The sequence below is a fragment of the Paraburkholderia oxyphila NBRC 105797 genome (genome assembly GCF_000685075.1).
Taxonomy (GTDB): Bacteria; Pseudomonadota; Gammaproteobacteria; order Burkholderiales; family Burkholderiaceae; genus Paraburkholderia; species Paraburkholderia oxyphila.
In genome coordinates, this window is the sequence record NZ_BAYD01000021.1 from 55,882 (window position 1) to 111,164 (window position 55,283).

A 55,283-nucleotide genomic window follows, 5' to 3' on the forward strand; every position below is an offset into this window, starting at 1 on the left:
TGCTCAGGATCAGCGTTATCTTGATGATCCGGAATACCATGTCATTGCCCCAATCCTGCACTTTTCCGCGAATGCCCGCCCAAGAATAGAGAATGAAGTAGATCCCGAGGCACGTTGTTACTACAGGCAGCATCGCAGTAATCGTCCGCTGGACTGCGGCGTTCAGGAACGCATCAATCGCAGCTTGGAAGTGCGTGAAGATGTTTGCGAAAATTGTCATCGTCATGGCGCTCTCTCCTTGCTATTGCCGGCGAGCCGGACTTTCGTTGACTAAAGTTTTGCCGGCACGCTGGGCCTTCAGAAAGCTGCCGTAGTCACGGCATACGCGTTCGATTGCCACATCGTCGTATGCATCAAGCGTACGTCGCTCAAAGACGAGTAGCTGCCGCTTGATATGTAAGCGCGCCAACATCTTCGCGTCAGGCCGAGGCTTTGCTTCCTCCGCCGCTATTTCGCTCACGATGAATCCGATCATCGAGTTGAGCACCTCCAATGCCGTTTCGAGGCGAGCCAAGCTATCGGTCATCACAGAACCTCCGTGACGGCGGGAAAGCCCTCGACCACCAGATGATCCAGTCGCTCGTAGAAAACGCCCAGCATTGCCGCGAGGTCCTCGTACATCGGATTCGGCCTCATCAGATCGATGCATTTGCCCATCCCATGGACGGCCTCCTGAAGCGACGTGTACCACGTGAGTAAATCGGGGGACGCGTTACTATTGATGCCAGCCATGATTCACCTCCTTGCAGGTGGGTCGTGGTTAGGGATGAAGGAGCGTCTCACCGCTCGTTCGTCCCGCTACGAAGAACGCATCGTTGTGCTTCGAACGACGCGCGAAACAACAGAACCTTGGGCGCAGCAAGACAAGCAAGGGCGACGAGCTCAACGCTCATGGTCATCTTTCCTTTGCGCACTATCGCGCGTTGGAATCACGCTCGGCCTCGACTTCTGCACACGAGTTCCTGCCGCACTTGCGACCTTCGGCCTCTCGTCACTGCGACGATCATGCCCTTCCCTCGTCTTCCTCATCCGGCTAGCGGTGTCCTGCCGCTCTGTCATCGGCGCCGGCACGCTGCTCACGAAACGTCTAATGTCGTTGCTCAAAAGCGCGTCACCCGGCTTACCAGAGGCTCGAAGCGCGTCAGCGAGTTCCCGCCACGTATTGGTCACTTCTTCATGCCTGCGCGCAGCTGCCGCCTCCCATACGCCATCTGCGCTCTTTCCAGTCAGTACGGCATTGGCGGCAGCTCGAAGCTTGGCGAGCTCCACATTCGACCGACAGGGATTGTCCTGGCGGTTCTTGGACATGTGGTACATGTTCTGTCGTTTTCCTTTCCGGACAACGCCGCGGATCGATCTCGGCGTAGCTACGGCCTCAATTCCGTGTTCACGTAGTTTCTGAGCGAACAGTTGCCGAAACTCCCAAAGCTGAGGCGGACCGTGAAGCAGTCGTTGCCCATCCACCGAGCCTGCTTTCACGCATACATGAGCGTGCGGATGCGGTGGTGCTTGTGGATCTGGATCAGTATCGGGCGTGTGGAGTGCGAAAACGTACTCGTGCCCAGCGAACGCTTCTCGCGAAAACTCCCTGACCGCCGACGTGAACCGCTCGACGTTCGTATCGGCAGGCATCGACAGCACCAAATTGACTGTGAGCTTTCCATTCGAGCGTCGCTTGCCGCGCCATTCAGACCAGTGCTGCTGCAACTCGCGCACATCATCGAGACACGTGAGTTGTTGGCCGCTATCCGTCTCGGCTGTGAGCCGGCCATTTCGAGTGATATACGTCAAATGAGCCCATACGCGACCGGTCGTTTTCGCGACACTGCTAACCTTCACAACCGCCTCCGGCGCTCGATGCACAACACGCGCTATCGCCGCTCGCGCCGTATCCGTGCTGGCAACAGCGCGCCGGCTACTGCGCATATGCAGGTCAGGAAGCGAAGGCCGCACCTGCGCGGTCGATTGCCGTCCGGCGCGAACCGATGTTAGTCGTCGGAGTTCTTCCGAATCCGATGAATCCAGTACCCCTAAAGTATCGAAGAGTTTTTCGACCTTGCGGTTGCTCATGGCTTCGCACTCCTTCGGCTGATGCTCGCCTCCGTCAGTTCCGCGACGAGAGCGCAATGCCGCTTGATTTCTGCACTGAGCGTTTCGACACGCTCGACCGTCACGCTTCGACTCGCATTCGGGTCCATGTTCAGAGTACGGGCGATCTGATTTAGGTTCCTCCCAATCGCCGCAAGTTGCCTGCTCGACTCGGCCAAGGCGTCAACCTCGGTACGGTTGAACTGTGGCTGCCGGAGCAATGTCGCCCGTATGAGCTTAACGATCCATTCCGTCCTTCGAAGGCCCTCCCCCGTAGCCGCTGCCGTGAGTAGCTGATGCTCTTCGGAGGTCAGCAAGACGTTCACCTGCGTCCCTGCGCTCCGCGACTTCCGCGTAGGCGGCAAAGCGGGTTTCTCTTCGGTATGCAACACCTTGTCCAGCATCAACCGTAGGAGTTGCGCTTCGCTCCGACAACCGTGGCGCTGTGCCGCCGCAGCAAACTTCAGCTTGGTTTCTCGTGACACACGCGCCCGGATCGTCTCGTACTCGTTCATGCCACGGCTCCGCCGCGTGCCCACTTTCTAGAAGAAAGTGTTTCCTGCCTTAGATCACAGAACACGTCGCGACTTTCGTTGACGAAAATTTTCGTCGATCTGTATTGCGCAATACACACTCGCATTGGGCATTGGGGCGCATCGTCGCGCTCCCGCGCGACCATGTCGTAGTTGCTTGCGAAGGCGAGGGGTTCCCCCTCGATGGCGGCTCCCGCCGCTAGTCCGCATATTCGGCTGTAGCTCATTGCATACCTCGAATGCCTTCGCCACATCCCACTAAAAAGCCCAAAACCGCGTCATAAACATAGGTGAGCGCCAGTGCTCCGGTCCCAACTGTCGCCATCAGCAACTGATTCCGGACCGGTACGGGATACGGGATAACAAGCGTCGCGGCGAGAACGAAAAGCGATGCACCGGACAGCAGCAATAGCGGCCACCTCACGACAGGGCGAACCCAACTTAGCCCGAGAGAAGCGCACATGACCAGAATTGCAACGGCTGTCAAAATTGTTCTACGCATGCCTGCCTCCTCGCTTCTGTTGGGCGATCCGCTTGATCACATCTAGCGCAGGTCGAGCAACCTGTGGATCACTGCGGGAAACCTCCATCCGTCGCAGCGACTCAAGGCATTGCTGCTCCTGTAGCTCGCGACGCTCTTTGACGCGCACCGCCCCAAGCGGCATAAAGCATCCTTCGTCGAACTTCTTCAGGACAGCACAAAACCATCTGAGGGGCGTCGTCCGAATGACCCTGTTCTCAATTACATCCGCCAACTCGTCCAGTAGTTCCTGCGCTCGATGGCCTTCCACATCTGTCCGCCGGCCCAAGAGGTCCTCGATGGCCGCTCTTTCAGCCGGCGATAACTGTCGAGGAAAAATCAAATCGCTCGTGCTGCGTATGCGCTCGGTGTTTTCTAGCTCACCTCGCATTTCATCCCCACAACAACCAACATCTTTCGCCGTAGTGGTTGTAGTAGTGGTGTTAACTGACTTTGGTATCTCTTTGCTTGGTAAACCTTTATGGCTGTTTCCGCCGGCGCCGGTCGTGCCGTGCACGGGGTCGCCGGAGTTGGCGCGACCGGAGCCGGAAAATCCGGCTATGGCGTTCGTCGCAGGCGGAGTTAGTGGCTCCGGGTTGAACTCAATGTTCCACACCCACTTTCCTCCTGCCCCCTGCCGCTTTTCGCGGATCAGATAGCCGGCAGCTTCGAGCTCGCTAGCTATTCGCTGCCAACGGTCCTTGCGAACCTGCAACCGAATTTGAAGCGCTTGCACACTAACCTGCCATCCCGCGGGCTTCACAGCGAGCCACGCGGCAACAGCGCGACTGTCGAGCGCCAAATGCTCGTCTTCTAGCAATGCTTCAGGAACTGATCCCCATCGTGTTCGATGCGTTACGCGAACAACTCCCCCCGCGTGATGGGGAAATGCCGATCGATCTCGAACCGTTGCGGATGCCGTCACAGGGAGAACCCTTGTTCAAGGCACCGCTGCTGAAGGAGTGCGACGTTGATCAGGCTGTACTTGCCGACACTTACTGTCGGCAAGTAACCCTTGTTGCAGAACCCGACGATAACGCCGACCGGTAGGCCGATTGCGGCGGCGAAGGCCTCGCGAGACATCATCGGAACCGGCGGAAGCACCCGCAGACTCGGCGCGCTCTTTGCCGCTTCGTTCATTGGCGTCATAATCACTCCTTGGATAATCACCAGTGATAGTGGTAAATTACCACTGTTAGTGATTTATAGTCACGGAACGATTTCTTGTCAACGGCCACGCTCATGCACCCTATAGCCACGCGGATGAAAGCGATCATCGAAGCTGAGACGGACAACCGGCGACGCTACAAGGAGCTGGAGGAAATCTCGAATGTTCATCCAGACACATGGAAATCGTTTTGGTACGGGAAGCAGCGTCCCACCGCCGAAATGATTGAGGCCGTAAGTCAGCGATGGCCGCAATACGCCTTTTGGCTCGTAACCGGCATCACCGATCCCGAGCGAAACCACATCGCGCCGACAACGGCCGCGAGCGGGTATCCGGTTATGCGAGGGGTCGAACAGGTATGGGCAACCCGCGAGTTTCGGTATCTGATCGCCGCGAGCAACGACGAGCCGACCGACGACGTTGAAAGAACTTTGCGCCGACGACAAATCCAAGACGCGGCTCTTCAAGCCATGGAGAAAGTGATATCGCCAGCGGCGAACGTCTCGTACGAGAAGGCAATGCGTGTGCTTGGCGAGTCCGGCCAGCATGATTTCTATCCACTGGCTCTTGATCCTGAATATCTAGCCATCCGGAAGGCTCGACGAGACGCAGAGGATCAGCTACGGAAGGACGGTTTCAGTTGGTTCGATAACGTGCTCGTATCCGCGAAGATCGACAAGCGGTTGCTCCAAAATCCGAAGGCGTTGCTTAGCAAGGTCTTCGGCACATTGTTCGCTCGACAAGATGACCATCAAGAAGACTAAGGGCGGCTGGCACGTTGATATCCAGCCGGGGGGGCGTGGAGGAAAGCGCTACCGAAAAACGCTCAAGACACAAGCCGAAGCGAAGGCATACGAAGCATGGCTCACGGCGAAGGTTGCTCAAGCACCCGAGTGGGTACCTGCCCCCAAGGACTCTCGGCGGCTGTCGGAACTTATCGAGCTGTGGAATCTCCATCACGGGATGCAGTTGCGACATACTCGCACGTACCCAACGCTCCAGCGCATGTGCGTTGCCCTAGGTAATCCGCTAGCTACAGCATTCAACGCTGACGACTTTGCGTCTTATCGCGCGTCCAGGATTGCCGAGGGCGTAACACCAAACACGGTCAATCGCGAGCATGCCTATCTGAGAGCGGTCTTCAACGAGCTTGCTCGGCTCGGTCATTGGCAGGCGGCGAACCCGCTCGCACGCCTCCGTCAGTTTCGAATTGCTGAACGGGAGCTATCCTTTCTCACGTCGGATCAAATCGAAGCGTTGCTGATCGCCCTCGGTCGGCGAAAAAGAAAAGACGCGCTGTTGATTACCAAATTGTGCTTAGCGACGGGGGCTCGTTGGAGCGAAGCTGAGTGTCTACGAGTACAGCAACTGAGAGGGAACGCAGTCCACTATACGCAGACGAAGACTGACAAGAACCGCTCCGTGCCTATCGACGCGACACTGGCTGAAGAGATACTCGTGTTTCGGGCGTCGAAGACGAAGGACCTAGGCGATCGCATCTTTGAAAGCTCTGCAGGAGCTTTCCGCATGGGAGTGCTCGACGCGCACATTGACCTACCAAACGGGCAGCTTACCCACGTGCTCCGCCACACCTTCGCTAGTCATTTCATGATGAATGGTGGAAATATTTTGACCTTGCAGCGTATTCTTGGTCATTCCAGTCTTCAAATGACGATGCGTTATTCTCATCTTGCGCCCGAGCATTTACTAGAAGCCAAACAACTTAATCCTTTAGCCCAACTGAATCGCAACAACAAGAAGTCCGAACAGCGATTGGACCTCATCTGACATAAAAATCAGATTGCGTTACTTTACTTCCGGTGACTGGCTTAATTTCTTTTTCGCCGAATCCAATTGACGTTGCACTTCTTTAAATTCCCGTCTTATCAGAAAAAGCAATTGCTGCGCCTCCCGCGCATCATCATATTCAAAATTTTCATCTAAATGATAATCAGCGCGAGTACGAAGCTCACGCATATCACGCGCCTTCTGGCAAATAGTTTTCAACCGACTATTGGAAATTGCCGGCTCCTTACAATGCCCCTCAAGACGTAGATACGCGCGCTCATGCATACCTTTATCTTTCCCCTCTTGCGTCGGGAGGGGATTGCAATGCTCCTCACCTGCTCGATCGCAAAGATGAAAAGCCACGTAATAAAGGCGCCCGGTGCCATTCCTCAGCTGGAGCTCGGAAGCATCCGCCTTGACGAGTTCTACCCCGTAGGCCGCCAAATCATCCAATGAGACCATGTCAATCTACGTGAGCGATCGAATGGAAATCGTCACCCTATCCGGAAATTTGTGACTTTCAAGGATATACTCGGTAGTGTCCCAGTCGAGGTCCATAGCTTCCTCAAAAGGAAGATTTACCAAAATCCGGATTGCGGCGTAGGCGATACCCTCTTCCCTATCGGTAGATACTCTCGCTACAAGATCCGCAATAGAGATTGAGCGTGAATCCAAGTATGCCACTATATTTTTGTATAATGGATACGCGCTTCTCGTGTCGCCTCCAATTGCCGCAATTGCAGCCACAACTCGATCCCAGTGGGGCAACCCAAAACCTTCTACGTTACCAACGCTAGTCGATATATTTGCGCCACCGATTATCGGAAGCGCATCGACCGCAAACAGTCCATCATAGTCGTCAATCAACAAATTATGCGCGTGAACACTCGCTGCAGATAATCCTTCACGATTCGGCATCGCGTGAGTCAAATTGATCCCAGCAAGCATTGCCACACTCAGGATGCCGGCTAATGCGTGCCCACCTTTCGCTGTGAAGTTTGCTGATTGATTATTCATATATGGGATCGAGCTTGGCAACGAGTTCTTCGGTCAGCAACCCAAAAAAGACTTTCTTGTTAGATGCGTGAATTTCATCCGCAAGCTGTGGCAGCCGCTCCTTAAATTTAGCAGCAGGTTCTTCCTCGAATTCGTCAATGGTCGCCGTGTTTATGATAATTCCTTTAACCGCTCCACGATTGGCAACCTGCGCATCCACGGAATTATTAATCATCACGTCGTGTACTAAGCGCCCGTCTTGCAAGCGAGTAGTGATCGTTGTCCGCTCAGTAGTAATGTCTTTACCCGCGATTCGCATGCCTACGTCGAGCGCGCTGATGTCGCTTGCAATTATTGATTGCTCCACGACATCAATGTACCGAATGGAGCACAGAACAACGGAAGAGACTAGGCCAGAACCCAGCACGGCATCCAAAACTGAAAGAATAGCGCTTCGGAATCCGCTCCACCCTGAGTATGGCAACTTGGCCCCTACGATCAGAGCACGATCTCCGACATTGATAAAATATTTCCCGAATTCCAGTCTTACAAGTGGCTGGAAGGACAGGCCCGGCTGAGAATCACGAAACTCCTTTGGAACCGATCCCAAAGGGAGACTCTGAACTGTTCGCTCGATACCTGGTATCGCAAACATGAGGAACCCGGGCACGCTTGCCGCCAAGGACGCTTCAGAGGGCGCGAAATGCACCTCAAAAAGTGCATCCACGAGCGGTTCTTTCCCGAGTCTCTTGGGTATTCTGGAAAGCATCAAGCGTCCCGATCTATCTAACTTGCGAGCACTGTTGCTGTGCTAGAGGCAAAATTTCCCGCGCGCGTCCTGCTTTCAACAAGCTGCGGACCAAGGTTCCTGAATTCTAATAACGGCTCAGCCTGAGCGAACTTTACACGAAGCAAGTCTATGGGTTAACGGGAAAAACCCAAATTCGCAACGGCCTGCAACCGTCCGCTCGAAAAGCGTGCCGCACAGTTGTGCCGCCTACCGGGCGCTCCGTTGACACTCGGTTGACAGTCAGATGCGCAAAAGGGCTTACGATGATCGTAAGCCCTTGATTTATATGGTGCCGGCTGCAGGACTCGAACCCGCCACCTGATGATTACAAATCAACTGCTCTACCAGATGAGCTAAGCCGGCGTAGCCCGCTATTCTACTTCATTTCACGATCTTGAGGTGGCCCTTTCCGCCCTTCGCTGCACCGTCGTCGCCTTTGTCCTTCTCGGGCGCCGAGACTGCCGGCTCCGGCGCCGATGCCTCATGCGTCACATCCGCGGCAACGGGCACCGAATCTTCGTCATGCTCCTGCGCGGAAGGCAGCACGTCATCGGCATCGCCCGGCGGCGCGTCGACCGGGAACGCCATGCCCTGGCCGTTCTCGCGCGCGTAGATCGCGAGCACGTTCGGCACGGGCACCTCGATCTTGTGCGACTTGCCGGAAAAACGGGCATGGAACTCGATCATCTCATTGCCCATCTGCAGCTGGCTCGTCGCCTCGAAGCTGATGTTCAGCACGATCTCGCCGTCGCGCACGAACTGGCGCGGCACGCGCGTACGGTTGTCGACCCGCACCGCGATATGCGGTGTGAAGCCGTTGTCGGTGCACCACTCGTACAGCGCGCGCAGCAGGTACGGCTTGGTGGAAATCTCTTGCATCAACAATCCTCTGACGAGGCGGCGCAGCCAGCGTGACCGCCAGCGCCCGCCACCTCCTGTTACAACACCGGCTTAGCGGCGCATCACCTTTTCCGAAGGCGTCAGCGCTTCGATATAGGCCGGACGGCTGAAGATACGCTCGGCGTACTTCATGAGCGGCGCGGCGTTCTTCGACAGCTCGATCCCGTAGTGATCCAGACGCCACAGGAGCGGCGCGATCGCGACGTCGAGCATCGAGAACTCTTCGCCCAGCATGTACTTGTTCTTCAGGAAGATCGGCGCGAGCTGCGTGAGGCGGTCGCGAATCGCGAGACGCGCCTTCTCGTGGTTCTTCTCGGCCGCCTTGCCCTTCTCGTTTTCGAGCGTGCTCACGTGCACGAACAGCTCTTTCTCGAAGTTGAGCAGGAACAGGCGCGCGCGGGCGCGCTGGACCGGGTCGGCCGGCATCAGCTGCGGGTGCGGGAAGCGCTCGTCGATGTACTCGTTGATGATGTTCGATTCGTACAGGATCAGGTCGCGCTCGACCAGAATCGGCACCTGACCGTACGGATTCATCACGGCGATGTCTTCCGGTTTGTTGAACAGGTCGACGTCGCGGATTTCGAAGTCCATGCCCTTTTCGAACAACACCAGCCGGCAGCGCTGGGAGAACGGGCAGGTAGTGCCGGAGTACAGAACCATCATGATTTACATTTCCTCAATAAACCCAAAAGGCCGGCGGGCAAAAACACCGTCTGACTGTCGCAAGACTGTCAGGCGGTGTCTCGTCGCACCGGCCCCACGTCGGTCAGGACGTGATTATTTGATATCTTTCCAGTACGCGGCGTTCAGTCGCCACGCGAAAAAGCTCAGAACGCCGAGGAACAGGAGCACCCAGACCCCAAGCTGCTTGCGGGTTTTCTGCTCCGGCTCGGCCATCCAGCCAAGGTATGCAACGAGGTCGGCCACAGCAGAATCATAATCCACCGGTGAAAGCTTCCCCGGTGTGACCTGTTGGTACCCCACAAAACGGTGGATCTTTTCCCCCGTTTCCTCGTCCGTCATGTCTTCGAACTTCGCCGTGCGCACGCCCTGCAGTTGCCAGAGCACGTTGGGCATGCTCACGTTCTCGAACACCAAATTGTTCCAGCCGGTCGGACGCGTGTCGTCACGGTAGAAGCTGCGCAGATACGTGTACAGCCAGTCGCGCCCTTTCGCGCGCGCCTCCACGGAGAGGTCCGGCGGCGCCACGCCGAACCATGCCTTGGCGTCGTCCTGTCGCATCGCGATGGACATCGTGTTGCCGACCTTGTCCGTCGTGAACAGCAGATTATCTTCGATCTGCTTCTGCGGGATGCCGATCGCTTCCAGCCGGCTGTAGCGCATCAGGTTCGCACTATGGCAATTCAGACAATAGTTTACAAACAATTGCGCGCCATGTTGCAGCGAAGCAAGATTTTCCCCGTTATCGGGTGCGCGGTCGAGCGGAATGTTTTCCTGCGCAATCGCCGATCCCGCCCCCAATCCCATCGCGCACGCCAGCGCCAATCCGGCGACACCCGTACCTGTTGCCCGTGCGAGCGTCGAAAAGAGAGATTTCATCATCATGTCTTCCTCGCTCGCTGATTAATGGGGCTTGAACTGCACGCGCTCGGGCGGCTGCTTGAAGGTGCCAAGCCGCGTCCAGAAAGGCATGCCGAGGAAGAATGCGAAATAGACGAGTGCGCAGATCTGGGCGATCAGCGTCGCCGCCGGCGACGGCGGCCGGGTGCCGAGGAACCCGAGCGTCAGGAACGCGAACACGAAGATCGCGAGAAACACTTTGTGGAACATCGGCCGGTAGCGAATCGACTTCACCGGCGCGCGGTCGAGCCACGGCAGGAAGAAGAGCGAGATCACCGCCGTGCCCATCACCACGACGCCCCAGAACTTCGACTCCGTGAAGGCCATCGCGAGGACCACGAGAATCGCCAGCACCGGCAGGCCCGCGCGCCACTTGCCGCGCGCACGCACGAGTGCGAGCAGGCCGAGCAGCGCGACCACGATCATCAGCACGATCTTGAACGGGTCGGTGGTGGCGCGCAGCATCGCGTAGAACGCCGTGAAGTACCAGACCGGCGCGATCTCAGGCGGCGTCTGCAGCGGGTTGGCCGGGATGAAGTTGTTGGCTTCGAGGAAGTAGCCGCCCATCTCCGGCGCGAAGAAGATGATCGCCGCGAAGATCATCAGGAAGATGCACACGCCCATGAAGTCGTGCACGGAGTAGTACGGATGGAACGGGATGCCGTCGAGCGGAATGCCGTTCGCGTCCTTTTTCTCCTTGATCTCGATGCCATCGGGGTTGTTCGAGCCCACTTCATGCAGCGCCACGACGTGGGCGATCACGAGCCCGATCAGCACGAGCGGGATCGCGATCACGTGGAAGGCGAAGAAGCGGTTGAGCGTGACGTCCGAGACCACGTAGTCGCCGCGGATCCACAGCGACAGGTCCGGGCCGATGAAGGGAATCGCCGAGAACAGGTTCACGATCACCTGCGCGCCCCAGAACGACATCTGGCCCCACGGCAGCAGATAGCCGAAGAACGCTTCGGCCATCAGGCAGAGGAAGATCGCGCAGCCGAAGATCCAGACGAGCTCGCGCGGCTTGCGGTACGAACCGTACAGCAGCCCGCGGAACATGTGCAGATACACGACCACGAAGAACATCGACGCGCCCGTGGAGTGCATGTAGCGGATCAGCCAGCCCCACGGCACCTCGCGCATGATGTACTCGACCGACGCGAACGCGAGCGTCGAGTCGGGCTTGTAGTTCATGGTGAGGAAGATGCCGGTGACGATCTGGTTCACCAGCACCAGCAGCGCGAGCGAGCCGAAGAAGTACCAGAAGTTGAAGTTCTTCGGCGCGTAGTACTCGGAGACGTGCGCTTTCCATGTCGACGTCATCGGAAAGCGCTTGTCGATCCAGCCGGTCAGCCCCGAAGACGCGCTCGTCGTGTCCAGTTCCTTTTCGTGTCCCGTGGCCATCACGCTTCTCCTTGTTCGTCCTTGCCGATCACGATCTGCGTCGGGGACGTGAACATGTAGCGGGGGATGTCGAGGTTCTGCGGCGCGGGCTTGTTCTTGAACACGCGGCCGGAGAGATCGTAGGTGGAGCCGTGGCACGGGCACAGGAAGCCGCCGGGCCAGTCGTCGGGCAAGTTGGGCTGCGGGCCCTCCTGGAAGCGCGGCGTGGGCGTGCAGCCCAGATGCGTGCACACGGCCACGGCCACGAGGATGTTCTGGTGCTCGGCGCGCGAGCGGTATTCGTTCTTGCAGTAATCCGGCATCGGCATGGAGAACGGATGCTCGGAGTTCGGGTCCGCCAGCTCGGGGTCGGCCTTCTTGCAGTCGGCCAGCATGCGCTCGGTGCGGTTCAGGATCCACACGGGCTTGCCGCGCCAGGCCACGGTCAGCATCGAGCCGGGTTCGAGTCCGCTGATGTCGACTTCGACCGGCGCGCCGGCAGCGCGGGCTTTTTCGGATGGTGCAAACGAAGCTACGAAGGGTACGACAGTGGCAACACCTCCTATGCCACCTGCTACGGACGTCGCAATCAGCCAGGTACGGCGGCTGCCATCGACGCGGTCGTTCTCATTGTCTCGCATCACATCGCCCCACTTCTGAGTTGGATTTTTCCGTCACGCCAGCTGTCCCGCGGTGCTGCCGAACGCTAGTTTGCGCGAATGGAGTTGGCATTTACAAGGGGCGTTCACCAAAAAGCGGGCGAAGTCCTTGATAACTCGGGGTTTTCCCCCAGAAAACGGGGCCATTTTCTTTTCATCTTGTAAACGCCCGCTGAATAAGACATGCCGATGCGCTCCGCCATGAGTCGATCGGGCGAAGCGCAAAGACAATCGGCCGCTCGATTGCGCCGCTCAAACCACCCCGCTCAAACGGGATTGTGGATATCGATGAAAAGATGCTCGATGTCGAACGCCTCCGCCAGGTGCGCGCCCACCGCCTGCACGCCAAACCGCTCGGTGGCGTGATGGCCCGCGGCAAGGAACGCCACGCCGCTCTCGGCCGAGGTATGGGTGATCGGCTCGGAGATTTCGCCGGTCAGGAAGACATCGGCGCCCGCTTCGATCGCCGCATCGAAGAGACTTTGCGCCGCGCCCGTGCACCATGCCACGTGGCGCAGCTCCCAATCGGGGTCGCCGAGCACGAGCGGTGTGCGGCCCAGCGTCTGCTCGACCTGCGCCGTGAAGTGCGCGAGCGTGATGGGCATGGGCAGCGTGGTCATCCAGCCGAGGTCCTGGTCGCCGAAGCGTTTTTCGCCGATCCAGCCGAGTTTGGCGCCCAACTGCGCGTTATTGCCCAGCTCGGGATGGCAGTCGAGCGGCAGATGGTAGGCAAACAGATTGAGGTCGTTGGCAAGCAGCGCTTTCAGGCGGTGGTACTTGCGCCCCGTGATCTGCGGCGGCTCGTTGCGCCAGAAATAGCCATGGTGCACGAGCACGGCGTCGGCGCCCCACTCCAGCGCCGCTTCGAGGAAGGCAAGCGAGGCCGTGACGCCGGTCGCGATCCTCTCCACGCGCCGCCGCCCCTCGACCTGCAGGCCATTCGGGCAGTAGTCCTTGAACCGCGCGGATTCCAGAAGATTGTTCAGATACAATTCCAGTTCGATCCGATCCATATAATCCTCTAATCTTCAGATGCTTAGACGCTTTTGGCTGTTCTTCGCCCAGGCGGTGACGGTCCTGCTGGCGTTGATGTTCATCATCGCGACGCTCAAGCCGCAGTGGCTCCAGCATCAGGGGCAACTCGGCAAGCAGCTCGCGGAACCGATCGTTGCCCTGCGGGAGGTGGCGCCGGGCATTGGCGGCGGCCCCGCGCAAGGTTCCTATGCGGACGCGGCCCAGAAGGCGATGCCCGCGGTCGTCAACGTATTCTCGAGCAAGGACGGGTCGCTGCCGCCCGACCCGCGCCAGAACGACCCGCTATTCCGCTACTTTTTCGGCAATCCCAATAACAACCGCAAGCAGCAGGAACAGCCTGCGGCGAACCTCGGTTCGGGCGTCATTGTCAGTCCGGACGGTTACATTCTAACGAACCAGCACGTGATCGACGGCGCCGATCAGATTGAAATCGCGCTCTCCGACGGCCGCACCACCAACGCGAAGGTGATCGGCATCGACCCGGAGACCGATCTCGCCGTGCTCAAGATCAACCTGCCGAACCTGCCCACCATCACGCTCGGACGCATGGATCAGGCGCGCGTGGGCGACGTCGTGCTCGCCATCGGCAACCCGTTCGGCGTGGGCCAGACCGTGACGATGGGGATCATCAGCGCGCTCGGGCGCAATCACCTCGGCATCAACACTTTCGAGAACTTCATCCAGACCGACGCGCCAATCAACCCGGGCAACTCGGGCGGCGCGCTCGTCGACGTCAACGGCAATCTGCTCGGCATCAACACGGCCATCTATTCACGCTCGGGCGGCTCGCTCGGCATCGGCTTCGCCATTCCCGTCTCCACGGCGCGCAGCGTGCTGGAGAGCATCATCACGACGGGCTCGGTCACGCGCGGCTGGATCGGCGTGGAGCCGCAGGACGTGACGCCCGAGATCGCCGAGTCGTTCGGGCTGAACCAGAAGTCGGGCGCGATCGTCGCGGGCGTGCTGCAGGGCGGCCCCGCCGACAAGGCCGGCATCAAGCCGGGCGACGTCCTGACCGCGGTGAACGGCGAAGCGATCACCGACACCACGCGCCTGCTGAACGTCATTGCGCAGATCAAGCCGGGCACCAGCGCCAAGGTCCACCTCGTGCGCAAGAACAAGGACATGGACCTCGACGTGATGATCGGCAAGCGCCCGCCGCCGCCGAAGCAGCCCGCGAACCAGGACGAAGAAGGCGACGACGACGGAGGCTGACCGGAACGCCCGCGACGTGGGCTCACCGCTCACGTTGCCGCCAGCGCGCATTCGCTGACTGGCGCCCTCGCCTGCGCCGCGCAGCGAAGCGAGAGAAGCAAAAAAGGCCGCGAACGTCACCGTTCGCGGCCTTTCTTTTTGGACTTTACCGGCTTCGGGCCCGCACGCCTGAGCGCGCCCCGTCAGCTCGTTGCCTCACTCTCGTCGACAGCCTTCTTCTCGCCGGTCCCGACGAAGAGTCTCGCCGCGATAATCCCCGCCTCGTACAGCACGATCAGCGGGAGCGCGAGAATGAGCTGCGAAAACACATCCGGCGGCGTGACGACCGCGGCAACGATGAACGCGCCGACGATCACATAGGGACGAATCTCCTTGAGCTTCTTGACCGTCAGCACGCCCATGCGCACGAGCAGCACGACGACAATCGGCACTTCGAAGGTCACACCGAACGCGAGGAACATCGTGAGCACGAAGCTCAGGTAATTGTCGATATCGGTGGTCATCTCCGCACCGAGCGGCGCGTTGTAATGCGCCATCACGCGGAAGATGGTGGGAAACACCACGAAATACGCGAACGCCATGCCGCACAGGAACAGCGTATAGCTGCTCGCCACCAGCGGCCCGACCAGCTTCTTCTCGTGCTGATAGAGGCCTGGCGCCACGAACGCCCAGATCTGATAGAGCACGACCGGCAAGGCGATCACGAAGGCGACGAGCATCGTCACCTTCATCGGCACGAAGAACGAGCCGGTCACGTCGGTGACGATCATCTTGCCGTCGCGCGGCAGGTTCTGCATCAACGGGCGGGCGAGCAGCCTGAAGATGTCGGGCGCCCAGTACACGAGCCCGACGAACACGACGATCACGGCAATGCCCGCGCGAATGATGCGGTCGCGCAGCTCGACGAGGTGCGAGATGAAGGTCTCTTCAGTGCCCTCGTCCTGTCTTTGTTGGGGGTCGCTCACACCGGCCCTCGGGGGTTGGAGATGGACAAGTTCAGACTCGACTGCGGTATCGGAGCATCAGAAGAAGCGCGTGGGACGGCGCAAGCTGGCCGGCGTATGCTGCGCGACGCGCGCGGCACCCGATTGCACGCGCGTGCGTCGCAGCGTCGCCCGTTTGTACCACGTGGGCGTTGCCGTTTGCTTCACGCGCCAGTTCTTGCGTTTGCCGCCGGTTGCGTTAGACGCGTTACCCGAGCGCCATGACGTGGCGCCCGAACCATCGGCCGTGCCGGACGTCCCGAACGCGCTGCCTTGCGCCGGGTCCGAAGCGGCGCCGCCCGCGATGCTGGGGGCCCCACCCGTGCCGACGTTCCAGGCCTCGTTCAGCTCGGTCTCCTGCTTGTGCAGGTTATCGTGAACGGTTTTCTCGACGTTTTGCGCGGCCTGTTCGAATTCGCCCTTCATGCGGCGCAACTCGTCCAGTTCGATCTCGCGCGTGACTTCCGCCTTGACGTCGTTGATATAGCGCTGCGCGCGGCCAAACAGGGCGCCGGCCGTACGCGCGACGCGCGGCAGCCGTTCCGGTCCGAGAACGACCAGCGCGACGACGCCGATCAGCGCCATCTTGGTTAGACCCAGATCGAGCATGAATGAAGCTTTCCGTCAGCCTTGGGGCGGGAAATAACGGCTGCCGCGCTTAGCGGTAGTCGTTCGAACGCGGGGTCTTGTCCTTGGCGTCGACATCGACCGTGCCGCCGTTGTTCGGCAGCTCGCGCTTTTGCGTATCGGCGCCGGACTCCTCGCCCTCGCGCATGCCTTCCTTGAAACCCTTCACCGCGCCGCCCAGATCGCTGCCGATATTGCGCAGCTTCTTCGTGCCAAAGACGAGCGCCACGATCAACAACACGATCAGCCAGTGCCAAATGCTCAACGAACCCATGATCAAAACTCTCCTTAACCCCGTTGCCACGCCTCATGCGCAGCGAAAAAACCGTGTCGCGCGAACGCGCTTCCTGACGCCCGTGCCGATCGACTGGTCCGGCGTGGCGCCATGCCTGGCGCGCCTGGCGGGTTGCCGGGCTGCGTGCCCGGTATGGTAACTGCAAGCTATTTCGGCTGCGTGGCAACGTGCCCTTTTTCTCGGCCGCCCCTGGGATTGTGCCGTCTTGCCGCGCAAGCGCCCGGTCTATCCCATGCGCTGCCACGGACGCGGTCCGGACAGCAGATGCGCGTGCAGGTGATAGACCTCCTGGCCGCCGCCGGGCCCCGTGTTCACCACGGTGCGATAGCCGGTCTCACCGCCCGTGTAGGACACGCCCAGATCCCTCGCCAGCCGCGCGACCAATACAAACATTCTACCAAGCAGCGGGGCTTCGTTTTCACCGCAGTCCGCGAGGGTGGATATATGTTGGCGCGGAATGACCAGCACGTGAGTTTGTGCTGCGGGCCGAATGTCCCGGAACGCGACGAACTCGTCGTCTTCATAGACGCGCGTGCTGGGGATCAGGCCGTCGGCGATCTTGCAAAAGAGACAGGTGCTGCGGTCGTGACTCATGGTGCTCCTGGGCCGCCGTATGGGGAGAAAGCGTGTCGGGTTCCGCGCACGGTCCCAATCTGCCGCAGCGTCAGAGCCACGCGCGTGGATCGGACAGCGGCTTGTTGTCGTACAGGTACAGCCAGCCTTTGATGATACGGTACAACGTCCAGATTCCGACAGCCCACAAAATCGGAATACCGATCACGACGACGAAGAGCGCGCCGCCGATCAGCGTTCCGGCGAGCCCGAGCCAGAACGTGCGGATCTGCCACGTGAAGTGCTGCTCGTAAGGCGTGCCGGCCGCTTCGTCGCGCTTGATGTAATTGATGATGATCGCCACGAGCACGGTCACGCCACCCGTGAGCAAGAAGATCGCGTAGAGCCCGTAGAGGATATGCGTGAGGGTGCGAAGGCTGCGCAGACGATCCGCGTCGAGCGGATCGTGCTCCGGGGCGCGGTAGGCAGGAGGCGGGCAATCGCCGGGCGTGGACATGGGTGGCATCTCCAGTCAGGTCGGTGGCGACACACGCCTCGCGTGCGTCACCTGGGCCAGTATCGCTGCGATGACTCGACCCAATAATTCGACCCGAATCCGCGGCCCGAATTCAGTCCCGCAGCGTCATTCGCCGTTTTCTTCGCGCTCGCGGCTCTTGCGCAGCGCCTTCTCCTCGAGGCCCGAGAGCCCCTCACGGCGCTCCAGCTCCGCCAGCACATCGGCCGGGCTCAGGTCGAAGTGCGAGAGCGTGACGAGGCAGTGGAACCACAGATCGGCCATCTCGCCGACCAGCGCCTTCGGCGCGCCGCCCTGACGCACGTCCTTCGCGGCCAGCACGACTTCGGTCGCCTCTTCGCCCACCTTCTTGAGCACGGCGTCGTCGCCCTTATGGAACAGGCGTGCGACGTAGGAAGCGTCCGGGTCGCCGCCCTTGCGGCTGTCGATCACCGCCGCGAGGCGCAGCAGGGTGTCGTTGGTGTTCAGTTGCGTCATTTGTAGATGTGTTCGGGGTCTTTCAGCACGGGATCGACGGCGACCCAGCGGCCTTCGTCGACGGTGCCTTCGAATTGCTGGAAAAAGCACGAGTGACGGCCCGTGTGGCACGCGATGTTCGACACCTGCTCGACCTTGAGCAGCACGACGTCCTCGTCGCAGTCGAGGCGAATGTCGTGCACGTGCTGCACGTGGCCCGACTCCTCGCCCTTGAACCACAGGCGCTGGCGCGAGCGCGAAAAGTACACCGCGCGGCGCAGCTCGACCGTCTTGGCCAGCGCTTCGCGGTTCATCCACGCGAACATCAGCACGTCGCCGGTCGTGGCTTCCTGCGCGATCACGGGCACGAGGCCGTTGGCGTCCCAGTTGACCTTGTCGAGCCAGCCGGCCTTCGCGATGTCGTGGGTTTGTGCGTTGTTCATGGCGTCACATCCTCACCGAAATGCCCTGATCGGCCATGAAGCGCTTGGCCTCGCCAACCGTGTGCTCGCCGTAGTGGAAGATACTCGCCGCCAGCACGGCGTCGGCATGGCCCTTGACGATGCCATCCGCGAGATCTTGCAGACCGCCCACGCCGCCCGAGGCGATCACGGGAATCGGCACGGCGTCGGACACCGCGCTCGTGAGGGCGAGGTCGAAGCCGCTCTTGGTGCCGTCGCGATCCATGCTCGTGAGCAGGATTTCGCCTGCGCCGAACTCGGCCATCTTGCGCGCCCACTCGACGGCGTCGATGCCGGTGGCCTTGCGGCCGCCGTGCGTGAAGACTTCCCAGCGCGGCGCTTCGCCCGGCGCCGAGGTGCGCTTCGCGTCGATGGCGACGACGATGCACTGCGAGCCGTATTTATCGGCGGCATCGCGCACGAGCTGCGGATTGGCCACCGCCGACGAATTCATGCCGACCTTGTCGGCGCCGGCGTTGAGCAGGCGCCGCACGTCGGTGACGGCGCGCACGCCGCCGCCCACCGTCAGCGGGATGAAGACCTGCGAGGCCACCGCTTCGATGATCGGCAGGATCAGGTCGCGCCCGTCCGAGGTGGCCGTGATGTCGAGAAAGGTGAGCTCGTCGGCGCCCTGATCGTCATAGCGGCGCGCGATTTCGACGGGATCGCCCGCGTCGCGCAGCTCGACGAAGTTGACGCCCTTGACGACCCGTCCGGCAGTCACGTCGAGACAGGGAATGATGCGTTTGGGTAGAGCCATGATCTTGCCGATATTCCGGGGCGTGCCGGGACCGCAGCAGCTACGCCCATTGTCGCGCGATAGCGGTTATCGCGAAATTAGCCGGCGAACGAACGGCCGGGAGCGGCGACTCGCCGCCGACGGCGCGCGGCCCGCCCTTGCCGGTCGCCCCGACGGTCGCACCGGGGAGCCCGAAGGACCAAAAGGACCAAAAAGGACCCCGAAAGCCCCGCAGGACTCGGCCGCCGCTCGGGAGGCCGTCCACGCGACGCTTTAAGCGTCGTCCGATTCGCGCAGGCTGTCTGCGCGCGTTTGCGCCTCGGCAAAATCCAGATCGCCCGAGTAGATCGCGCGGCCGCAGATCACGCCTTCGACGCCTTCGTCCTCGACTTCGCAGAGCGCATCGATATCGGCGAGATTCGAGAGGCCGCCGCTCGCGATGACCGGAATCTTCACCGCGCGCGCAAGACGCACCGTCGCTTCGATATTGATGCCTTGCAGCATGCCGTCGCGGCCGATGTCGGTGTAGATGATCGACTCGACGCCGTAGTCCTCGAACTTGCGCGCGAGGTCCACGACTTCGTGGCCCGTGAGCTTGCTCCAGCCGTCGGTGGCGACTTTGCCGTCCTTGGCGTCGAGCCCGACGATGATATGGCCCCCGAACGCCGTGCAAGCTTCCTGGAGGAAGCCCGGGTTCTTGACCGCGGCCGTACCGATGATCACGTACGAGAGGCCGTCGTCGAGGTAGCGCTCGATGGTGTCGAGGTCGCGGATGCCGCCGCCCAACTGCACGGGGATCTGGTCGCCCACTTCCGCGATGATCTCGCGAATCGCGTCTTCGTTCTTCGGCTTGCCTGCGAACGCGCCGTTCAGGTCGACGAGGTGCAGACGCCGCGCGCCGCGCTCGACCCAATGTCGGGCCATGGCCGCCGGTTCCTCGGAGAAAATCGTCGCCTGGTCCATATCGCCTTGTTTGAGGCGTACGCAGTGACCGTCTTTGAGATCGATGGCCGGAATCAGCAGCATAGCAATCGGGTGATGTCTGGGAATGGGGTTGAAATCAGCCGGCAACGACCGGGAAAAGCCCCGATCCGACGCCGTTTCGCTAGTTTAGTACAACTCTTTCGGCGGCCTTGCTGATGTAAATCGGCTTCGGGCGCACACAACGCTTGCAGGACTGACCTGGGTGATCCGAGCCGGCAACGCCGCGCGTGAATTACGGGTTCCAGTGGACGAAGTTGCGATAGACGCGCAAGCCCGCTGCGGCGCTCTTTTCCGGGTGAAATTGGGTGGCGAAGATGTTATCCCGCGCCACCGCCGAGGTAAAGGCCGCGCCGTACGGCGTTTCGCCCACCGTGTGAGCTGCGTCGGCCGGCACTACATAGTAGCTGTGCACGAAATAAAAGAAGCTTTCGTCGGGCACGCCGTCCCACAGCGGGTGAGCGCGGGTCTGACGCACGCGGTTCCAGCCCATCTGCGGCACCTTGAAGCGCGAGCCGTCGTCCTGCAACTGGCCTTCCAGCGCGAAGCGCACGACCTTGCCCGGCAGCAGGCCGAGGCCCTTCGTGTCGCCCTCGGCGCTCCAGTCGAACAGCATCTGCTCGCCCACGCACACGCCCATCAGCGGCTTGGTGCGCGAGGCTTCGAGCACGGCGTCCTGCAGGCCCGATTCCGCGAGGCTGCGCATGCAGTCGGGCATCGCGCCCTGACCCGGCAGCACGACGCGGTCGGCTGCGCGGATCGCTTCCGGCTGCTCGACGATCTGCACGTCGGCTTCCGGCGCGGCCTGCTTCAGCGCCTGGGCCACCGAACGCAGGTTGCCCATCCCATAATCCACAATCGCAATTGAAGTTTTCATCTCGGATACCGCTTACAGGCTGCCCTTCGTCGACGGAATCTTGCCCGCCTGGCGCTCATCCAGCTCGGCGGCCTGACGCAGCGCGCGGCCGAAGGCCTTGAACACGGTTTCCATCTGGTGATGCGCGTTCAGGCCGCGCAGATTGTCGATATGCAGCGTCACGCCGGCGTGATTGACGAAGCCGCGGAAGAATTCGATCGACAGATCGACGTCGAACGTGCCGATGCGCGCGCGCGTGAACGGCACGTGGAACTCGAGCCCCGGACGACCTGAGAAGTCGATCACCACGCGCGAGAGCGCCTCGTCGAGCGGCACGTAGGCATGGCCATAGCGGCGGATGCCCTTTTTGTCGCCGATCGCCTGCGCGACCGCCTGGCCCAGCGTGATGCCGACGTCTTCAACCGTATGGTGGTCGTCGATATGGGTGTCGCCATGCGCCTCGACTTCGAGATCGATCAGACCGTGTCGCGCGATCTGGTCGAGCATGTGGTCGAGAAACGGCACGCCGGTCGCGAGCTTTTGCTCGCCGGTGCCGTCCAGATTGAGTTTCACGCGGATTTGCGTTTCGCTGGTGTTGCGAACGACTTGCGCGACGCGCATGGCAATTTCCTTCAAACAGCCTGTAACAGGAGGGTTCAGAGAACGAAGCTCGAAGCGCTGTGCGCTTCGCAACGATGGGAACGATTCACTTGAGCACGAGCTTCAGGGCGGCGAGCAGCTGCGCGTTTTCGTCGGGGGTCCCAACGGTCAGGCGCACGCAATTCGCCAGCAATGGGTGCATTTTACTCACGTTTTTGACCAGCACCCGCGCTGTCAGCAGCGTATCGAACACGGCGGAGGCATCGGGCACGCGCACGAGCAGGAAATTGCCGGCGCTTTCGAACACTTCGGCGCCCGGCAATGTCGCCACCGCGGCGGCCAGTTGGGCCCGGTCCGCGCGCAACTGGGCGGCCTGCGCGTCGAGCACGCCGATATGGTCGAGCAGGAAATCGGCGGCCGCCTGGGTGAGCACATTCACGTTATACGGCGGGCGCACCTTGTCGAACTCGTTGAGCCATGCAGTGCGGCCCGCGAGGTAGCCGAGGCGGATGCCCGCAAGCCCGAGCTTGGACATCGTGCGCATGACGACCACGTTGTCGAACGCGCCCGCGCGCGGCATCCAGCTCGTCTGCGCGAACGGCTGATAGGCCTCGTCGATCACGACGAGGCCGCCGGCAGCGTCCGCGGCTTCGATGATGCGTTCGATGTCGGCGTCGGCGAAGAGGGTCCCCGTGGGGTTGTTCGGGTACGCGAGCCAGATCACGGCCGGCTTGTGCTCGGCGACGGCAGCAAGCATGGCGCCGGTATCGAGCGTCAGATCGGCCTTGAGCGGCACGCCGACGAATTCCACCTGGGCGAATTTCGCCGACATCGCATACATCACGAAGCCCGGCACCGGCGCGAGCACCTTCGCGCCCGGCTTCGCGCACGCCATCGTGATCATGCTGATGATCTCGTCCGAGCCGTTGCCGAGCAGCACGTCGCACTCGGGCGGCACGCGCATCGCGGTCTTGAGCTTCGCCATGAGGGCCTCGGGACGCGGCGCCGGATAGCGGTTCAGCGCCACGCCCGCGAGATGCTCGCCCAGTTGCACCGCCAGATCGGCGGGCAGCGAGTACGGGTTCTCCATGGCGTCGAGCTTCACGAAGCCGGCGGCGTCGGGGACCGGATAGCTCGTCATGGCGAGCACATCGGGGCGGATGATGTCGTGTGGTGTCGTCATTGTCGATTGGCTCGCGCGCGGGGCGTGGAGCCGGCACGGACGGCCAGCCGGACTACAGTGCCGCAGCGCTGCAGGGCCGTCCAGATTGGCGCCCGTTTTCGGGCGCGCGGGTTATTTCGGTGTTCCAGGCATCGGGCGCTGGCCTGCGTGCGCCTGGCGCGCCGATGCTTGCAAACGTCTCCTCAGGGGGCGCGGCGCACAGGAAACTCATGCGCGCCGCCCTGTCTCCACCCTGTCTCAGCTTTGCTTCATGCGGTACTCGGCGCTGCGCGCGTGGGCCTGGAGGCCTTCGCCGTACGCGAGTTCCGCCGCGATCTCGCCGAGCGTCTGGGCGCCTTCGGCGCTCACTTCGATCAGGCTCGATCGCTTGATGAAATCATAGACGCCGAGCGGCGACGAGAAACGTGCGGTACGAGACGTAGGCAGCACGTGATTCGGCCCCGCACAGTAGTCGCCGAGGCTTTCACTCGTGTAGCGGCCGAGGAAGATGGCGCCCGCGTGGCGGATTTCGGCGCCCCACTTCTGCGGCTCGAGCGCCGAGATTTCGAGGTGCTCGGGTGCGATGTCGTTGGCGATCGCGCAGGCTTCGGCCATGTCGCGCACCTTCACGAGCGCGCCGCGGTTCGTCAGCGACGTGGCGATGACTTCGGCGCGCGGCATCGAGGGCAGCAGTTCGTCGATCGCGTCTTGCACGCGCTTGATGAACGCGTCGTCCGGGCACAGCAGGATCGATTGCGCGAGCTCGTCGTGCTCGGCCTGCGAGAACAGGTCCATCGCGACCCAGCGCGGATCGGTCGTGCCGTCGCACAGCACGAGGATCTCGGAGGGGCCGGCGATCATGTCGATGCCGACCGTGCCGAACACGCGGCGCTTGGCCGAGGCCACATAGGCGTTGCCCGGGCCACAGATCTTGTCGACAGCCGGGATCGTGCGGGTGCCGTAGGCGAGTGCGCCCACGGCCTGCGCGCCGCCGATAGTGAACACGCGGTCGACGCCGCCGAGCAGCGCCGCCGCCAGCACGAGCGGGTTCTTCACGCCGTCGGGCGTGGGCACGACCATGATGATCTCGCGCACGCCCGCAACCCGCGCGGGAATCGCGTTCATCAGCACCGACGACGGATACGCGGCCTTGCCGCCCGGCACGTAAAGGCCCACGCGGTCGAGCGGCGTGACCTTCTGGCCGAGCACGGTGCCGTCCGCTTCGGTGTACTGCCAGCTATGCGAGCCGCACTCGATGCGCTGCTTCTCGTGGTAGCCGCGCACGCGCGCGGCCGCCGCTTCGAGCGCCGCGCGCTGCTTGGGCTCGAGACTTTCCAGTGCGGCCTCGAGCTCGCTGATCGGCAGCTCCAGCGCATCGACGCTCGTGGCGTTCAGGCGGTCGAAGCGGTTCGTATAGTCGAGCACGGCGGCGTCGCCGCGCGCCTTCACATCGGCGAGGATTTGCGCGACCGAGCGCTCGATGGCCTCGTCTTCGCTCGCCTCGAAGGCGAGCACCGCGTGCAGCGCCGCCTTGAAGCCTGCGGCGCTGGAGTCGAGTTTGCGCATCGTGATAGCCATGCTGATATCCATCCGTAACGGTTGTGGGCGCGGCGCATCGGGTGCTCCGCGCGGGCGTCGCCCGGCTCGCTCGTGCGAGCTTCTTCAGTTCGCCAAACTCAAGTGGCCAACTCAGGTAGCCAAATCAAGTGGCCGGATCAAGCCGCCGGATCCGGCGGCTTGATCACGCTGCCTGCGCGCCGCGCGACGCGCGTTCGAACGCGTCGAGGAACGGCCGCAGCGCAGCGCGCTTGAGCTTGAGCGCCGCCTGGTTCACGACGAGGCGCGAGGAGATGTCCATGATCTCCTCGACCTCGACCAGATTGTTCGCGCGCAGCGTGCCGCCCGTGCTGACGAGGTCGACGATCGCGTCGGCGAGGCCGACGAGCGGCGCGAGCTCCATCGAGCCATAGAGCTTGATGAGGTCGACGTGCACGCCCTTGGCCGCGAAGTGCTGGCGCGCGGCTTCCGTGTACTTGGTCGCCACGCGCAGGCGCGCGCCCTGGCGCACGGCATTGGCGTAGTCGAAGCCCGCCTTCACGGCCACCGAGAGACGGCAGCGCGCGATATCGAGATCGATCGGCTGATAGAGCCCGCCGCCGCCATGCTCGAGCAGCACGTCCTTGCCCGCCACGCCGAAGTCGGCCGCGCCGTATTCCACATAGGTGGGCACGTCGGTCGCGCGCACGATGATGACGCGCAGGTTCGGGTCGGTCGTCGGCAGGATGAGCTTGCGCGAGGTTTCCGGGTCTTCGGTCACCTCGACGCCCGCGGCGGCGAGCAGCGGCATCGTCTCTTCGAAGATGCGGCCCTTCGAGAGCGCCAGCGTGAGCGGCGCACCGGCCGCCGCGGCCGGCGTGGGCCTGGATTCGACCGTGCTCATGCCGCGTTCCCCTTGATGCGCTTCACGTTGGCGCCGATCTTGTTCAGCTTCTCTTCCATGCGGTCGTAGCCGCGGTCGAGGTGATAGATGCGGTCGATCAGCGTCTCGCCGTCGGCGCAGAGGCCCGCGATCACGAGGCTCGCCGAAGCGCGCAGATCGGTTGCCATCACCTTCGCGCCCGAGAGCTTTTCGACGCCGGCAACGAGTGCCGTCTTGCCGTCGATCGTGATGTGCGCGCCGAGGCGGTTCAGCTCCTGCACGTGCATGAAGCGGTTCTCGAAGATGTTTTCGACCACTTGCGAGGTGCCGTCCGCGATCGCGTTGAGCGCCATGAACTGCGCCTGCATGTCGGTCGGGAACGCCGGATATTCCGAGGTGCGCAGATTCACGGCGCGCGCGCGCTCGTGCATGCGCACGCGCATCCAGTCGTCGCCCTCCTCGATCGTCACGCCCGCTTCGCGCAGTTTGTCCGTGACGGCGTCGAGGATATGCGGACGCACCTGGCGCAGCGTGACGTCGCCGCCCGCGGCCGCGACCGCGCACAGGAACGTGCCCGCCTCGATGCGGTCGGGAATGACGGTGTGCTTCGCGCCGTGCAGCTTGTCCACGCCCTGGATGACCAGACGATCGGTGCCGATGCCCTCGATCTGCGCGCCCATCGCGACGAGCAGATGCGCGAGGTCGCCCACTTCGGGCTCGCGCGCGGCGTTCTCGATCACCGTTTCGCCTTCGGCCAGCACGGCGGCCATCAGCAGGTTTTCCGTGCCGGTGACCGTGATCATGTCGGTGACGATGCGCGCGCCCTTCAGGCGCTTCGCGCGCGCCTCGATGAAGCCGTGCTCGATGGTGATCTCGGCGCCCATCGCCTGCAGGCCCTTGATGTGCTGATCCACGGGGCGCGCGCCGATCGCGCAGCCGCCCGGCAGCGACACCTTCGCCTCGCCAAAGCGGGCGACGAGAGGCCCGAGCACGAGAATCGACGCGCGCATGGTCTTCACGAGCTCATACGGCGCGACGAGGTTGTCGACCTTCGAGGCGTCGAGCTGCACGCGGTGGCCGTCCTGCTCGGTGCGCACGCCCATCTGGTTGAGCAGCTTGAGCGTGGTGCGCACGTCCTGAAGGTCGGGCACGTTGTCCAGATGGACGGGTTCCGCGCTCAAGAGGACCGCGCAGAGAATGGGCAGCGCCGCGTTCTTCGCACCCGAAACGGTCACTTCCCCTGCGAGCGTCTGCCCGCCGACGATGACGAGTTTATCCATGCCTGAGGTTTCCTGATCGGCGCGACCGGCTTGCGGCGTCGCGTCATGTTGTGCGGCGCCGCTCGCGGCGGCGCCATTGTCCTGGGTAATTCGCACTGAGATTCCAGATTATGCGTTCTGCCATTCGGCGGGCGTGAGCGTCTTCATGCTGAGCGCGTGGATTTCCTCGCGCATGCGCTCGCCGAGCGCCGCATAGACGAGCTGATGGCGCTGGATCAGGCGCTTGCCTTCGAACGCCGACGACACGATCGTCGCGAAGAAGTGCTGACCGTCGCCCTCGACTTCGAGATGCTCGCACGCGAGTCCTGCCGAGATGTACTGCTTGACCTGTTCCGGAGTCGGCAACATGGTGTGGGGCTCCTGCGTGAATGGCATTTAGTGGCGCAGCTTGTAGCCGCTCGCGAGCAGACGCATCGCCAGCGCGGCCAGCACCACGAAAAAGACGAAAACGATCGCGAGACTTGCGAGCGGGTTAATGTCGGACAAGCCGAAAAAACCGTACCGGAAGCCGTCGATCATGTAGAAGAACGGGTTCAGCCGTGACACCTCGCGCCAGACCGGCGGCAGCGTATGCGTCGAATAGAACACGCCCGAAAGGAACGTGAGCGGCATGATGAGAAAGTTCTGAAACGCCGCGAGCTGGTCGAATTTTTCGGCCCAGATCCCGGCGATCAGGCCGAGCGTGCCGAGGATCGCCGAGCCGAGCACCGCGAAGGCGATGATGTAGAACGGTGCGGCGAAGCTCATCGGAATGAACCAGATCGTCACGACGAACACGCCCGCGCCCACGGCGAGGCCGCGCACGATCGAGGCGAGCACGTAAGCTCCAAACATCTCCCAGGCGGCCAGCGGCGGCAATAGAACGAATACGAGATTGCCCGTGATCTTCGACTGGATGAGCGACGAGGACGAGTTCGCGAACGCGTTCTGCAGCACGCTCATCATCACGAGGCCGGGAATCAGGAAGCTCGTGTACTCGACGCCCGGGTAGACCTCCACATGGCCGCGCAGCGCGTGGCCGAAGATCGTCAGATACAGCAGCGCGGTGATGACCGGGGCGAGCACGGTCTGGAAGGCGACCTTCCAGAAACGCAGCACTTCCTTGTAGAACAGGGTACGGAAGCCGCTCATGCCAGCCCCTCGATCACTTCAGGACCGTTCATCACCTGCACGAAGACATCCTCCAGATCGGCCTTGCGCACTTCCATTTCTTCGAGCTTGCAGCCGTTCGCGCGGCACAGCGCGAGGATGCGCTCGACGTCGTCGTAGCTCGCGAGGCGCAGCAGGTGCTGGTGACCGTTGCCGTTCGATCTATCGATTTCGAGCGCGCGCAGCTCCGTCGGCAGCACGCCCTCCGAGAAGCGCAAGTACAGCTGCGTGCCCGCGAAGCGCTGCAGCAGCGTGCTGGTGCGCTCGAGCGCCACGACCTCGCCGCGCCGCAGCATGGCAATGCGGTCGCACAGCTCTTCCGCCTCTTCGAGGTAGTGCGTGGTGAGCACGATGGTGTGACCTTCGCGATTCAGGCGCGCGATGAACTTCCAGAGCGTCTGGCGCAACTCGACGTCCACGCCGGCGGTGGGCTCGTCGAGCACGATCACGGGCGGCCGGTGCACGAGCGCCTGCGCCACCAGCACGCGGCGCTTCATGCCGCCCGAGAGCGCGCGCATGTTCACGTCGGCTTTTTCGGTGAGATCGAGGTTGGCCATGATCTCGTCGATCCACGCGTCGTTGTTGCGCAGGCCGAAATAGCCGGACTGGATGCGCAGCGTCTCTCGCACCGTGAAGAACGGATCGAACACCAGTTCCTGCGGGACGACGCCGAGATTGCGGCGCGCGTTGCGGTAGTCGCCGACGACATCGTGGCCGCGCACGGCGATCGAGCCTTCGTCGGCACGCGCGAGGCCTGCGAGGCAGCTGATGAGCGTCGTCTTGCCCGCGCCGTTCGGGCCGAGCAGCCCGAAGAACTCGCCCTCTTCGACGGTGAAGCTGACGCCCTTGAGCGCCTGGAGCTCTTTGTAGCGCTTCTTGACGTTGCGGATTTCTATGGCTGGCATGACTCAGGCGCCGCCCGTCGTGAACGGCGCGGCTGATAAAAGCATCAATGCTGCGGGGAAGACCAGAATTTGGGGACGGCTTGTGCCGCCTGCTTCGATGCCACGATTGCTGCGGCAGCGCCAAAAAACGGTTGATTATAGGCCAAGTCGGAAAGCCCGGCCTGGGCCTGGCTTGGACTCGAAAGCGGAAGCGGCGGCGTGCGGCAATCGGGCTCGAGCGGTGCGCCCGGCCGACGTGGCCGCGAGGCCGCCGCGCGTCAATGTCGCTCGTGCAGGAGCGATTCGACGCCGTAAGCGCGCGCGAGGGAGGCGAGCGCGGCGGGAAGATTGAGCACGCTGAGGATGACGCCGCGCTCGTGCGCGGCACGCTGCCATGCGATCAGCACGGCAAGCGCCGAGGAGTCGAAATGCGTGAGCGGCGCGCAATCGACGGCGCTGGCGCCTGCTGCGATTTGCGCGAGCCCCGTCGAGAGCGCGGCCTTCGCGCTCTCGAGGTTCAGCGTGGCGCCGGTGGCGAAGCGCTCGCTCACGAACTGGCCTTGCCGGCGGCGAGCTGCTGGTTACGCTGCGTGAGGAAGGTGATCAGACCTTGCACGCCGCCCTGCTGGATCTTTTCCTGGAACTGCTGCTGGTACGCCTGGATCAGCCAGGCGCCGAGCACGTTGATGTCATACACGCGCCAGCCTTGCGGCGTCTTGTACAGACGGTAGTCGAGCTCGATCGGCTGGCCGTTGTTCATGACGGTCGAACGGACCACCACATCGGTGTCGTCCGGGTTCGCGCGGAACGGCTTGTACTGGATCTGCTGGTCGCGCACCTGGGCGAGCGCGCCCGAGTACGTGCGGATCAGCAGCGTCTTGAACTGCTCGATGACCTGCTGCTGCTGCTCAGGCGTCGCCGTGCGCCAGTTGCGGCCCATGGCGAGTTGCGTCGTGCGGCGGAAGTCCGTGTACGGCAGGATCTTCTCGTTCACGAGCGCCGTGATCTTGCTGATGTCGCCGGACTGGATCGACTTGTCGCCCTTGATCTGGTCCATGACCTGCTGCGTGATCGTCTGGATCATCGCGTCAGGGTTGCTGGTGTCGATCGTTTGCGCGGAGGCTGCGCCGGCAAACGCAAAAAACATGGCGAAAAACGGAAACAGAAAGAATTTTTTCATAGCGAGTCCTGCAAGTTGGGGAACAACGCCCCGTTGGAGGTCAACGATATCACGCGAGCACCAGGACACCGAGTCAAACAATGCCAGGAAACTGCGACAAGCGTTTCAGCTTGTTACGTCAGATTTAAGCGCTTGCGGCGTGCCGGCGCGACGCCAGGCGCCGCGCCGAATATCGTGCTCAATGCAAACGCAGCAGCCCGGGCGCGCCAATGCCGATGCGCGCCGGCGGAATGTACTGATCGCCCGGCACGGCGGCGCCGGAAGCGCCCGTTGGCGCCTGCGCGCCGGACGCTGGAATGCTCGCCGCGGCGCCTGCCGGGCCTTCCAGCGTGGCCGGGGCCGTGGTCGCGCCGTTGGGGTAGGCCGGCGTCATGCTGGCTGCCGTTGGCGCAGCAGCACGCGCAGCGCCCGATGCGGGAGCCGCCGCGCCCGGCGCGGCCGCACCCTCTTCGGGCTCGCCGTAGTTCGGCGGCGGCGCACCCTCGCCGTAATCGGGCAGGTTATTGGAAGCGTGGCCGTCCGAGAGCTGGTACTGGCGGCGCTGCAGATAGGCGTTGCGCAAGAACGAATACTTGTCGATCGCCGCGCCTTCGAGCAGGTCGCTCGCGCCCAGCAGGTTCGCGCGCGTGTTGATGACGTCCAGACCGTACAGGCCCCACGACAGCGCCGGCGGATCCACGTACGTGAGCGGATTGATGAAGTAGTTGCCCACGAGACCCACGCCGTCGCGCACCGTGCTCGGGCCGAACAGCGGCAGCACGAGATAGGGGCCGGGCGGCACGCCGTAGTGGCCGAGCGTGAGGCCGAAGTCCTGGTCGTGCTTGGGCAGCTTGGCGAGCGTCGCCACGTCGAACAGACCGCCCAGGCCGAAGACCGTGTTGATCACGATCCGCATGATGTCCTCGACGCCATCGGTGATCTTCAGCTGCAGGAAGTTGTTCGCTGCGTTGTAGACATCGCCGATATTCGAGAAGAAGTTCGTCACGCCGTTACGCACCGGTTGCGGCGTGATTTTCACGTAGCCCTGCGCAACCGGCTTGAGCGCGTATTGGTCGACCTTGTCGTTGAAGGTGTAAATCGTGCGGTTGAAACCTTCCCACGGGTCGTCCTTCGACGGCGTCTGCACCGTCGAGCATGCCGTCAGCGTGAGCGCCGCAACGCCAATCGTGATGGCGCGCATGCGAGTGGTCATCATCTTTTTTCTCCTTATTGCGCCGCCGCGCCCGAGCCGGCCGGCGCCGGTGCGGGTGCCGGAGCCGGTGCGGCGCTCTCGCCGCCTGCCGCCCCGTTTGCGGCGCCGCTCGCGCCGTTGCCGGCGCTGCTGCCCGACTTCGCGGCGCCCGAATCGGCCGCCTTGCTGTAGAGGAATTGACCGATCAGGTTCTCGAGCACGATCGCCGACTGCGTCATGGAGATGGTGTCGCCGGCCTTGAGCATTTCGGTGTCGCCGCCCGGCTCCAGCCCGATGTACTGCTCACCAAGCAGACCCGAGGTCAGGATCTTCGCCGAGGTGTCCTTCGGGAACTGATACTGCTGGTCGATGTTGATCGTGACGAGCGCCTGATAGGTGTTCGTGTCGAAGCCGATCGACGCCACCCGGCCCACCGTCACGCCCGCGCTCTTCACGGGCGCGCGAGGCTTGAGGCCGCCGATGTTGTCGAACTTGAGCTTGACCGCGTAGGTCGGCTGGAACGAAAGCGAGCTCATGTTGCCGGCCTTCAGCGCGAGAAACAGCAGCGCAATGAAGCCCAGCACCACGAACAGGCCGACCCAGAAGTCGAGAGCAGTCTTTTTCATCGTCATCCCAATGAGAATCCGTTGCGGCGGCGCCATGCACGGGGCGCCTGCCGCGCAGCCCGGGCGCTGCGCCGTCACGGCGCGCGCCCGCGCGAAATCCTTAGCTGAACATCAGCGCGGTGAGCAGGAAGTCGAGCCCCAGCACCGCGAGCGACGCATACACGACGGTCTTGGTGGTCGCGCGCGACACGCCTTCGGGCGTGGGCTTGGCCTCGTAGCCCTGGTACAGCGCGGTGAAGGTCACCGCGAAGCCGAACACGATGCTCTTGACCACGCCATTGCCCACGTCGGCCCAGACGTCCACGCCGCCTTGCATCTGCGACCAGAACGCGCCGGCGTCCACGCCGATCAGCAGCACGCCCACGACGTAGCCGCCCAGAATACCGACCGCGCTGAAGATGGCCGCCAGAATGGGCATGGCGATCACGCCGGCCCACATGCGCGGCGCCACGACGACGCGCACGGGGTCGACCGCCATCATTTCCATGGCCGTGAGCTGCTCGCCCGCCTTCATGAGGCCGATTTCGGCCGTGAGCGAGGTGCCCGCGCGGCCCGCGAACAGCAGCGCCGTGACCACCGGGCCGAGCTCGCGCACGAGCGAGAGCGCGACCAGCAGCCCGAGCGCCTGCTCGGAGCCGTAGCGGTTGAGCGTGTAGTAGCCCTGCAAGCCCAGCACGAAGCCGACGAACAGGCCCGACACCGCGATGATCAGCAGCGAATAGTTACCGACGAAGTGGATCTGCTTCGTGACAAGGCGCGGACGGCGCAGCAGCGGGAAGAATTCCAGCACGAGGCGCACGAAGAAGCGCGTGGCATGGCCCGCGCGCGCGATCGAGTCGAGAACCGCGCGGCCGAGCGAGCTGATGGCGCCGGTCATGAGCGGCCTCCGCCAATGCCGAAGTCCGCGTCGAGCGAGACGTTCGTGGGGTAGTGAAAGCGGAACGGGCCGTCCGGCGCGCCGTCGATGAACTGGCGCACGATCGGGTCGGTCGAGGCGCGCAGCTCGGCGGGCGTGCCCTCCACCTGGACGCGGCCGTTCGCGAGGAAATACACGTAGTCGGCAATCGCGAACGATTCCGGCACGTCGTGCGTGACGAGGATCGACGTGGCGCCGAGCACGTCGTTCAGCGTGCGGATCAGGTTCGCGGTGATGCCAAGGGAAATGGGGTCGAGACCGGCAAACGGCTCGTCGTACATCATGAGCTCGGGATCGAGCGCGATGGCGCGCGCAAGCGCCACGCGCCGCGCCATGCCGCCCGAAATTTCCGAGGGCGCGAGATCGCGCGCGCCGCGCAGCCCCACGGCATTGAGCTTCATGAGCACGAGGTCGCGGATCAGCTCTTCGGGAAGATCGGTGTGTTCGCGCAGCGCGAACGCGACGTTCTCGAACACCGACATGTCGGTGAACAGCGCGCCGAACTGGAACAGCATGCCCATCTTCCGGCGCAGCGCGTAGAGGCCTTCGCGCGATTGCGCGCCGATGTCCTGCCCATGGAACAGCACCTGGCCGCGCTGGGCGCGTACGAGGCCGCCGATCAGGCGCAGCACCGTGGTTTTGCCGCCGCCCGAGCCGCCCATGACCGCGACCACCTGACCGCGCCGAAAGCGCATGTTCAGTCCGGACAGGACGAGCCGGTCGCCGCCATAACCGAAGTCGACGTCGCGCAGCTCCAGAAGGGTCTCAGAGTTTGAGGGCACGTAGCAGACAGTCCATTTACACGAAGGCCGGATTATAGGGCCATCGTGGGAATGCTGCCGTGACACGCCCAAGCCCCTTGACGCAAGTCGGGCAACCCCGGAGGGCTCCACGGCTTGCGCCTCGCCGGTAGCCGCGTCTGGGTGCGCGGCCAGAGGCGAGGCGGGCTAATTATTGCGTAAACGCGTTGCGCAGCGCAGCAACGGCGGCAGCCGGGTCGGCGGCCTCCGTGACCGCGCGCACGACCGCTGCGCTGGGCGCGCCCGTGGCGAGCACGGCGGGCAGCGCGGCGAAGTCGATGCCGCCGATCGCGACCATCGGCACCACGCCGTCGAGCAGTTTCACGTAGCGGGCGAGGCGGGCGAGGCCCTGCGGCGCGGTCGGCATGGCCTTGGTCGTGGTGGCGAACACGGCGCCGCACGCGATGTAGCTCGGCCGGAAATGCAGTGCGGTGAGCATCTCGAAGTAGCCGTGCGTCGAAAGACCGAGGCGGATGCCCGAGGCGGCGAGCGCGCCCAGATCCGCCTCGCGCAGATCCTCCTGCCCCAGGTGCACGCCGTACGCGCCCGCGGCCATCGCCGCCTGCCAGTGGTCGTTGATGAACAGCTGCGCGTCGTGCTTGCGGCCCGCCGCGACGCAGCGCTCGATCTCTTGCGTGAGCGCAGCGGACTTCGGCTGCTTGCTGCGCAGCTGCACGGTCTTCACGCCGTAGTCGAGCACGCGCTCGACCCAGTCGGCGGTGGGCAGCACCGGATAGAGTCCGAGCTTCGCGGGACACGGCGCGAACGGCTGCGCGGGCGCCGCCGGCAGGCCGAGCACGCGCGGAAAGCGGGCAATGTCGACGGGCCAGGCGTCCTCCTGCTGCTCGTCCCCGTCACGCCAGGCGAGCGCCAGCACGAGCGCGTCGTGCGGGTCGAAGCCGCAGTCGAGGAATGCCGCCAGCGCCGGGATCCAGTCTTCGGCAAGCGCGCCTTCGAGCGCGTAGCGCTCGCCGCCCAAGTGCAGCGTCGCGCGGCCGGACGCCGGCGTGCCGGCAGCCTCGATCACACCCGCGCCATCGGTCATCCAGCGCGCGATGTTCGCCAGATGCGGCCCGGCGTCGGTCACGACGATCAGGTCGCCGCCATTGGGCGCATCGGGCGGCGTGAGGCACAGGCGCCACGGGGCGTGCGTGGGCGCCCAGTCGCCGAGGCGGGCGCGAATGCGCTCCGCCGTTTCGGTGAGCTCGTCCGCGGGCGGCCAGAACAGCTCGCGGTCCTTGAGTCGCAGCGTTTCGGTCATTGCTTGCCTCCATCCTGATGCCAGAACGGCATGCCGACCACCGGCGTGCTGGCCACGGCCGCCTCGCGCTCGGCCATCGGCCCGGCGAGGAATGCGGTGCGGCCCGCCTCGACACCCAGCGCGAACGCGCGCGCCATCGCCTCGGGATGCGTGGCCTGCGCCACCGCGGTGTTCAGCAGCACGCCATCGAAGCCCCACTCCATCACTTGCGCCGCATGCGACGGCAGGCCGAGGCCCGCGTCGACGATCAGCGGCACGTCGGGCAGCCGCTCGCGCAGCACGCGCAGGCCGTACGGATTGATCACGCCCTTGCCCGTACCGATGGGCGCGCCCCACGGCATCAGCGCCTCGCAGCCCGCGTCGAGCAGACGCCGGCCGATCACGAGGTCTTCGGTGCAGTACGGCAGCACCTTGAAGCCGTCCTTCACGAGGCGCGACGCGGCTTCGATCAGGCCCACCGGGTCCGGCTGCAGCGTGTAGTCGTCGCCGATCAGCTCGAGCTTGATCCAGTCGGTCTCGAAGACTTCGCGCGCCATGTGCGCGGTCGTCACCGCCTCGTTCACGGTGAGGCAGCCCGCCGTGTTCGGCAGGAAGGGCACGCCGTGGCGCTTGAGCAAGTCGAAGAAGCCGGCAACGGCGGTGCCGTCGTTCATCTGGCGGCGCAGCGCGACGGTGATCATGCCGGGGCGCGCGGCCTCCATCGAATCGGAAAGCGCTTGCAGCGACGGATAGCGCGAGGTGCCGAGCAGCACGCGGCTCGCGAAGGTTTCGCCGTAGAGCGTGAGAGCGTCGGCGGTCTGGGTGATAGTCATGGCGTGAATCCTGGGCGGGTGGCGACGGACGGGCGGCGCGCGGGAGTAACTAAAGCCGCTACTGAAGCCGCAACTGGAGCAGCGACAAAAGCGTGCTGATCGCGCGCGATCAGCCGCCGGCCACCGGGCTGACGACGTCGAGGCGGTCACCCGCCGAAAGCGTGCGCGCGCCGTGCTGCGTGCGCGTCACGAAATCGCCGTTCACGGCGACGGCAAATGGCGGACGTGCACCGAATGCGGCGAGCGCATCGGCAACGGTCGCGCCTTCGGGCAGCGTGAGCGGCTTCTGGTTGATCTGAATATCCATGGCAATTCGTCTGACTACGTTGTTTCCGGCAAGGCGCAAACGCTGCGCCTCATCTCCTGTGTGCGGTGTCGCGCTCGCGGGCCAACACGATCGTCCGGCCCTCGAGCATCCTCAGGGCATCTCAAGCGGGCTCGTGCGCGCCCTGCGTGTGGCGAGCGTGCAGCATCGACGCCCAGCGCGACTCGCCGCGCAGCGACTCGAAGGCGTCCGCATCGTTAAGCCGGCCCGCCAGCAGCGCCTGGGCGACGCGCACCGCTTCGTCGGCCACGGCGGGCGCGATCATGAAGCCGTGGCGATAGAGCCCGTTCACGCGCAAGGTGTCACCGTCACCCCGGCCGCCATCCCAGATGAGCGCGGGACGATGGTCGGGCAGCGTCGGTCGGCACTGCGAATTGAGCTCGAGAATACGCGCCTCGCCGAACGCCGGATGCACGGCGAACGCCGCACTCAGCAATTCGAGCGCCGAGCGCACGCTCACGGGCGAGCAGTCCTCGCCCTCGATCTCGGTCGCGCCGATCACGTAGAGATCGTCCTGTTTCGGCGCGATATAGAGCGGATAGCGCGGGTGCAGCAGGCGCACGGGCCGCGTGAGGCCGATGCCAGGCGCGTGCACGCGCGCCACTTCTCCGCGAATGCCGCGCAGCGCCGGCAGCACGGGCTTGGCCCCCAGGCCCCGGCAGTCGATCGTCACGCGTGCGCGCGGCAGGCTCGCTTCGTCCACGCTCGTGTGCCAGTGCGTTTCCACGCCGCGCTGCGCGAGGCCCGCGGCCAGCGCCGTCAGCGCCTGACGGTTGTCGAGCTGCCCTTCGCCGCCAAGCAGCCAGCCGCGCGCGAAGCGCCCGGCGAGCGCCGGCTCGGCGGCGTCCAGCTGCGCGCCCTGCAGGGTCGTGAAGTTCGCGTCGGCAAGCTCGCGTGGCGCGTTTGCACGCACGCGGCGCTCGAACAGGGGCGCCTCGGTGCGGTCGGCGTGGTGCCAGACCACGAGCGTGCCGTTGCGCTGGAAAAACACGGGTTCGGGCAGCTCGGCGAGAATGCGCGGCCAGGTCTCGAGCGAGGCGACGCCCAGCTCGGTGATCAATAGCTCGGCGACCGCGGCTTCGGCGAGCGGCGCGAGCATGGCCGCCGCGATCCAGGCGGCCGACTCCCCGCCCTCGGGCCCGCCGCGCTCGTAGAGCGCCACGCGATGCCCCGCGCCCGCGAGGCGCCATGCAACGAGGCGTCCGCATAGGCCGCCGCCAAGCACTGCGAAATCAGGCACTGCTGACGAGGCGCGCGCGGGCGTGTGGCCGCTGGCCAAAACCGGGGAATGATCAGAACAAGGTGCAGAAGAGGCGGTCATCGTATCCCTTTCGTACGGCAACTAGCATGCGTACCCAAGGACGAAACCGGCTGGCAAGGCCGGCCGTGCAAACGACGCGAAGCGCAAAAACGATATGCGCAGCACGTGCTGCCCGGCGGGAATCTGGACGCCTGAACGAATTCAGTCGAATCGACTGATCAATGGCGCGAGCAAGACTTTCCGGAAACTTCCCGCGCCGGTATTACCCGGATCGGGTGCGAAGGGTCTCTCTCAGCCTCACTGCGGCATGTCAGGCATACCGGTGAAGCACCCCTGTTTCGTCAGCGGTCATTAGACCACAAAAGACGCGCGCGCCGCAAACGGGCCGGGCAGCAGGCGTTTGTGCTCTGGCACAATGCCCAAACCGGTGCGAACCGCCCAGCTCACGCGGGCGGTGAGACAATGTCGGACTCCCACACGCAGCCGTCGCGAGACCGCGCGCAAGGCGACCGGAAGCCATGCGCGCCATTAAGACTCGCTTAAGCGGCTCGGGACACAATCGCAGCGCCAGGGCGCCGCGTACGGCGGGTATCGTCTATTCCGGCCGCGGGCCGGCACAACATCAGGACGCACATGACCAACCTCACTCCCCGCGCCACGCCGGATCAGAACGAGCATCACAAGATCACGGCCTGGAGTCTGATCAAGCCCTACTGGGTGTCCGAGGAACGCTGGTTCGCCTGGGGCCTGCTCGCAGCGATCATCGCGATGAACCTCGCCGTCGTGTGGATCAACGTGCGGCTCAACAGCTGGAACGCGGACTTCTACAACGCCCTGCAAAACAAGGACGTCAAACAGTTTCCGCATCTGCTGGTGATCTTCACCGTGCTCGCGTTCGGATTCATCATCCTCGCGGTGTACGGACGGTATCTGCGCCAGATGCTCGGCTTTCGCTGGCGCCAGTGGCTCACCACGCGCTTCCTGAACGATTGGCTCGGCCAGGGCGCGTTCTACCGCATCGAGCGCGACCGTCTCGCCGACAACCCCGACCAGCGGATCAGCGACGACCTGCAATCGTTCGCCACCACCACGCTCTCGCTCACGCTCGACCTGCTCTCGACGGTCGTCACGCTGGTCTCGTTCATCACGATCCTCTGGTCGCTCGCGGGCGCGCTCACCTTCGCGCTCGGCAGCACGCCCGTCACGATTCCGGGCTACATGGTCTGGGCCGCCGCGCTCTACGCCGTGTTCGGCTCGCTCGTGATCCAGAAGGTCGGCCACCCGCTCGTGTCGATCAACTACCAGCAACAGAAAGTGGAGGCGGACTTCCGCTTCGGCCTCATCCGCCTGCGCGAGAACGCCGAGCCGATCGCCCTCTACGACGGCATGGAAACCGAGCGCAACAACGCGCAAGGCCTGTTCGCGCACATCAAGGACAACTGGTGGCGCGTGATGAAGTACACGAAGCGCCTCACCTTCGTGCTGAGCTTCTACGGCCAGATCGCCATCATTTTTCCGATCGTCGTCGCCGCGCCGCGCTACTTCGCGGGCGCCTTCTCCTTCGGCGTGCTGATGCAGATCTCGCAGGCGTTCGGCACCGTGAGCGACTCGTTCTCGTGGTTCATCAACAGTTACTCCACCCTCGTCGAATGGCGCGCCACGGTCAACCGTCTGCGTGAATTCGTGCGCGTGGTGCACTCGCCGCGCCTGAAAGAAAGCGTCTCGCCCGCGACCGAGCACGGCGGCATCAACCTGCACTTCGTCGACGCGGGCGAGCTCACCACCGAGCATCTGAAGCTCGCGCTGCCCAACGGCGCGCCGCTCTCCGAAGTGCGCAACATCGCCATCAAGCCCGGCTCGCGCTGGCTCGTGCGCGGCCCGTCGGGCGCGGGCAAGAGCACGCTGATACGCGCGCTCGCGGGCCTCTGGCCGTTCGGCGAAGGCTCGATCGACGCCCCCGTGGACGCGCGCATGATGTTCATCCCGCAGCAGAGCTATCTGCCGATCGGCACACTCAAGGCCGCGCTCACCTACCCTTCGCCCGCCGGCGACTATAGCGACGAAGACTGCCGCGAGGCGCTGCGCGCGTGCCGCCTGGAAGACTATGTGGGGCGCCTGCACGAGTCGGCGCACTGGACGCGCGTGCTCTCGCCGGGCGAGCAGCAGCGGCTTGCGGGCGCACGCGTGCTGCTGCACAAGCCCGATTACCTGTTCCTCGACGAAGCGACCAGCGCGCTCGACCCCGACAACGAAAGCCGTCTCTACAAGGTCTTCATGGAGCGCCTGCCGAAGGCGGCGATCGTGAGCGTGGCGCACCGCGAGTCGCTCGCGGCCTACCATCACGAGACACTCGAAATCGAGCGCATGCCTGAAGAGCGGGTCGCGGCATGAGCGCAAGCCGCGGCGCCCATGGCGAGCGCGTCGTCCTGATCACGGGCGCGGGCTCGGGTATTGGCGCGGCGCTCGCCCGGCGTCTTGCCGCGCCCGGGGTCGCGCTGATGCTGCACGCGCGCGGCGCCGACGAGCCAGCGCGTGCGCGGCTTGCCGCCGTTGCGGCCGAGTGCGAGGCGCAAGGCGCCACCTGCGCGACGGCCTGCGCCGACCTGGCCGCTGCCGGCGCGGCCGCGCAGCTCGTTCAAACCACGCTCGCGCGCTTTTCGACGCTCGATCAACTGGTCGCCAACGCGGGCCATGCGCAGCGGCAGACGCTCGCGGCGCTCGAGCCCGACACGCTCGCCGCCACTTTTGCCGCGATGCCAGCCGCGTTCGCGGCGCTCGTGCGCGAGGCGCGGCCGGCGCTTACGCGCTCGGCGCACGCCCGCGTGGTGGCGGTGAGCTCGTTTGTCGCGCACCGCTACCGCGCCGACGCGCCGTTCGCGGCCACTGCGGCGGCCAAGGCCGCGCTCGAGTCGCTCGCGAAAAGCGCCGCCGCCGAACTCGCGCCGCACGGCGTGACGGTGAACTGCGTGGCGCCCGGCTACACGCGCAAGGACAAGGGCCCGACGCCCGAAAATGCGCCCGCGTGGGCGCGCGCCGCCGAGGAGACGCCGCTTGGCCACGTGGCCGAGCCCGCCGACATCGCCGAACTCATCGCCTTCTTGCTGTCGGACGCCGCGCGCCACATCACCGGTCAGACGATCCACGTCGATGGCGGGCTGACGCTGGGCTGAGCACCGGCGAAACGGGCCCCGAAGCGGGCCCAGGAACGGCCCCCAAAGCAGGCCCAGAAGCGGGCCGCAACGAGCAAGCAAGCGCGCCCCGAAGCGCACGAGGCAGCCCGCCAGCGAGCGCGCCCAGGCGGGCATCGTTTGCCCCGCAACATGCCCGGCTTTCATCTTCCCTGGCCGCCGCGGCACATCGCACCGTAAAATAGCGCAGTTCGAGCGCCTGCAGCGGCGCCCGGCGCGGGCCGAGACAGGCCCCGGCGGGCCCAAGCGCGTCTTATGCGCGCTGTGCATCACCCATCCCCGCTGCCCGATGTGCCGGACACCGCGTGCGCGACCTGCCTGTTTCATCGGTCGTTGCGCACACAATAAATAGGGGGAGACGACGCGATGGGATCTTTTCAGTGGTTCAGGGAGCTGAACGAGCGCGAGCGTCGCACGCTCTACGCCGGCTTCGGCGGCTATGCGGTCGACGCGTTCGACTTCATGATCTACTCGTTCCTGATCCCGACGCTCATTGCTGCCTGGGGCATGACCAAGAGCGAGGCGGGCATGATCGCGACGAGCTCGCTGATCTCCTCGGCGCTCGGCGGCTGGCTCGCGGGCATCCTCGCCGACCGCTACGGCCGCGTGCGCGTGCTGCAGTGGACCATCGCCACGTTCGCGCTCTTCACCTGCCTTTCCGGCTTCACGCATTCGTTCTGGCAACTGCTCGCCACGCGCACGCTGCAGGGCATCGGCTTCGGCGGCGAATGGTCGGTTGTCACGATCATGATGGCCGAGACGATCCGCTCGCCGCAGCACCGCGCGAAAGCCGTGGGCACCGTGCAAAGCAGCTGGTCGTTCGGCTGGGGCGCCGCCGCCATTCTTTACTGGGCGTTCTTCGCCCTGCTGCCCGAGCAGTACGCGTGGCGCGCGTGCTTCTGGATCGGCATCCTGCCCGCGCTGTGGATTCTCTACGTGCGGCGCAACGTGAGCGACCCCGAGGTGTTCCTGCAGACGCGCCGTGCCCGTGAGCGCGGCGAATCGCACGGCCATTTCCTGCAGATCTTCGCGCCCGCGCACCTCGCCACGACGCTGCTCGGCAGCGCGCTGTGCACCGGCATGCTCGGCGGCTACTACGCGATCACCACGTGGCTGCCCACCTATCTAAAGACCGTGCGCCATCTGTCGGTGTTCAACACGAGCGGCTATCTGATCGTGCTGATCGTCGGCTCGTTCATGGGCTATATCGTCGGCGCGATCCTCTGCGACAAGATCGGGCGGCGCGCGTCCTTCATCCTGTTCGCCATCGGCTCGTTCACGCTCGGCATGGCCTACACCATGCTGCCCATCACCGATACCGCCATGCTGCTGCTCGGCTTTCCGCTCGGCATCGTCGTGCAGGGCATTTTCGCGGGCATCGGCGCCTATCTGTCCGAGCTCTACCCGAATGCGATCCGCGGCTCGGGCCAGGGCTTCTGCTACAACCTCGGGCGCGGCCTCGGCTCGTTCTTTCCGATCCTCGTGGGCACGCTCGCGCAGACCACGACGCTCGTGAAAGCGATCGGCGCCGTGGCCGGCGCGGGCTATCTGCTCGTGATCGTATCCGCCCTGTGCCTGCCCGAAACGAAGGGCAAGGTGCTGGCCGAAGCCGCAGCAGCGACAGGCAACCCGACCGCGCCCGCCCACCCCTCTGCGGACTCCGCTGCACAATGAGCCCGAACGTGCTGCAATACCGTCCGTCCCCGTCTCACTCACTACGACCGGCATGAAAACGATCGTCCTCGGCGCCGGAGTGATCGGCGTCGCTACTGCGTATTACCTGAGCGAACGGGGCTGCGACGTCACGGTCATCGAGCGCGAGCCTGGCGTCGCGCTCGGCACGAGCTTCGGCAACGCCGGCGTGATCGCGCCCGGGTACGTCACGCCCTGGGCCGCGCCGGGCATGCCGGCCAAGCTCCTCAAGTACCTGCTCAAGCCCACCTCGCCGCTCATTTTCCGGCCCACGCTCGACGCCGCGCAATGGCGCTGGATCGCGCGCTGGCTGCGCGAATGCGACCTCGCGCGCTTTCGCGTGAACAAGCAGCGCATGCAGCGCATCGCCTATTACAGCCGCACGTGTCTGCACGCGTTCCGTGCGCAGCACGCGTTCGAGTACGGGCGCAGCCAGGGCTATCTGCAGCTGTTTCGCAGCGACTACGACCTCGAGCTCGCCCAACCCGCGCTGGGCGTGCTGCGCGATGCCGGCATCGTCTACCGCGAGCTGGATGCCGCGGGCTGCGCGCAGGTGGAGCCTGGCCTCGCGTGGTCGCGCGTGAAGCCCGTGGCCGGCATCTATCTGCCCGACGACGAAGCCGGCGACTGCGCGCGCTTCACGCGCGAGCTGCGCGCCGTGTGCGAGCGGCGCGGCGTGAAATTCGTCTTCGACACCGAAGTGCTCGCGCTCGAAGCCACGGGCGGCAAGGTGAGCGGCGTGCGCGTGCGGCCCGTGCCGGGGCGGCGCACGGCGAACAACCGCCGCGAGCTGCGGGAGCAGCGCCGCGAGCAACGCCGCGCGCCCGCCGAAGTGCTGCGACCCGCCGACTTGAACGAGGTGGCCGATACCGAGCCGCAGACCCTCGCCGCCGACGCCGTGGTGGTCGCACTGGGCGTGGAAAGCGCGACGCTCCTCGCGCCACTTGGCGTGCGGGTGCCGCTTTATCCGGTGAAGGGCTATTCGGCCACGCTGCCCGTCGTCGACGAGCAGAAGGCGCCGCGCGCCGCGCTCATGGACGAGTCGCTGAAGACGGCCATCACGCGCTTCGGGCCCTATCTGCGCGTGGCCGGCACGGCGGAGCTCGGCAATCACCGCGCGACGCTGCGCGAGCAGGCGCTGCACACGCTCATGAAAGTGCTCGACGACTGGTTCCCGCACGCGGCCACGCCTTCTTCCGCGCAGTTCTGGGTCGGGCGCCGGCCGATGGTGCCCGACGGGGCACCGCTGCTCGGGCCCTCGGGCGTGCAAGGGCTGTGGCTGAACGTCGGCCACGGCTCGACCGGCTGGGCGATGTCGATGGGCTCGGGACAGGTGGTCGCGGATCTCATCACCGGGCGCGCGCCGGAGATCGATCTGGATGGGTTGACGCTGGAGCGGTATCGGCGGCGGAGTGTGGGTTGAGTGAGGTGACGCTGGCTTGTGGATCGAACCCGGGTCAGCCGCCTGCCCATCAAGGAACTTGCGTATTTGCCGGCTTTGGGTTGTCCTGCCGATACGTGTGATCAGGCTTGCTGACCAGTCGCCTGACCTGCGCATCCAGTTCCTTGCTGTGATACAGGTCAAGGCATTTAAGCATGTCGAATCTGATGTCCTTTATTTCGGCATCGGCCAGCGGGTTCTGATAATCGCGCGCAAGGTAACTTTCAACCAGGGCCTTGATCGCATCTGGCGCCTTATCCAGGTCGTAATAAGTCCAGTCGCGCAACGCACTGACGCTACTCCCCGCATCGATTGCCGCGTCTTTGTCGCGCTTATAAGCCGTTGCTATGCAGGTGGCCAGAACCATGTCCTTGAAGTTCTGCGCGTAGGTGCGCGTCGCAGCTTGTGGCGAGGTATACATCTCGTCTTTTGCATGACCGATTGACGCCCAAAGAGTGAGGGTCGCCACGGCTAGCCAATACTAAAGCTTGTGTGCGCAGGATACGGCTTTCCCTGGAATGGCCGGAATGACAAAACCGGATTGATTCAGGATGTAGCTCATGCGAACTGCCCGTTTTCCGGCATCGAAAGGGTCATCATAAGCCTTTGTCTGCATGGCTGATTTTATAGATATTGACGCGCATCTAATCACTCCCATACTCGCATCGATTAATGGGAGAAACGCTCTCCATGCAAGTTAGCTGATGGGCACACTCGCCAGCGCCTCATAACGCGCGCCCTGTCGCGCCAGCGTGCTCGAATAGAGCACGAGCGAAGTAAACCGCAGCGGCGGCAGCGCCTGTGCCACTCCATCCGGCGGCGCACCACGTGCATCGCGCGCGAAGCGCGCCAATGTGATGTGCGGCCGGAACGCGCGCGCATCGAGCGGCAAGCCCACTTCGCCCATCAAGGAACGCACCCGCCAGTCGAGTGCCGTGAACGCTTCGGACATGGCGAGCACGGCCACCATCAGGCGCGGCTGCGCGCGACCTGGCCAGCATTCGATCTTCGTGACCGGCGCGGGCGGCAGAGGCGCCGCATGCTCGGCGAGTCGCTGCGCGAGCGTCTCGCCCTGCACGAACGACATCGCGCCGATGAACGCCACCGTCAGATGCAGTTGCGCATAGGGCACCCGGCGTGCGTTGGGCGGCACGTCGAGCGCGGCGAGGGCGTCACGCGAGGGCGCATCGGGCGCGAGCGCGACGAAGCAGCGCCGCCATTGATCGATCTCGCGGGCTTCGGACATGATCGGCAGGCCTCGGGATGAGGAGCAACCGCATCATGGTAACCCGCCGGCACGACGGGGTGCGCCCGTGACAACCCGCAGCGGGACAGGCAGGCAGCGCGAAAAATCACTGGAGATGCGCGCATCTGGCGTGTCGATCGCCGAGAAACGCGTCAGAAGCCGCCGATCAAACGGCGAAAAAAAGCCGGACCACCTTTACAGGCCGCCCGGCTTGACGTGTCGACCAGAGTTAGCGCTTTAGCGCTTACTCTGGTCCCATGCTTCGCGGTCGACCAGAGTTGGCGCTTTAGTACTTACTCTGGTCCCATGCTTCGCGGTCGACCAGAGTTAGCGCTTCAGCTGTCGACCGGAGTTAGCGCTTCAGCTGTCGACCGGAGTTAGCGCTTCAGCGCTTACTCCGGTCCCATGCAAAGCTCTTACTCTGGTCCCATGCACAGCTGTGCTACTACTGCGTGTTGCTCTGTTGCGGCCCGCAAGACGCGCCCGCGAGCCTTGACCCGCCTTAACGCGGCAGCTCCGAGCTGCCCATCAGGAACGCATCGACGGAGCGCGCGCACTGACGGCCTTCGCGGATCGCCCACACCACGAGCGACTGGCCACGGCGCATATCGCCGGCGGTGAAGACCTTGTCGACCGACGTGTAGTACGCCTTCTCGCCTTCGGTCGCGGCACGCACGTTGCCGCGCGCGTCCTTCTCGACGCCGAACGCTTCGAGCACCGGCGAGACCGGCTGCGTGAAGCCCATGGCGAGCAGCACGAGATCGGCTTTCATTTCGAACTCCGAACCCGGCACTTCGACCATCTTGCCGTCCTTCCACTCGACGCGCGCGGCGATCAGTTTCTCGACCTTGCCGTTCTTGCCTTCAAAGCGCTTCGTGGCGACTGCCCAGTCGCGCGAGCAGCCTTCCTCGTGCGACGACGAAGTGCGCAGCTTGACCGGCCAGTACGGCCAGACGAGCGGCTTGTTCTCTTCCTCGGGCGGCTGCGGCAGCAGCTCGAACTGCGTGACGCTCTTCGCGCCGTGACGGTTCGACGTGCCCACGCAGTCGGAGCCCGTATCGCCGCCGCCGATCACGACCACGTGCTTGCCCTTGGCCACGAGCTGGTCGGCCAGCTTGTCGCCAGCGTTGACCTTGTTCTGCTGCGGCAGGAACTCCATCGCGTAGTAGATGCCTTGCATCTCGCGGCCCGGCACCGGCAGATCGCGCGGCGTTTCCGCGCCGCCAGCGATCACCACGGCGTCGAACTGTTCCTTCAGCTCATCGGGCGTGATGGTCTGCTTGGCCGTATTGGCGATGTACGCCGGCAGTTCGCCCTTGCCGATGAAAACGTTGGTGCGGAAGGTCACGCCTTCGGCTTCCATCTGGCGCATGCGGCGGTCGATCAGCCACTTCTCGAGCTTGAAGTCGGGAATGCCGTAGCGCAGCAGGCCGCCGATGCGGTCGTTCTTCTCGAACACGGTCACGTCGTGGCCGGCGCGCCCGAGTTGCTGCGCGGCGGCGAGGCCCGCGGGGCCCGAGCCGACCACGGCAACCTTCTTGCCCGTCTTGTGCTTCGCGACTTGCGGCGCAACCCAGCCTTCGGCCCAGGCCTTGTCGATGATCGCGTGCTCGATTGACTTGATGCCGACGGGATCGTCGTTGATGCCGAGCGTGCACGCCGCTTCGCACGGCGCCGGGCAGATGCGGCCCGTGAACTCGGGGAAGTTGTTGGTCGAATGCAGGACTTCGATCGCGCTCTTCCAGTCCTGGCGGAACACGAGGTCGTTGAAGTCCGGAATGATGTTGTTGACCGGGCAGCCGTTGTTGCAGAACGGGATGCCGCAGTCCATGCAGCGCGCACCCTGGATCTTCGCGTCGGCGTCGGAGAGCGCCGCCACGAATTCCTTGTAGTGCTTCACGCGCGTGAGCGGTGCTTCGTACGCCTCATGCTGGCGCTCGAACTCGAGAAAACCGGTTGCCTTACCCATGTGGCTCTCGTCTATCTAATCTATTCGGTGAGGGGGACAGCGCCCGCCGCCGCGCGAGTTCTCGTAACTCGAATCGCGCGGCGGGCGCTCCTTCGTCTTGATGTCGTCGTCGCGGCTCAGTCAGCGAATCAAGCGGCCAGTTCTTCCTGGCTCGCCTTCTTCGCACCGAGCTCGCCCAGCGCGCGCTTGTATTCCGTCGGGAACACCTTCACGAACTGGCGGCGCGCCGAATCCCAGTTTTCCAGCAGCGCCTTCGCACGCGGCGAGCCGGTGAACTGGAAGTGACGCTCGACGAGTCCCTTGAGCAGTGCTTCGTCGGTCTGGCCCGTGTGCCACAGCGCGCGGTCCACGGTGCGCTCCTGCTCGGCCTGTTGCAGGACCGGATCGAGCGCGACCATCGACTTGTTGCACTTGCCGGCGAATGAACCGTCCGGGTCGTAGACGTAGGCGATACCGCCCGACATGCCCGCCGCGAAGTTACGACCCGTTTCGCCGAGCACAACCACCGTGCCACCCGTCATGTATTCGCAACCGTGGTCACCCGTGCCCTCGACAACCGCCGTAGCGCCCGAGTTACGCACCGCGAAACGCTCGCCGGCCACGCCGCGCAGGAAGGCTTCGCCTTCGAGCGCGCCGTACATCACCGTGTTGCCGCAGATGATGTTTTCTTCGGACTTGCCACGGAAATCGTTGGTCGGACGGATGATGATGCGGCCGCCCGAAAGGCCCTTGCCGACATAGTCGTTACCGTCGCCGACCAGATCCAGCGTGATGCCGCGTGCGAGGAACGCGCCGAAGCTCTGGCCCGCCGTGCCCTTCAACTGGATATGGATCGAGTCGTCGGGCAGACCGTCGTGACCGTACTTCTTCGCGACCATGCCCGAGAGCATCGCGCCCACCGTGCGGTTCACGTTGCGCACCGGCTGGATGAACGAGACGTGCTCGCCGTTCTCGATCGCGGCCTTGGCCTTCTCGATCAGCGTGTGATCGAGCGCGCGGTCCAGACCGTGGTCCTGGGTGTCGACGTGCTTGCGCGCGACTTCAGCGCCAACTTGCGGCTGATAGAACACGCGCGAGAAGTCGAGGCCCTTCGCCTTCCAGTGCTCCACGCCCTTGCGGGTGTCGAGCAGATCCGAGCGGCCGACGAGGTCGTCGAACTTGCGGATGCCCAGTTGCGCCATGATTTCGCGCACTTCCTCAGCGATGAAGAAGAAGAAGTTGACGACGTGCTCGGGCTGGCCCGAGAACTTCGCGCGCAGCACCGGATCTTGCGTGGCGACGCCGACCGGGCAGGTGTTCAGGTGGCACTTGCGCATCATGATGCAGCCCTGCACGACGAGCGGCGCCGTCGCGAAGCCGAATTCATCGGCGCCGAGCAGCGCGCCGATCACCACGTCGCGGCCCGTCTTCATCTGACCGTCGGCCTGCACGCGGATACGGCCGCGCAACTGGTTCAGCACCAGCGTTTGCTGCGTTTCGGCCAGACCGAGTTCCCACGGCGTGCCAGCGTGCTTGAGCGACGAGAGCGGCGAGGCGCCCGTGCCGCCGTCATGGCCGGCGATCACGACGTGATCGGCCTTCGCCTTGGCGACGCCCGCTGCCACCGTGCCCACGCCCACTTCCGAGACCAGCTTCACCGAGATCGACGAGACCGGGTTCACGTTCTTCAGGTCGTGAATGAGCTGCGCCAGGTCTTCGATCGAGTAGATGTCGTGGTGCGGCGGCGGCGAGATGAGGCCCACGCCCGGCACCGAGTAACGCAGCTTGCCGATGTACTCCGAAACCTTGTGGCCCGGCAGCTGGCCGCCTTCGCCCGGCTTCGCGCCCTGCGCCATCTTGATCTGGATCTGGTCCGCCGACGACAGATACTCGGCCGAAACGCCGAAGCGGCCCGACGCAACCTGCTTGATCTTCGAGCGCAGCGAGTCGCCATCCTTCAGCGGGATGTCCTTCACGACTTCCGGGCCGATGATCGACTGCATCGTGTCGCCGTTCTTGATCGGAATGCCGCGCAATTCGTTGCGATAGCGCTTCTCGTCTTCGCCGCCCTCACCCGTGTTCGACTTGCCGCCGATGCGGTTCATCGCGACGGCCAGCGTGGCGTGCGCCTCGGTCGAAATCGAGCCGAGCGACATCGCGCCCGTGGCGAAGCGCTTGACGATTTCCTTGGCCGGCTCGACGTCGTCGATCGAGATCGCGCGCGTCGGGTCGAAGTGGAACTCGAACAGGCCACGGAACGTCATGTGACGCTTCGTCTGGTCGTTGATGAGGTGCGCGTATTCCTTGTACGTCTGGTACGAGTTGCTGCGCGCCGAGTGCTGGAGCTTGGCGATCGCGTCCGGCGTCCACATGTGGTCTTCGCCGCGCACGCGGTACGCGTACTCGCCGCCCGCGTCGAGCATGTTCGCGAGGATCGGGTTGTCGCCGAACGCGTCGCGGTGCATGCGGATCGCTTCTTCGGCCACTTCGAAGAGGCCGATGCCGCCCACCTTCGAGGCCGTGCCCTTGAAGTACTTCTGCACGAGGTCGTCCGCGAGGCCGACCGCTTCGAAGATCTGCGCGCCCGTGTACGACATGTACGTGGAGATGCCCATCTTCGACATCACCTTGAGCAGGCCCTTGCCCACCGCCTTGGTGAAGTTGTAGACGGCCTTGTCCGCCGACAGATCGCCCTTCAGGCCCTGCGCCATCTGCGCGAGCGTTTCCATCGCGAGGTACGGGTGCACGGCTTCCGCGCCGAAGCCTGCGAGCAGCGCGAAGTGGTGCGTTTCCCGCGCCGAACCCGTTTCCACGACGAGACCCGTGCTCGTGCGCAGACCGTGCTGCACGAGGTGCGAGTGGATCGCCGAGGTGGCGAGCAGCGCCGGGATCGCGACGTTGTCGCGGTCCGCGCGGCGGTCCGAGACGATCAGGATGTTGTAGCCCGACTTGACCGCATCGACGGCTTCCGCGCACAGCGACGCGAGACGCGCCTCGATGCCTTCCTTGCCCCAGGCCACCGGGTAGCAAATGTTCAGCTCGTAGCTGCTGAACTTGCCGCCCGTGTACTGCTCGATCGCGCGGATCTTCGCGATGTCCTTGAAGTCGAGCACCGGCTGCGACACTTCGAGACGCATCGGCGGGTTGATGTTGTTGGTGTCGAGCAGGTTCGGCTTCGGGCCGATGAACGACACGAGCGACATCACCATGTTCTCGCGGATCGGATCGATCGGCGGGTTCGTGACCTGCGCGAACAGCTGCTTGAAGTAGTTGAAGAGCGTCTTGTTCTTGTTGGACATGACCGCCAGCGGCGAGTCGTTGCCCATCGAACCGACGGCTTCTTCACCCGACATCGCCATCGGCGCCATCAGGAACTTGAGGTCTTCCTGGGTGTAGCCGAACGCCTGCTGACGGTCGAGCAGCGCGGCGGCTTCGGCGCGCGCCGTGGCGACGTCTTCCGCCTTCGGCTCGATCTCGTCGAGCTTGATGCGCACGGCGTCGATCCAGCTCTTGTAGGGCTTCGCGTTGGCGAGGTTGTCCTTCAGTTCCTTGTCGTCGATGATGCGGCCGTGCTCCATGTCGATCAGGAACATCTTGCCCGGCTGCAGGCGCCACTTCTTGACGATCTTCGACTCGGGGATCGGCAGCGTGCCGGCTTCCGACGCCATGATGACGAGGTCGTCATCCGTGACGATGTAGCGCGCCGGACGCAGACCGTTACGGTCGAGCGTAGCGCCAATCTGGCGGCCGTCCGTGAAGGCGATCGCGGCGGGGCCGTCCCACGGCTCCATCATCGCAGCGTGATATTCGTAGAACGCCTTGCGGTTCTCGTCCATCAGCGTGTGCTGTTCCCAGGCTTCCGGGATCATCATCATCATCGCGTGGACGAGCGGATAGCCTGCCATCACCAGCAGTTCGAGGCAGTTGTCGAACGATGCGGTGTCGGACTGGCCCGGGTAGATCAACGGCCACAGCTTGGGCAGGTCGTCACCCAGCACGTGCGAGGCGATCGCTCCGGTACGGGCGTTCAGCCAGTTCACGTTGCCCTTCACGGTGTTGATTTCACCGTTGTGGGCGATCATGCGGTACGGGTGAGCCAGTTCCCACGCCGGGAAGGTGTTCGTGGAGAAGCGCTGGTGCACGAGCGCCAGTGCCGACACCACGCGCTCGTCCTGCAGGTCGCGGTAGTACACGCCGACCTGACCCGCCAGCAGCAGACCCTTGTAGACGACCGTGCGCGCCGAGCACGACGGCACGAAGTATTCCTTGCCGTGCTTGAGCTTGAGCGCCTGGATGCGGTGGCTCGCGGTCTTGCGGATGATGTACAGCTTGCGCTCCAGCGCGTCCGTAACCATCACGTCCTTGCCTCGGCCGATGAAAATCTGGCGGATCAGCGGCTCGCTCGCCTTCACCGTGGGCGAAATCGGCATGGTGTGATCGACCGGCACATCGCGCCAGCCCAGCACGACCTGGCCTTCGGCGCGCACCGTGCGCTCGAGCTCCTGCTCACACGCGAGACGCGAGGCGTGTTCCTTCGGCAGGAAGATCATGCCGACGCCGTACTCGCCGAACGGCGGCAGCGTCACGCCCTGCTTGGCCATCTCTTCGCGGTAGAACGCGTCCGGAATCTGGATCAGGATGCCCGCGCCGTCGCCCATCAGCGGATCGGCGCCCACGGCGCCCCGGTGGTCGAGGTTCTCGAGAATCTTCAGGCCTTGCTGAATGATTTCGTGGCTCTTCTTGCCCTTGATATGGGCGACGAAGCCGACGCCACAGGCGTCGTGTTCGTTTTGCGGGTCATACAGACCTTGCGCGGCGGGCACCGCGGCGCGCTGCAGGTGATCGTTCATGGGGACACCGTCCAAGAATGGCCAGAGGATGGCCGTTGATTCCGTACTTTTTTAGTTTCCCGCCGCTTGCGTGACCGCTGTACGGCGTTGCGCGGGCGATGCTGGCTTCCCGCGTTGTGCGTCCAGGAGAGCCGAAAGGCGAATATACGCGACGAATCAAGCACCTGGCAAATAAATTCGCATGGTTAGACCCCAATTTTCATGATGGTGCATCGCACAGCAATTTTACTAGGGTCGCATCGTATTGGGGCAAAATAAAACGGCATCCGAAGATGCCGTTTCCTCGCCTAAACCCTTGATCTGGAAGCCGATTAATGCGTTCCAGTACCGGGCTTGTGCTCCTGATGCACCGGCGACGAACTGGCGCCGCCACTCGAACCGGATGATGTCGAGCCCGACGAATGCCCCCCCGTGCCACCCGGATTTGTACCTGGCGTTGCGCCGGTACCACTATCCGCATGGGCGCCGGCATGACTTCCCGCGTGCGCACCGGATGGTGCACCCGCCGGTGGCGGATAATTAGGGCTCGATTGATTGCCGGCATGGGGCGCGCTCTGTGCAGCCGCGCTGCCGCTCGCAGCGGCGGTCGCTGCCGCGCCGAGCGCACTAACGCCAGGTGCACCCGGTGCACCTGCCGCCGCGGGCGCTTCGCGCACCTTGCGCGGCCGCCCGCGCGGCAGCGGCGAGACGCGCCGGTTCGCCGTGCGCGAAGCCCACTCACGGTAGGTGTCGCTGCCCAGCACCCAGCCCTTGAGGGTGGCCTGCATGAGCTGAGTCGTTTCGCGTTCGTCGAACGGCTGCTCGCAAAGCTCGCGATAGGCGCGCTGGCGCTCGAACGGCGTGTTGCCGAGCGCCCAGTAAAGCGGGTGATCGGTAATGAGGCTATCTACAGTCAGCCCGATGTGATGCCGATAACTCGACCATCGGTAATCTTCGGCCGCCGCCACGAGGTGATTGCGCACCGGCGCAAGCTCGACGACGCGGCTCGCCAGCAGGAAGAAGCGCTCGCCCTCGATGACCGTGGCGCGATAACGCCCCTCCCAGAGCGTGCCGCGCCGCGCGTAGCGGCGGTTGAAATGCGCCACATAGCGTCTGCCGACCGCCTGCATCGCCTTGGGAAGGCTCGATTCGTCAGAGGGCGTGACGAGCAGTTGCACCGCGCCGGGCATCAAGACCCACGCATGAACCGCCAGATGATGATCGCGCGCCGCCGCCTTCAGGCAGTCGATGAACAGTTCGTAATCCTGGTCGTCGACGAAAGCGGGCTGCTGGTCCAGTCCGCGCAGAATCACATGCTGCGGCTGGTCGGGAACATAAAGACGTGCAAGCCGTGCCATGCTCGATTTTCCTGGTACGTTAGTAAATACCCGCATGCCCGCCAGGCCGCGCCAGCCCTTGTTCTCACGGGCATGACGGCTCGAGCGGAAAGCTCGCGGCGCTTAGGGAAAAAGCTCTAGCGGTCGTCTATGGTTTGTTGCAAACGTTGTGTTCATAATGAGCGGGCCTTTAATGGAGGAGCACATATATGAAATTAAAACAGGCGCTGGCAGCGACCGCCGCGCTCGCCTGCATGTCGGGGGCTTACGCGCAAACAGCCAACACCTTCTACGTTACAACGGGGTGGTTCCGATTCATGCCGCAGGACAGCAGCGATCCGCTCAAGATCATCAGCGCAGGCGGCACACCCGTTAATCTCGCCATTCCGAACACGGGTGCCAGTGTCGGTTCGTCCGACACCGTAGGCCTCTCCCTCGGCTACTTCATTACCGACAACATCGCAACCGAAGCCGAACTGGGTATCCCGCCGAAGTTCGATCTTTCCGGCGACGGCAGCTTCAGCCAGTTCGGCAAGGTTGGCGAAGCACGCCTGTGGAGCCCGGCACTGTTGCTCAAGTACTACTTCAACAAGCCTGACGCAAAATTCCGTCCCTACGCCGGTATCGGTTTCACCTACGCCTGGTTCACCGACGCGCACATCACGAACTCCTCATTCGAGCAAGGCGTACTTGGGGGTCCGACCAGTGTTTCGACGGATCGTTCCTGGGCGCCCGTATTTAATGTGGGCTTCAACTACAACTTCACGAAGCACTGGTTCGCCGGCTTCTCGCTCTCGTATATCCCGATCAGCGTGACCGCCACGTTCGACACCACGGTCAACAACCAGTTGAACACCGAGCGGCGCTCCGAAGCCAAGATTCACCTGAACCCGCTCGTCACCTACCTGAAGGTCGGCTACATGTTCTGAGCGCCAGCGCGCTTCACAGCAACTGCACAGCAACTTCGCAGCAACCCGCCTCAGCCTTCCTCGGCCCAGCTCTCCGTCCCGCGTTCGCGGCGCCCGACGGAGAGCGGCGCCTCTCGCCGCCCCACCTGCTCCTACCTCAACGGCGACTGCCTCTGACATCCCTATTGGCTTTTCTTGATTCTATGCCTCTCGGAAAATCCGTGCTGTCCCCGTAATCATTTGTCGCAAACAAGGCGCGTTTATTTGCCGCCCAAGTGCCGCCCAAGCGCCGCTCAGCGGCCGCCCACCGGCCGCGGAACCCCGTCGGGCTCGCCCCGCCGGACAGGCCTCGCCAGCATGGTCCGGGCGAAATTTCGCCTGCGCACCTTGGCGCGCCGGGCACCCGAAATGCGCAATACTCGAACTCCTGTCCTCGCCTGTCCCGCTTTTTTTGCGCGGGCGCCGCGAGCCCTTTACCTGTGTTTTCACTAACGGAGCCATTCATGAGCGCATTTCCGAATACGCGAGACGCCATCGGAGAATCCTGGACGCGCACGGGCCGCCACGCGCGGCGCATTGCGCGCCGCGGCCGCAGCGCAGCCGCCGACATCGCCGAAGAACTGCGGGATTTGCTCGCCGAACTGGAAACCACGCTGAGCGAAGGCACGCAAGCCGACGCCGCGGTGTTGCGCGCCGACATTCGCAAGCGCCTCGACTCCGCGCGCGAACGCCTCGAAGTCGCGCGCGCCGCCACGCGCGATCGCGCCGACGCGGCCATGACCCAGGCCGACGACTACGTGCACGCGAATCCGTGGCAAGCGATCGCGATCGTAGGCGGCGTCGCGCTGGTCACAGGCGCGATTCTCTCGCGCCTGCGCTAAGGCCGTATCTGGCGACTCGGCCCGCCCATTTGTCTGTCTGCATCGATGGATGGGCTAGCGCACTCCGCGCCCCTGAGCCGGTCGCCCAAGAAGGCCCTGACGCGGGCCTGAAGCCGCGCTAGCCGTCCAGCGCGTGCGGCCCGATCAGGTCGATGCGGTCGGTGCAGAGGGTATCCACGCCCCAACTCGCGAGCAGGCGCGCGCGTTCGAGGTCGTTCACCGTGTAGGCGAGAATGAACAGGCCGGCTTCCTTGATGCTGCGAACGAGCGCCTCGTCCAGATGCCGATGGCTCGCATGCAGCGAAACGCACCCGAGCGCGGCTGTCTGCTCGCGCCAGTCATCGGGCACGCGCTCGAACAGCAGGCCGCGCGGCAGATCCGGCGCGGCTTCGCGCGCCGCCGCAAGCGCCTCGAACGAGAACGAGGAAAGCAGCGGCGGCGGCGCCTGATCCAGCCACAGCCGCGCCGTCTCCGCGCCGACGATGCGGCCCGTTTCCACTTCCCGCCCCGGGCACGGCTTGATCTCCACGTTCGCCGCCAGCCCTTCCTCGCGGCAGCACTGCGCCGCCTCGGCAAGCGTCGGCATGTGCTCGCCTTCGAAGCGCGGATCGCACCAGCTGCCCGCATCGAACGCCGCAATCTGGGCGTAGCGCAGTTGCGCCGCCGCGCCACGTCCGTTCGAAGTGCGCTCGACGGTGTCGTCGTGCAGCAGGAACGCGACGTTGTCGGCCGAGAGCTTGGCGTCGAACTCCACCATCGTGTGCCCGAAGCCGGCGCCGACGCACAGGGCCGCCAGCGTATTCTCGGGCGCAAGCGTGCCGCCGCCGCG

59 protein-coding genes, 1 tRNA gene, 1 pseudogene and 1 riboswitch (2 of these 62 only partly in view) are annotated in these 55,283 nt (G+C 64.1%); of the genes and pseudogenes, 9 read left to right on the top strand and 52 right to left on the bottom strand.

Annotated elements, in window-relative coordinates; all coding sequences use genetic code 11:
* The 8 genes from BO1_RS16115 to BO1_RS16145 form a co-directional block, all read right to left on the bottom strand.
* Nucleotides 1-226: the beginning of a type IV secretion system protein gene (locus BO1_RS16115; RefSeq protein ID WP_028218427.1), read on the bottom strand. 794 nt of this gene lie to the left of the window's left edge; the window shows 226 of its 1,020 coding nt (coding positions 1-226); the start codon lies at nt 224-226; the stop codon falls past the left edge of the window.
* 15 nt (nt 227-241) lie between these two features.
* A complete protein-coding gene (locus tag BO1_RS16120; RefSeq protein ID WP_028218428.1) occupies nt 242-526 on the bottom strand; it encodes a hypothetical protein in 285 nt (94 codons plus the stop codon).
* The gene (locus BO1_RS16125) at nt 526-732 is read right to left on the bottom strand and encodes a hypothetical protein (RefSeq protein ID WP_028218429.1); all 207 of its coding nucleotides are present in this window, start codon (nt 730-732) and stop codon (nt 526-528) included. The genes BO1_RS16120 and BO1_RS16125 overlap by 1 nt, the downstream gene beginning before the upstream one ends.
* A 150-nt stretch (nt 733-882) precedes the next feature.
* Nucleotides 883-2,070 carry a relaxase/mobilization nuclease domain-containing protein gene (locus tag BO1_RS59195; protein WP_156992286.1) on the bottom strand — a complete coding sequence of 396 codons (1,188 nt, stop codon included), beginning with the start codon at nt 2,068-2,070 and terminating at the stop codon, nt 883-885.
* Nucleotides 2,067-2,603 carry a plasmid mobilization relaxosome protein MobC gene (mobC, locus tag BO1_RS56390; RefSeq protein WP_052409484.1) on the bottom strand — a complete coding sequence of 179 codons (537 nt, stop codon included), beginning with the start codon at nt 2,601-2,603 and terminating at the stop codon, nt 2,067-2,069. Before mobC ends, BO1_RS59195 begins: the two co-directional genes overlap by 4 nt.
* A gap of 241 nt (nt 2,604-2,844) precedes the next feature.
* Nucleotides 2,845-3,123 (bottom strand): hypothetical protein, encoded by a 279-nt coding sequence (locus tag BO1_RS59200; protein ID WP_156992288.1) that lies wholly within the window; start codon nt 3,121-3,123, stop codon nt 2,845-2,847.
* Nucleotides 3,116-3,943 (bottom strand): hypothetical protein, encoded by an 828-nt coding sequence (locus tag BO1_RS59205; protein WP_156992290.1) that lies wholly within the window; start codon nt 3,941-3,943, stop codon nt 3,116-3,118. Before BO1_RS59205 ends, BO1_RS59200 begins: the two co-directional genes overlap by 8 nt.
* A 119-nt stretch (nt 3,944-4,062) precedes the next feature.
* Nucleotides 4,063-4,290: a hypothetical protein gene (locus BO1_RS16145; protein ID WP_245643812.1), complete on the bottom strand. Its 228-nt coding sequence runs from the start codon at nt 4,288-4,290 to the stop codon at nt 4,063-4,065.
* Nucleotides 4,291-4,404: 114 nt separating this feature from the next.
* Between BO1_RS16145 and BO1_RS16150 the strand changes: the two genes are divergently transcribed.
* Both BO1_RS16150 and BO1_RS51335 read left to right on the top strand, forming a co-directional pair.
* A complete protein-coding gene (locus BO1_RS16150; protein WP_156992291.1) occupies nt 4,405-5,073 on the top strand; it encodes a hypothetical protein in 669 nt (222 codons plus the stop codon).
* Complete coding sequence (locus tag BO1_RS51335; RefSeq protein ID WP_043285067.1) at nt 5,054-6,097, top strand: phage integrase; 1,044 nt, start codon at nt 5,054-5,056, stop codon at nt 6,095-6,097. Before BO1_RS16150 ends, BO1_RS51335 begins: the two co-directional genes overlap by 20 nt.
* An 18-nt stretch (nt 6,098-6,115) precedes the next feature.
* Here BO1_RS51335 and BO1_RS59210 read toward each other — a convergent pair whose 3' ends face one another.
* From BO1_RS59210 to BO1_RS16200, 10 genes are all read right to left on the bottom strand, one after another.
* Entirely contained in the window at nt 6,116-6,559 is a 444-nt protein-coding gene (locus BO1_RS59210; protein WP_156992292.1) for a GreA/GreB family elongation factor, read from the bottom strand.
* 6 nt (nt 6,560-6,565) lie between these two features.
* Nucleotides 6,566-7,114: a hypothetical protein gene (locus BO1_RS59215; RefSeq protein WP_156992293.1), complete on the bottom strand. Its 549-nt coding sequence runs from the start codon at nt 7,112-7,114 to the stop codon at nt 6,566-6,568.
* On the bottom strand, nt 7,107-7,862 hold the full coding sequence (locus BO1_RS16165; protein ID WP_028218434.1) for a TIGR04255 family protein: 756 nt from the start codon (nt 7,860-7,862) through the stop codon (nt 7,107-7,109). The genes BO1_RS59215 and BO1_RS16165 overlap by 8 nt, the downstream gene beginning before the upstream one ends.
* 308 nt (nt 7,863-8,170) lie before the next feature.
* Nucleotides 8,171-8,246: transfer RNA gene (locus BO1_RS16170), tRNA-Thr, on the bottom strand.
* A gap of 18 nt (nt 8,247-8,264) precedes the next feature.
* Complete coding sequence (locus BO1_RS16175; protein ID WP_028218435.1) at nt 8,265-8,762, bottom strand: ClpXP protease specificity-enhancing factor; 498 nt, start codon at nt 8,760-8,762, stop codon at nt 8,265-8,267.
* 72 nt (nt 8,763-8,834) lie between these two features.
* Entirely contained in the window at nt 8,835-9,446 is a 612-nt protein-coding gene (locus BO1_RS16180; RefSeq protein WP_027797364.1) for a glutathione S-transferase N-terminal domain-containing protein, read from the bottom strand.
* A 114-nt stretch (nt 9,447-9,560) separates the two neighbouring features.
* Nucleotides 9,561-10,343, bottom strand: a complete 783-nt coding sequence (locus tag BO1_RS16185) for a cytochrome c1 (protein ID WP_028218436.1) — start codon at nt 10,341-10,343, stop codon at nt 9,561-9,563.
* 24 nt (nt 10,344-10,367) lie between these two features.
* Entirely contained in the window at nt 10,368-11,765 is a 1,398-nt protein-coding gene (locus BO1_RS16190) for a cytochrome b (RefSeq protein WP_028218437.1), read from the bottom strand.
* Nucleotides 11,765-12,385, bottom strand: a complete 621-nt coding sequence (petA, locus tag BO1_RS16195) for a ubiquinol-cytochrome c reductase iron-sulfur subunit (protein WP_028218438.1) — start codon at nt 12,383-12,385, stop codon at nt 11,765-11,767. The genes BO1_RS16190 and petA overlap by 1 nt, the downstream gene beginning before the upstream one ends.
* 284 nt (nt 12,386-12,669) lie before the next feature.
* The gene (locus tag BO1_RS16200) at nt 12,670-13,416 is read right to left on the bottom strand and encodes a Nif3-like dinuclear metal center hexameric protein (RefSeq protein WP_028218439.1); all 747 of its coding nucleotides are present in this window, start codon (nt 13,414-13,416) and stop codon (nt 12,670-12,672) included.
* 19 nt (nt 13,417-13,435) lie between these two features.
* On the opposite strand from BO1_RS16200, the gene BO1_RS16205 reads away from it, so the two are divergent.
* Nucleotides 13,436-14,653: a Do family serine endopeptidase gene (locus BO1_RS16205; RefSeq protein ID WP_028218440.1), complete on the top strand. Its 1,218-nt coding sequence runs from the start codon at nt 13,436-13,438 to the stop codon at nt 14,651-14,653.
* A 182-nt stretch (nt 14,654-14,835) separates the two neighbouring features.
* On the opposite strand, the gene tatC is transcribed toward BO1_RS16205, so the two are convergent.
* The 28 genes from tatC to BO1_RS16345 all read right to left on the bottom strand — a co-directional run bounded on the left by tatC (nt 14,836) and on the right by BO1_RS16345 (nt 36,963).
* The gene (tatC, locus tag BO1_RS16210; protein WP_028218441.1) at nt 14,836-15,618 is read right to left on the bottom strand and encodes a twin-arginine translocase subunit TatC; all 783 of its coding nucleotides are present in this window, start codon (nt 15,616-15,618) and stop codon (nt 14,836-14,838) included.
* 57 nt (nt 15,619-15,675) lie between these two features.
* Entirely contained in the window at nt 15,676-16,245 is a 570-nt protein-coding gene (tatB, locus tag BO1_RS16215; RefSeq protein WP_028218442.1) for a Sec-independent protein translocase protein TatB, read from the bottom strand.
* A 49-nt stretch (nt 16,246-16,294) separates the two neighbouring features.
* On the bottom strand, nt 16,295-16,537 hold the full coding sequence (gene tatA / locus BO1_RS16220) for a Sec-independent protein translocase subunit TatA (RefSeq protein ID WP_028218443.1): 243 nt from the start codon (nt 16,535-16,537) through the stop codon (nt 16,295-16,297).
* A gap of 246 nt (nt 16,538-16,783) precedes the next feature.
* The gene (locus tag BO1_RS16225; RefSeq protein WP_028218444.1) at nt 16,784-17,152 is read right to left on the bottom strand and encodes a histidine triad nucleotide-binding protein; all 369 of its coding nucleotides are present in this window, start codon (nt 17,150-17,152) and stop codon (nt 16,784-16,786) included.
* A gap of 70 nt (nt 17,153-17,222) precedes the next feature.
* Nucleotides 17,223-17,627 (bottom strand): DUF4870 family protein, encoded by a 405-nt coding sequence (locus BO1_RS16230; RefSeq protein WP_028218445.1) that lies wholly within the window; start codon nt 17,625-17,627, stop codon nt 17,223-17,225.
* A 126-nt stretch (nt 17,628-17,753) separates the two neighbouring features.
* Nucleotides 17,754-18,122, bottom strand: coding sequence for a phosphoribosyl-ATP diphosphatase (locus BO1_RS16235; RefSeq protein WP_028218446.1), 369 nt, complete (start codon nt 18,120-18,122; stop codon nt 17,754-17,756).
* Nucleotides 18,119-18,544, bottom strand: coding sequence for a phosphoribosyl-AMP cyclohydrolase (gene hisI, locus BO1_RS16240; RefSeq protein WP_043285070.1), 426 nt, complete (start codon nt 18,542-18,544; stop codon nt 18,119-18,121). Before hisI ends, BO1_RS16235 begins: the two co-directional genes overlap by 4 nt.
* 4 nt (nt 18,545-18,548) lie before the next feature.
* Nucleotides 18,549-19,322, bottom strand: coding sequence for an imidazole glycerol phosphate synthase subunit HisF (gene hisF / locus BO1_RS16245; RefSeq protein ID WP_028218448.1), 774 nt, complete (start codon nt 19,320-19,322; stop codon nt 18,549-18,551).
* 252 nt (nt 19,323-19,574) lie between these two features.
* Nucleotides 19,575-20,327, bottom strand: a complete 753-nt coding sequence (gene hisA, locus BO1_RS16250; protein ID WP_028218449.1) for a 1-(5-phosphoribosyl)-5-[(5-phosphoribosylamino)methylideneamino]imidazole-4-carboxamide isomerase — start codon at nt 20,325-20,327, stop codon at nt 19,575-19,577.
* A gap of 190 nt (nt 20,328-20,517) precedes the next feature.
* Nucleotides 20,518-21,159: an imidazole glycerol phosphate synthase subunit HisH gene (hisH, locus tag BO1_RS16255; protein WP_028218450.1), complete on the bottom strand. Its 642-nt coding sequence runs from the start codon at nt 21,157-21,159 to the stop codon at nt 20,518-20,520.
* A gap of 12 nt (nt 21,160-21,171) precedes the next feature.
* On the bottom strand, nt 21,172-21,759 hold the full coding sequence (gene hisB, locus BO1_RS16260) for an imidazoleglycerol-phosphate dehydratase HisB (protein WP_028218451.1): 588 nt from the start codon (nt 21,757-21,759) through the stop codon (nt 21,172-21,174).
* Nucleotides 21,760-21,844: 85 nt separating this feature from the next.
* Nucleotides 21,845-22,921, bottom strand: coding sequence for a histidinol-phosphate transaminase (gene hisC / locus BO1_RS16265; protein ID WP_028218452.1), 1,077 nt, complete (start codon nt 22,919-22,921; stop codon nt 21,845-21,847).
* 237 nt (nt 22,922-23,158) lie between these two features.
* Nucleotides 23,159-24,478, bottom strand: coding sequence for a histidinol dehydrogenase (hisD, locus tag BO1_RS16270; protein WP_028218453.1), 1,320 nt, complete (start codon nt 24,476-24,478; stop codon nt 23,159-23,161).
* A gap of 163 nt (nt 24,479-24,641) precedes the next feature.
* Nucleotides 24,642-25,340 (bottom strand): ATP phosphoribosyltransferase, encoded by a 699-nt coding sequence (gene hisG / locus BO1_RS16275; RefSeq protein WP_043285072.1) that lies wholly within the window; start codon nt 25,338-25,340, stop codon nt 24,642-24,644.
* Nucleotides 25,337-26,599, bottom strand: a complete 1,263-nt coding sequence (murA, locus tag BO1_RS16280; RefSeq protein ID WP_028218455.1) for a UDP-N-acetylglucosamine 1-carboxyvinyltransferase — start codon at nt 26,597-26,599, stop codon at nt 25,337-25,339. The genes hisG and murA overlap by 4 nt, the downstream gene beginning before the upstream one ends.
* 108 nt (nt 26,600-26,707) lie before the next feature.
* Nucleotides 26,708-26,947: a BolA family protein gene (locus BO1_RS16285; protein ID WP_028218456.1), complete on the bottom strand. Its 240-nt coding sequence runs from the start codon at nt 26,945-26,947 to the stop codon at nt 26,708-26,710.
* Nucleotides 26,948-26,974: 27 nt separating this feature from the next.
* The gene (locus BO1_RS16290; RefSeq protein WP_028218457.1) at nt 26,975-27,730 is read right to left on the bottom strand and encodes an ABC transporter permease; all 756 of its coding nucleotides are present in this window, start codon (nt 27,728-27,730) and stop codon (nt 26,975-26,977) included.
* Entirely contained in the window at nt 27,727-28,653 is a 927-nt protein-coding gene (locus BO1_RS16295; RefSeq protein ID WP_028218458.1) for an ABC transporter ATP-binding protein, read from the bottom strand. The genes BO1_RS16290 and BO1_RS16295 overlap by 4 nt, the downstream gene beginning before the upstream one ends.
* A 257-nt stretch (nt 28,654-28,910) precedes the next feature.
* The gene (locus BO1_RS16300; protein WP_028218459.1) at nt 28,911-29,183 is read right to left on the bottom strand and encodes an STAS domain-containing protein; all 273 of its coding nucleotides are present in this window, start codon (nt 29,181-29,183) and stop codon (nt 28,911-28,913) included.
* Complete coding sequence (locus BO1_RS16305; RefSeq protein WP_028218460.1) at nt 29,180-29,812, bottom strand: MlaC/ttg2D family ABC transporter substrate-binding protein; 633 nt, start codon at nt 29,810-29,812, stop codon at nt 29,180-29,182. Before BO1_RS16305 ends, BO1_RS16300 begins: the two co-directional genes overlap by 4 nt.
* A 178-nt stretch (nt 29,813-29,990) precedes the next feature.
* Nucleotides 29,991-31,007: an MlaA family lipoprotein gene (locus BO1_RS16310; protein ID WP_028218461.1), complete on the bottom strand. Its 1,017-nt coding sequence runs from the start codon at nt 31,005-31,007 to the stop codon at nt 29,991-29,993.
* 11 nt (nt 31,008-31,018) lie between these two features.
* Nucleotides 31,019-31,615 carry an outer membrane lipid asymmetry maintenance protein MlaD gene (gene mlaD, locus BO1_RS16315; protein WP_028218462.1) on the bottom strand — a complete coding sequence of 199 codons (597 nt, stop codon included), beginning with the start codon at nt 31,613-31,615 and terminating at the stop codon, nt 31,019-31,021.
* 94 nt (nt 31,616-31,709) lie between these two features.
* A complete protein-coding gene (gene mlaE, locus BO1_RS16320; protein ID WP_028218463.1) occupies nt 31,710-32,486 on the bottom strand; it encodes a lipid asymmetry maintenance ABC transporter permease subunit MlaE in 777 nt (258 codons plus the stop codon).
* Complete coding sequence (locus BO1_RS16325; protein WP_028218464.1) at nt 32,483-33,307, bottom strand: ABC transporter ATP-binding protein; 825 nt, start codon at nt 33,305-33,307, stop codon at nt 32,483-32,485. Before BO1_RS16325 ends, mlaE begins: the two co-directional genes overlap by 4 nt.
* Before the next feature lie 169 nt (nt 33,308-33,476).
* Nucleotides 33,477-34,586 (bottom strand): thiamine phosphate synthase, encoded by a 1,110-nt coding sequence (gene thiE, locus BO1_RS57575; RefSeq protein ID WP_084687999.1) that lies wholly within the window; start codon nt 34,584-34,586, stop codon nt 33,477-33,479.
* The gene (locus BO1_RS16335; RefSeq protein WP_028218466.1) at nt 34,583-35,398 is read right to left on the bottom strand and encodes a thiazole synthase; all 816 of its coding nucleotides are present in this window, start codon (nt 35,396-35,398) and stop codon (nt 34,583-34,585) included. Before BO1_RS16335 ends, thiE begins: the two co-directional genes overlap by 4 nt.
* Nucleotides 35,399-35,507: 109 nt before the next feature.
* The gene (thiS, locus tag BO1_RS16340) at nt 35,508-35,705 is read right to left on the bottom strand and encodes a sulfur carrier protein ThiS (RefSeq protein ID WP_028218467.1); all 198 of its coding nucleotides are present in this window, start codon (nt 35,703-35,705) and stop codon (nt 35,508-35,510) included.
* A 121-nt stretch (nt 35,706-35,826) separates the two neighbouring features.
* Nucleotides 35,827-36,963, bottom strand: a complete 1,137-nt coding sequence (locus BO1_RS16345; protein WP_028218468.1) for an FAD-dependent oxidoreductase — start codon at nt 36,961-36,963, stop codon at nt 35,827-35,829.
* Between the two features lie 252 nt (nt 36,964-37,215).
* Nucleotides 37,216-37,329, bottom strand: a riboswitch (TPP riboswitch).
* A 288-nt stretch (nt 37,330-37,617) separates the two neighbouring features.
* On the opposite strand from BO1_RS16345, the gene BO1_RS16350 reads away from it, so the two are divergent.
* The 4 genes from BO1_RS16350 to BO1_RS16365 all read left to right on the top strand — a co-directional run bounded on the left by BO1_RS16350 (nt 37,618) and on the right by BO1_RS16365 (nt 43,287).
* Nucleotides 37,618-39,375: an ABC transporter ATP-binding protein/permease gene (locus BO1_RS16350; protein ID WP_028218469.1), complete on the top strand. Its 1,758-nt coding sequence runs from the start codon at nt 37,618-37,620 to the stop codon at nt 39,373-39,375.
* Nucleotides 39,372-40,154, top strand: coding sequence for an SDR family NAD(P)-dependent oxidoreductase (locus BO1_RS16355; protein ID WP_028218470.1), 783 nt, complete (start codon nt 39,372-39,374; stop codon nt 40,152-40,154). Before BO1_RS16350 ends, BO1_RS16355 begins: the two co-directional genes overlap by 4 nt.
* Nucleotides 40,155-40,538: 384 nt before the next feature.
* On the top strand, nt 40,539-41,846 hold the full coding sequence (locus BO1_RS51340; RefSeq protein ID WP_043285077.1) for an MFS transporter: 1,308 nt from the start codon (nt 40,539-40,541) through the stop codon (nt 41,844-41,846).
* Between the two features lie 52 nt (nt 41,847-41,898).
* The gene (locus tag BO1_RS16365) at nt 41,899-43,287 is read left to right on the top strand and encodes a D-amino acid dehydrogenase (protein WP_028218471.1); all 1,389 of its coding nucleotides are present in this window, start codon (nt 41,899-41,901) and stop codon (nt 43,285-43,287) included.
* A gap of 49 nt (nt 43,288-43,336) precedes the next feature.
* Here BO1_RS16365 and BO1_RS16370 read toward each other — a convergent pair whose 3' ends face one another.
* The 5 genes and pseudogenes from BO1_RS16370 to BO1_RS51345 form a co-directional block, all read right to left on the bottom strand.
* Complete coding sequence (locus tag BO1_RS16370; RefSeq protein WP_084688001.1) at nt 43,337-43,726, bottom strand: type VI secretion system amidase immunity protein Tai4; 390 nt, start codon at nt 43,724-43,726, stop codon at nt 43,337-43,339.
* Between the two features lie 276 nt (nt 43,727-44,002).
* On the bottom strand, nt 44,003-44,551 hold the full coding sequence (gene thpR, locus BO1_RS16375) for an RNA 2',3'-cyclic phosphodiesterase (RefSeq protein ID WP_028218473.1): 549 nt from the start codon (nt 44,549-44,551) through the stop codon (nt 44,003-44,005).
* 502 nt (nt 44,552-45,053) lie between these two features.
* Nucleotides 45,054-46,520, bottom strand: coding sequence for a glutamate synthase subunit beta (locus BO1_RS16380; RefSeq protein ID WP_028218474.1), 1,467 nt, complete (start codon nt 46,518-46,520; stop codon nt 45,054-45,056).
* A gap of 128 nt (nt 46,521-46,648) precedes the next feature.
* On the bottom strand, nt 46,649-51,349 hold the full coding sequence (locus BO1_RS16385; protein WP_028218475.1) for a glutamate synthase-related protein: 4,701 nt from the start codon (nt 51,347-51,349) through the stop codon (nt 46,649-46,651).
* A 647-nt stretch (nt 51,350-51,996) separates the two neighbouring features.
* Nucleotides 51,997-52,686 (bottom strand): annotated as a pseudogene (locus tag BO1_RS51345) (transposase); the annotation flags it as partial.
* Nucleotides 52,687-52,874: 188 nt separating this feature from the next.
* Here BO1_RS51345 and BO1_RS16395 point away from each other — a divergent pair.
* Both BO1_RS16395 and BO1_RS16400 read left to right on the top strand, forming a co-directional pair.
* A complete protein-coding gene (locus BO1_RS16395; protein ID WP_028218476.1) occupies nt 52,875-53,594 on the top strand; it encodes an OmpW/AlkL family protein in 720 nt (239 codons plus the stop codon).
* Nucleotides 53,595-54,076: 482 nt separating this feature from the next.
* A complete protein-coding gene (locus BO1_RS16400; protein WP_028218477.1) occupies nt 54,077-54,454 on the top strand; it encodes a DUF883 family protein in 378 nt (125 codons plus the stop codon).
* A 118-nt stretch (nt 54,455-54,572) separates the two neighbouring features.
* On the opposite strand, the gene ugpQ is transcribed toward BO1_RS16400, so the two are convergent.
* Nucleotides 54,573-55,283, bottom strand: the 3' portion of a protein-coding gene (gene ugpQ, locus BO1_RS16405; RefSeq protein ID WP_028218478.1) for a glycerophosphodiester phosphodiesterase. 36 nt of this gene lie beyond the right edge of the window; only the last 711 of its 747 coding nucleotides appear in the window; its start codon lies beyond the right edge, outside the window; it ends in the stop codon at nt 54,573-54,575.

Bases quoted from the DNA above. Each gene is read 5' to 3' on its own strand.
- BO1_RS16120 (WP_028218428.1), bottom strand. From the start codon at position 526: ATGACCGATAGCTTGGCTCGCCTCGAAACGGCATTGGAGGTGCTCAAC.
- BO1_RS16125 (WP_028218429.1), bottom strand. From the start codon at position 732: ATGGCTGGCATCAATAGTAACGCGTCCCCCGATTTACTCACGTGGTAC.
- BO1_RS59195 (WP_156992286.1), bottom strand. From the start codon at position 2,070: ATGAGCAACCGCAAGGTCGAAAAACTCTTCGATACTTTAGGGGTACTG.
- mobC (WP_052409484.1), bottom strand. From the start codon at position 2,603: ATGAACGAGTACGAGACGATCCGGGCGCGTGTGTCACGAGAAACCAAG.
- BO1_RS59200 (WP_156992288.1), bottom strand. From the start codon at position 3,123: ATGCGTAGAACAATTTTGACAGCCGTTGCAATTCTGGTCATGTGCGCT.
- BO1_RS16145 (WP_245643812.1), bottom strand. From the start codon at position 4,290: ATGACGCCAATGAACGAAGCGGCAAAGAGCGCGCCGAGTCTGCGGGTG.
- BO1_RS16150 (WP_156992291.1), top strand. From the start codon at position 4,405: ATGAAAGCGATCATCGAAGCTGAGACGGACAACCGGCGACGCTACAAG.
- BO1_RS51335 (WP_043285067.1), top strand. From the start codon at position 5,054: ATGACCATCAAGAAGACTAAGGGCGGCTGGCACGTTGATATCCAGCCG.
- BO1_RS59210 (WP_156992292.1), bottom strand. From the start codon at position 6,559: ATGGTCTCATTGGATGATTTGGCGGCCTACGGGGTAGAACTCGTCAAG.
- BO1_RS59215 (WP_156992293.1), bottom strand. From the start codon at position 7,114: ATGAATAATCAATCAGCAAACTTCACAGCGAAAGGTGGGCACGCATTA.
- BO1_RS16165 (WP_028218434.1), bottom strand. From the start codon at position 7,862: ATGCTTTCCAGAATACCCAAGAGACTCGGGAAAGAACCGCTCGTGGAT.
- BO1_RS16175 (WP_028218435.1), bottom strand. From the start codon at position 8,762: ATGCAAGAGATTTCCACCAAGCCGTACCTGCTGCGCGCGCTGTACGAG.
- BO1_RS16180 (WP_027797364.1), bottom strand. From the start codon at position 9,446: ATGATGGTTCTGTACTCCGGCACTACCTGCCCGTTCTCCCAGCGCTGC.
- BO1_RS16185 (WP_028218436.1), bottom strand. From the start codon at position 10,343: ATGAAATCTCTCTTTTCGACGCTCGCACGGGCAACAGGTACGGGTGTC.
- BO1_RS16190 (WP_028218437.1), bottom strand. From the start codon at position 11,765: ATGGCCACGGGACACGAAAAGGAACTGGACACGACGAGCGCGTCTTCG.
- petA (WP_028218438.1), bottom strand. From the start codon at position 12,385: ATGCGAGACAATGAGAACGACCGCGTCGATGGCAGCCGCCGTACCTGG.
- BO1_RS16200 (WP_028218439.1), bottom strand. From the start codon at position 13,416: ATGGATCGGATCGAACTGGAATTGTATCTGAACAATCTTCTGGAATCC.
- BO1_RS16205 (WP_028218440.1), top strand. From the start codon at position 13,436: ATGCTTAGACGCTTTTGGCTGTTCTTCGCCCAGGCGGTGACGGTCCTG.
- tatB (WP_028218442.1), bottom strand. From the start codon at position 16,245: ATGCTCGATCTGGGTCTAACCAAGATGGCGCTGATCGGCGTCGTCGCG.
- tatA (WP_028218443.1), bottom strand. From the start codon at position 16,537: ATGGGTTCGTTGAGCATTTGGCACTGGCTGATCGTGTTGTTGATCGTG.
- BO1_RS16225 (WP_028218444.1), bottom strand. From the start codon at position 17,152: ATGAGTCACGACCGCAGCACCTGTCTCTTTTGCAAGATCGCCGACGGC.
- BO1_RS16230 (WP_028218445.1), bottom strand. From the start codon at position 17,627: ATGTCCACGCCCGGCGATTGCCCGCCTCCTGCCTACCGCGCCCCGGAG.
- BO1_RS16235 (WP_028218446.1), bottom strand. From the start codon at position 18,122: ATGACGCAACTGAACACCAACGACACCCTGCTGCGCCTCGCGGCGGTG.
- hisI (WP_043285070.1), bottom strand. From the start codon at position 18,544: ATGAACAACGCACAAACCCACGACATCGCGAAGGCCGGCTGGCTCGAC.
- hisF (WP_028218448.1), bottom strand. From the start codon at position 19,322: ATGGCTCTACCCAAACGCATCATTCCCTGTCTCGACGTGACTGCCGGA.
- hisA (WP_028218449.1), bottom strand. From the start codon at position 20,327: ATGCTGCTGATTCCGGCCATCGATCTCAAAGACGGTCACTGCGTACGC.
- hisH (WP_028218450.1), bottom strand. From the start codon at position 21,159: ATGAAAACTTCAATTGCGATTGTGGATTATGGGATGGGCAACCTGCGT.
- hisB (WP_028218451.1), bottom strand. From the start codon at position 21,759: ATGCGCGTCGCGCAAGTCGTTCGCAACACCAGCGAAACGCAAATCCGC.
- hisC (WP_028218452.1), bottom strand. From the start codon at position 22,921: ATGACGACACCACACGACATCATCCGCCCCGATGTGCTCGCCATGACG.
- hisD (WP_028218453.1), bottom strand. From the start codon at position 24,478: ATGGCTATCACGATGCGCAAACTCGACTCCAGCGCCGCAGGCTTCAAG.
- hisG (WP_043285072.1), bottom strand. From the start codon at position 25,340: ATGAGCACGGTCGAATCCAGGCCCACGCCGGCCGCGGCGGCCGGTGCG.
- murA (WP_028218455.1), bottom strand. From the start codon at position 26,599: ATGGATAAACTCGTCATCGTCGGCGGGCAGACGCTCGCAGGGGAAGTG.
- BO1_RS16285 (WP_028218456.1), bottom strand. From the start codon at position 26,947: ATGTTGCCGACTCCGGAACAGGTCAAGCAGTACATCTCGGCAGGACTC.
- BO1_RS16290 (WP_028218457.1), bottom strand. From the start codon at position 27,730: ATGAGCGGCTTCCGTACCCTGTTCTACAAGGAAGTGCTGCGTTTCTGG.
- BO1_RS16295 (WP_028218458.1), bottom strand. From the start codon at position 28,653: ATGCCAGCCATAGAAATCCGCAACGTCAAGAAGCGCTACAAAGAGCTC.
- BO1_RS16305 (WP_028218460.1), bottom strand. From the start codon at position 29,812: ATGAAAAAATTCTTTCTGTTTCCGTTTTTCGCCATGTTTTTTGCGTTT.
- BO1_RS16310 (WP_028218461.1), bottom strand. From the start codon at position 31,007: ATGATGACCACTCGCATGCGCGCCATCACGATTGGCGTTGCGGCGCTC.
- mlaD (WP_028218462.1), bottom strand. From the start codon at position 31,615: ATGACGATGAAAAAGACTGCTCTCGACTTCTGGGTCGGCCTGTTCGTG.
- mlaE (WP_028218463.1), bottom strand. From the start codon at position 32,486: ATGACCGGCGCCATCAGCTCGCTCGGCCGCGCGGTTCTCGACTCGATC.
- thiE (WP_084687999.1), bottom strand. From the start codon at position 34,586: ATGACCGAAACGCTGCGACTCAAGGACCGCGAGCTGTTCTGGCCGCCC.
- BO1_RS16335 (WP_028218466.1), bottom strand. From the start codon at position 35,398: ATGACTATCACCCAGACCGCCGACGCTCTCACGCTCTACGGCGAAACC.
- thiS (WP_028218467.1), bottom strand. From the start codon at position 35,705: ATGGATATTCAGATCAACCAGAAGCCGCTCACGCTGCCCGAAGGCGCG.
- BO1_RS16350 (WP_028218469.1), top strand. From the start codon at position 37,618: ATGACCAACCTCACTCCCCGCGCCACGCCGGATCAGAACGAGCATCAC.
- BO1_RS16355 (WP_028218470.1), top strand. From the start codon at position 39,372: ATGAGCGCAAGCCGCGGCGCCCATGGCGAGCGCGTCGTCCTGATCACG.
- BO1_RS51340 (WP_043285077.1), top strand. From the start codon at position 40,539: ATGGGATCTTTTCAGTGGTTCAGGGAGCTGAACGAGCGCGAGCGTCGC.
- BO1_RS16365 (WP_028218471.1), top strand. From the start codon at position 41,899: ATGAAAACGATCGTCCTCGGCGCCGGAGTGATCGGCGTCGCTACTGCG.
- BO1_RS16370 (WP_084688001.1), bottom strand. From the start codon at position 43,726: ATGTATACCTCGCCACAAGCTGCGACGCGCACCTACGCGCAGAACTTC.
- thpR (WP_028218473.1), bottom strand. From the start codon at position 44,551: ATGTCCGAAGCCCGCGAGATCGATCAATGGCGGCGCTGCTTCGTCGCG.
- BO1_RS16380 (WP_028218474.1), bottom strand. From the start codon at position 46,520: ATGGGTAAGGCAACCGGTTTTCTCGAGTTCGAGCGCCAGCATGAGGCG.
- BO1_RS16385 (WP_028218475.1), bottom strand. From the start codon at position 51,349: ATGAACGATCACCTGCAGCGCGCCGCGGTGCCCGCCGCGCAAGGTCTG.
- BO1_RS16395 (WP_028218476.1), top strand. From the start codon at position 52,875: ATGAAATTAAAACAGGCGCTGGCAGCGACCGCCGCGCTCGCCTGCATG.
- BO1_RS16400 (WP_028218477.1), top strand. From the start codon at position 54,077: ATGAGCGCATTTCCGAATACGCGAGACGCCATCGGAGAATCCTGGACG.